Source organism: Aquimonas sp., from assembly GCF_044377145.1.
Classification (GTDB): Bacteria; Pseudomonadota; Gammaproteobacteria; order Xanthomonadales; family Xanthomonadaceae; genus Aquimonas.
On sequence record NZ_JBILJQ010000007.1, the window covers coordinates 1 to 57671 of the forward strand.

Consider the following 57671-nt stretch of genomic DNA (forward strand, 5'->3'; position numbering starts at 1 on the left):
GACTGCCGACCACGCGCAACCGCGACATCGACAGCTTGCTGCCGATCGAGGGCTGGGCGCCGATCTGCAACTGAGGCTCAGCACGGCGAGTGGGGAAGCGGTAGGTGGCTTGGGCGGACGCATACGCCAAACCACGCGGAGCCATCGGCCGACGCTTGCGCACCAATGAAAAGGGCGATGGACTTTCGTCCATCGCCCTTGATTCATAGCTTGCTTCAAGCCTTACGGGCGGCGCATCCAGAAGCTGTAGCTGCCCGAGCCGCTGTAGGAGTAGACCCTCCAGCGGTAGTAGCCGGCGGTACCGCTATAGGTCACGGTCTCGCTGGAGGTGCTGCCAGTGCCGGAGGCCACATTGGCCCAGCTGGAGCCGTTCCACTTCTGCAGGGCCAGGTCGAAGTCCGAGCCTGCGGCGGGGCCACGCAGCCAGCCGCTGTGGGCACCGCTGGCGGTCGAGTAGTAGTAGGTGCCGCCGGGCACGAACTGCTGTGCGCCGGTGCCGGTCAGGGTGCCGGTGTAGGCCTCGCAGTTGGTGCAGGGAGCGGTACCGCCGCCACCACCGGTGGTGACCGTCACCGACTGGGTGCGGCTGTTGGCCTGGTTGGCGGTGTCACGCACCGTCAGCACCACCGAGTACGTGCCTGCGGCCGCATAGGTGCGGCTGGTGGTAGCGCCGGTGCCGGTGCTGCCGTCGCCAAAGGCCCAGCTGTAGCTGCTGACGCCGTTGTCGTCGGTTGAGCCGGTGCCGTTGAAGCTGCAGGTCAGGGTGGTGCAGCTGAAAGTGAAGTTCGCCACCGGCGGATTGTCGATCGGCGTGGTGCCGCCACCGAAGATCGAGTACAGCAGGCGGTTGGGCGAACCCGCACCGGCGCCGGTGACCTTGTTTGGCGTGGAGTTGTTGAAGATCGCGGTGGCGACCTGAGCCGGGGTGGCGGTCGGGTTGTTGGCGAGATACAGCGCGGCCACGCCCGCCACATGCGGCGACGCCATCGAGGTGCCGCTGATGGTGTTGGTGGCGGTGGTGCTGGTGAACCAGGCCGAAGTGATGTTCGAGCCAGGTGCGTAGATGTCGAGGCAGGTGCCGAAGTTCGAGAACGACGAGCGTGCATCGGTATTGGTGGTCGAGCCGACCGTGATCGCCAGCGGAGCGCGCGCCGGCGAGTAGCTGCAGGCGTTGCCGTTGTCATTGCCCGCCGCGACCACCACCACCACACCGGCGTTGTGCATGGCGGTGACTGCGTTGTCGGTTGCGGTTGAAGCGCCGCCGCCGAGGCTCATATTGGCCACGGCCGGCTTGATGTGATTGGCAGCCACCCAGTCCATACCGGCGATCACGCCGGCATTCGTGCCCGAGCCATTGCAGCCCAGTACGCGCACCGGGAACACCCGGGCGCCTTTGGCGATACCGTGCGTGCTGCCGGCGACGGTGCCGGCCACATGGGTGCCGTGGCCGTTGCAGTCGCTGGTGCCGCGGCCGTCGTTGATTGCGGTGTAGCCGGTGCCCATGCGCCCGCTGAACTGGGCGTGGGTGTCCAGCACGCCGGTGTCAACGATGTAGGTATTCACGTTGCTGGCAGTGGTGTCATACACGTAGTTGCTGTTCAGCGGCAGGTCGCGCTGATCGGTGCGATCCAGGCCCCAAGTGGCGCCGGTCTGGGTGGCATTGATCGAGACGTAGCCGTCTTCTTCGATGAAGTCAACGCGGCCATCGGCCAGCAGGCGGTCGAGCTGTTTGGCATTGGCCTGCACCACAAAGCCCGGCAGGGCGTGGGTGTAGGCGAACTTGACCTCAAGACCGTACGTGGCGGCCATGTCGACGGCGATCGATGCGACGTCCGGACGCGCGTTGCGCTCGTTGCCGATCCGCACCAGATCCTGCTTCAGGACCACGATGTACTGGCCCGGCACTGCGCGTTCGGCGCGATTGAGCTCGGCAGCGAGGGACACGGTTGGCAGCGCCATGGCGATTGCCAGGGCGGAACAAAGACTCTTCATTACGAAACTCCCCGTTGAATGCAGCTTCTAGGAACCGGCTCGTCCGTGGATTCGGCGATGTCCGGTGCGCTCCGCCTGGGCCTTCGTGTCCTTGAGTTGGCGTCTGTGTCCCCCCGGACATCAGTGCCTGGCGACGGCCATTCGGATCGCGCAGCGGAACGTACGCGTGACTTCCGCCGGGTGTCAATCTGCGACCGCAAAACTGCCCGGTTCGACCCGAATCTGCCTGCTCAATTGTGATGAGCTAAGCGCTTAGGGGCCAAAAACGTGAAGAACAACGCGCTTGCGTGGCTCAGGGCTGCGCGAGCAAATCGCCAATCACATCACGCAATGCCGGGATGACGCTGCTCTCGAACCATGGATTGCTCGCCAGCCACAGCTGGTTGCGCGGACTGGGATGAGGCAGCGGAAAGTAGCGCGGCAGATAGCGCTCGAAGGCGCGCACGGTGTCGGTGAGGGTGCGGCCGCGGCCGGCGCCCAGAAACCCCGCCTGGGCGTAGTGGCCGATCAGCAGGGTCAACTGAACCTTGGGCAGCAGCGGCAGCAGGGGCGGGTGCCAGGTCGGCGCGCACTCCGGCCGCGGTGGCAGGTCACCCGCGCTTCCCTTGCCGGGGTAGCAGAAGCCCATCGGCACGATCGCGATCTCGCGCTCGTCGTAGAAGCGCTCGCGATCCAGGCCCAGCCAGTGGCGCAGGCGGATGCCACTCGAATCGTTCCATGGGATCGCGGAATGGTGCGCTTGGGTTCCCGGTGCCTGGCCGACGATCAGCAGGCGCGCACTGGCCGCCGCGCGCAGCACCGGCCGCGGCTCGAACGGCAGCTGCGATGCGCACAGCCGACAGGCGCGGATGCGGGTCAGCAGGGCGTCGAGTTCAGTCATGCGCGAATGTCAGCCGGCAGCGGGTCAGGCAGCAGCTTGCCCGGATTGAGGATGCCGTGGGGGTCGAACACCTGCTTGATCGCGGCCATCAGCGTGAGCGTGTGCGGGTCGATCGCCTGGCGCATGAAGGGCCGCTTGGCCAGCCCGATGCCGTGCTCGCCGGACAAGGTGCCGTCGAGCCCGATCACGATCTCGAACAGTTCGGCCAGACAGGCCTGCGCTGCCGAATCGCGGCCGGGCTCGGCCGGGTCGTACATCAGATTGACGTGGATATTGCCGTTGCCTGCGTGGCCGAAGTTGACGATGCGGATGCCGTGACGCGCGCCGAGCTTCGACACGCGCGCGATCAGCTCGGGCAGGCGCGAGACCGGCACCACCACGTCTTCATTGATCTTCTTCGGAGCCAGCGATCGCAGCGCGGGCGACAGCGCCTTGCGCGCCGCCCAAAGCGCGGCGCTGTCTTCCGGCCGCTGCGCGCGCAGGCAATCCAGCAGGCCCGCGCCCTGAGCAGCGCGCTCGATCGCATCGGCGGCGCGCGCCATCGAGTCCGGATCGGCATCGACTTCGACCATCAGCAATGCCTGCCCCGGCGGCAGATCGAGGCCATTGCGGCGCACCAAGGCCAAGGCTTCGGCGTCCATGAACTCCAGCGCACAGGGCGTGATCGGCTGCGCCATGATCCGCGCCACCGCTGATGCCGCGCTCTCGATGTCGGCATACAGCAGACGCAGGCCGCAGCGGGCCGGCTGCAGCGGCACCAGCTTCAGCGTGGCCTCGGTAATCAGGGCCAGGGTGCCCTCCGAGCCGACCAGCAGTCGGGCCAGATCGAAGCCCACCGCGCCCTTGCTGGTGGGCGCGCCGCAGCGGAAACCGCGCCCGCGGCCATCGACCGCGCGCAGCGCCAGCAGATTGTCGCGACAGGCGCCATACTTCACCGCGCGCGGGCCGCCGGCATTGCAGGCCAGGTTGCCGCCGATGGTCGAGAACGGTGCGGAGGTCGGGTCCGGCGGCCAGAAGAACCCGCGCTCGGCCAGCGCCTGCTGCAGTTCGCCGTTGAGCACGCCGGGTTCGACCACGGCATATCGGTCGGCGACATTGATCTGCAGGATCCGGCGCATGCGCTCGAACGACACCACTACACCGCCAGCGATCGGCACGCTGGCACCGGTGGTATTGGTGCCGCGGCCGCGGGCGGTGACCGCAAGCGCGTGTTCGGCGCAGATCGCCAGTACCGCCTCGACCTGGGCATGCGTGCCCGGCAGCACCACCGCCAGCGGCAGTGCCTGGCGCTTGGAGTTGTCGTAGCTGTAAGCGATGCGGCTGGCGTCGTCGTCGTAGAGGCCATCCGTGCCCAGCGACGCCAGCAGGGCGAGGCGAGCAGAAGCAGGCAGCGAGGATTCATCCGGGGCATTCATCGGCCAAGTGTAGACAGCCGGGCTGCACACCGGCGTGCGCGGGTTGGCGACGCGTGCTGGCTGAACGTGGCCCGCCGCGCAGCCCACACCGCCCGCCTGCAAACCGTTACCCTTGCCCCCTGCCGCACGCGGCGCGTGCGCCGCTAGACCTGCCTGACTTTCCGGATACCCGATGCGCATCCTGGTGATCGAAGACAACACCGATATCGCCGCCAACCTGGGCGACTATCTGGAAGACCGCGGGCACATCGTCGATTTCGCCGCCGACGGCGTCACTGGCCTGCATCTGGCCGTGGTGAATGAATTCGACGCGATTGTGCTGGACCTGAACTTGCCGGGCATGGACGGGCTGGAGGTCTGCCGCAAGCTGCGCACCGATGCACGCCGGCAGACACCGGTGCTGATGCTGACCGCGCGCGATGCGCTGGAACAGAAACTGGCTGGCTTCGAGAGCGGCGCCGACGATTACCTGGTGAAACCCTTCGCGCTGCAGGAAGTCGAAGCCCGCCTCACCGTGCTGGCGCGCCGCGGCAAGGGCCAGCAGCCGCGTGTGCTGGAGGTCTCCGACCTGCGCTTCAACCTCGATACGCTGGAAGTCAGCCGTCAGGGCCGCGCGGTGAACTTGAACCCGACCGCGCTGAAGATCCTGCAGTGCCTGATGGAGTCCAGCCCCTCGGTGGTGACCCGGCAGGAACTCGAAACCCGGGTCTGGGGCGAGGAGCTGCCCGACAGCGATTCGCTGCGCGTCCACATTCACGGCCTGCGCGCCGCGCTGGACAAGCCTTTCGACAAGCCGCTGATCCACACGCGGCACGGAATCGGATACCGACTTGCCGACACAGAAGCAGTTCAGACGCCGGCTTAGAAGCCGGATCATCATCTCCTTCCTGATCCTCGGCAGCGGCCTGACCGCGCTGTTTGCCGTGGCGACGGTCGGCCTGCGCGCGCGGCTTGAGAATCAGCTGGTCGACGACTGGCTGCAGAGCGAGGCGCAGAACTTCGTCGAGTTCAAGCGGCTCAATCCTGCGCCCGACGCGCAGTTCCAGTTCTATCGTCAGATTGAGCTGCTGGTGGTGCGCAGCAACCGCAACGAGAGTGTTCCTTTCACTTGGCGCGAACTGCCCGAGGGTGTACACGAAGTCCTTGAAGCCGACCCCGACGGCAAGCTGACCGAGTACAAGCTGGCGGTGCACCGGGCCTCCGACCTGGTCGGTTTCCTGCGCTATGACTACTCGAAAGAAGCGCTCGGTCAACGTCAGTTGATCATCGCCTTGATCGGCACCGTTGCCCTGTTCTCGGTGTTCGCCGGCCTGATCGGGCTGTGGTCCTCGCGGCGGGTGATGCAGCCGGTGGCCGATCTTGCCAAGCGCATCGAAGGATTCTCCAGCGGCTCCAAGCCCGAGAAGCTGGCGCCGTACTTCGCAGATGACGAGGTCGGCCAGCTGGCCAGCGCCCTGGATGACTACGCCGAGCAGCTGACCGAGCGGGTCACCCGCGATCGCGAGTTCAATGCCGATGTCAGCCATGAGCTGCGCACGCCGCTTGCGGTGATCCGCGGCGCGGTCGAATTGATGCAGACCCAGGCCGACATCAGCCCCAAGACCCAGCAGCGCCTGCAGCGCATCGAACGTGCGGTGCAGCAGTGCACCGACCTCACCACGGCCTTGTTGATGCTCTCGCGCGGCGAACGCGGCAGCGGCGCCACCGATGTGCGCAAGCTGGCCGAACAGCTGGCCGAGGCCAACCGCGTCAACATCGGCGCCAAGCCGATCCAGGTCATCGTCGAAGGCCAGCATGGCGTGCTGGTCGACGCCCCGGAAGCGATCGTCGCGGTCGCGCTAGGCAACTTGATCGTCAACGCCTTCAAGTACACCCGCGAAGGCGAGATCCGCATCAGCGTGCTCGGCGACCGGGTCGAAGTGCGCGACACCGGCCCCGGCATCGAGGCCGACGAGGCCGCGCGCCTGTTCGACCGCGGCTTCCGCGGCACCAGCTCGGAAGGCAGCAAGGGCGGCGGCATTGGCCTGGCGATCGTTCTGCGGCTGTGCGAACTCTACGACTGGCGCGTTCGCCTGGCCCCGCGCGAGGACACCCGCGGCGCGATCGCGACGCTGGAGTTTGCGGCGTATATGCGGCGGGGATGATCCGGGGAGGCCGGCATCTGCCGCCGGCACCTGCGCCGCTTCATCCGTGATGCTCAGGCATCCGACCCGAACGGCAACCGCGTCGTCGCCTTCCCCGTCAGCGACAGCAGCGCGTTCGCCACCGCCGGCGCGATCGGCGGCGTGCCGGGTTCGCCGGCGCCGCCGGGGTCGGCCTGGCTCTCGACCAGATGCACTTCGACCTCCGGCATCTCGCGCTGACGCAGCAGCGGGTAGTCGTGGAAGTTGCTCTGCTGCACGCGGCCGTCCTTGAAGCTGATCTGCTGGTGCAGGGCGGCGGCCAGCCCGAACACGATGCCGCCTTCGATCTGGCTTTTCGCATGCAGCGGATTGACCACGCGGCCCATGTCGACCGCGGCCACCACGCGGTGCACGCGCGGGCGGCCGTTCTCGATCGAGACCTCGGCGACTTCGGCGACCACGCTGCCGAAGCTGGCGTGGATGGCGATGCCGCGAGCGCGGCCCTCGGGCAGTTCACTGCCCCAGCCGCTGCGTTCGGCGGCCAGCTCCAGCACGCGTAGCCACTGTGCATTGCTACTGAGCAGACGGCGCCGGTACTCGACCGGATCGATGCCGGCTTGGCGGGCAGCGAGGTCGATCATGTGTTCGGCGGCCAGCGCGGTATGGGTGTGGCCGACCGAGCGCCACCACAGCACCGGCACCCCGACCGGCGCCAGATGGCATTCGACCTGGAAGTTGGGGATGGCGTAGGGCAGGTCGGCGGCGCCCTCGACCACGGTGTTGTCGACCCCATCGCGCACCGCCATCGCCTCGAACGGCGTTCCCTGCATGATTGACTGCGCGACCACGCGCTGATGCCAGGCCTGCGGTAGACCGTTCTCATCCAGACGCACCCGCAGGCGGTGATAGGCGCGCGGGCGATACCAGCCGCCGCGGGTATCGTCCTCGCGTGTCCACACGGTTTTGATCGGCAAACCTTCGCCCTTGGCCACGTGCGCGGCCAGCACCACGAAGTCGGAGCTGGGATTGGCGCGGCGGCCGAAGCCGCCGCCGAGCAGCAGGTTGTGCAGGCTGACTTTGTTCTCGTCCAGACCAAGAACCGCCCCGGCGCGGGCGCGGTCGGCGCCCTGCATCTGGGTTCCAGTCCAGACTTCGGCGCTGTCGTCGCGGTGGTGCACGGTGGCGTTCAAGGGTTCCATCGCGGCGTGGGCGAGGTAGGGCAGGTCGAGATCAAGGGCGATGATCTCGGCCTCTTCGTCCAGCGCCAGCGTGGGCAGGCCGCGGGTGGTGGCCACCGCGCCAGCGGTTTCAGCCAGCGCGGCGTACTCGCGGCCCTGCGCATCGCTGTCGAGGCTGGCCAGTGCGCCGAGGTCCCAGTCGAGCTTCAGTGCTTCACGGCCCTGGCGCGCGGCCCAGAAATGATCGGCGATCACGGCCACGCCTTCCGGCACACGTTTGACCTTGCGTACGCCGGCGATCATCAGGGCTGCGCTGTCGTCGACCGACTTGAGCGTGGCACCGAACACCGGTGGCCGCGCGACCACCGCGGTCAGCATCCCTTCCAACTGCACGTCGATGCCGAACTCCGCGCGGCCGGTGACCTTGTCGGGGCCTTCCTGGCGGCGCCGATCGCGGCCGATGTAGCGGAAGTTCTCCGGCGACTTCAGCACGATCACGGCCGGGTCAGGCGCGGGCAGGGCGGCTGCGGCGGCGACCAGTTCACCATAGCCGAGCCGTCGTCCGCTCTCGCCGTGGATGACCTCACCGTTCTCGGTGCGCAGCGATTCACGCGGCACTTCGAGCCGCAGCGCGGCTGCTTCAAGCAGCTGATGACGGGCCTCGGCGCCGGCGCGGCGCAGCGGCTCGAACAGGCCACGCACCGAACTCGACCCACCGGTGACCTGGCTGCCGAACCAGGGATGGTTGAAGGCCGGATCGGCGCCGACCCCCTTGACGATCACGCTGTCCAGATCGACATCGAGCTCCTCGGCCACCAGCATCGGCAGCGAGGTGCGCACGCCCTGGCCCATCTCGGCCTGGGCAACGAACAGGGTGACCTGGCCCTGGGCATCGATCTGCACGAAGGCATTCGGCTTGAACACGCTGGCGACCTCGGCAGCGGCCTCAGTGCCGACCCCTGCGGCCTGTGCCAGCGGCGCAAGCCCAGGGATGTGCAGGGCGATCACAAAGCCGCCGGCGCTGAGTCCGACCGCCTGCAGAAAACCACGACGTGAGAGGGCGTCCATCAGCCGCCCGCCTTCAGTTTGGTCGCCGCCAAACGCACCGCGTTGCGCACCTGCGAGTACGTGCCACAGCGGCACAGATGCGGGTCCATCGCCTCGACAATCTGGGCGTCGGTGGGCTCGGGCGTGCGCTGCAGAAACGCCAGCGCGCCCATGATCTGGCCCGACTGGCAGTAGCCGCACTGCGCCACGTCGGCTTCGATCCAGGCCTGCTGCAGCGGATGGCTGCCGTCGTCCGACAGGCCTTCAATGGTCAGCACCGCGCGCTCGCCAACTGCCGACAGCGGCGTCACGCAGGCGCGCACCGCGACACCATCGAGGTGCACCGTGCAGGCGCCACAGACCGCCATGCCGCAGCCGTACTTGCTGCCGGTGAGGCCCAGGCCATCGCGCAATGCCCACAGCAGCGGAGTGTCGGGCGGAAGGTCGATGCTGCGCTCGCTGCCGTTGACCGTGATCTTCATCGCGCCGCCCCTGCAAGTTCCGATGGTCGAAGGAGCCTACGCCTGCGTTCGCGGCTGGGCCAGCACCGTCCACAAGCGGGCAGGGCTGCTCATACGGGCTGTTCCTTTGCGACCGCGTCGCCAAACGGGGGCGTCACAGGCTGTCCAGAAATGGACTGAGTTCCAGATTCTGACCGGCGTCGAAAGCCGAGCACGCGGACGCTTGGTGCATCGATCACTGGCAGCCGGCTCCAGCCCAACCGACGCGCTGAAGCCGCACCCGAGCCCGCAGCCGTGTGATTGCCTCGGGTAGGCTGTCCTACCCCATCTCAACTCGGAAAGGACTCCGCATGCCTCCACAAAAGCTGTTCGCGAGCCTTGCACTCAGCCTGCGCGGCGCACTCTGGCAAAGCGCTCGCAGCCTGCGCGTGCAGCGTCGTGACTGGGCGCTGTGGGTCCTGTTGATCGGCATCGGTTGCGCGGTCGCCAGCCTCGGTGTGCAGCTGCTGCGAACGGTGCTGCTGGCGCCGCTGCCATACCCGCAGGCCGAGCAGCTGGTGCGGATTCGCGAATCCAGCCCACCCAGCTTTCAGGGCTTTCAGGTCAGCCTGGCGCGCTTCGCCTACTGGCAGCAGCAGGCAAAGAGCTTTTCGGCGATGGCGCAGTACCGGACGACCGGCGTTAGCCTGGGTTCTGGTGATGGCGCTGAACGGGTCGCCGCGGCGCGGGTGACGCCGGATCTGCTGCAGGTGCTGGGCAGTCAGCTGTCGTGGGGATCGGGCTTTGCGGACGAAGACACGCCGCAGGTGTTAATCAGCGATCGCGTGTGGCGCACCCAGCTGCAGAGTGACACTCGTCGGCTGTTGCAGCCGCTGTGGGTGGAAGGTGAGCGGCACCAGATCGCTGGCGTGCTGCCTGCAGGCTTCGACTTCCCCGAGGCCGGAGCCGAGCTGTTGCTGCGCTGGCAGCCCGATGCGCGCGAACTGGCCGGCGTCGGCGGCAATCGCGCTCATGTGATCGCGCGTCTCAAGCCCAGTACGGATGCCGCCGCCGCACTGGCAGAAATCACTGCCTTGGCCCAGCAGTTCGAACTTCAGTATCCAAAAATGCGGCCCTGGCAGCCGGAGATCGGCATGCACGCTGAAGATCTGGTGGCTCCGCAGCGGCCCGCTCTGTTGATGCTGACGGTGGTGATCGTGCTGTTGATCCTGAGCCTGCTCGGTGCACTGGCGGCTCTGGCTTTGCTGCGGGCGGCAGCGCAAGGATCCGATAGCGCATTGAAGTCGGCCCTGGGCGCCACCGCCGCGCAGCTGCGCCTGCAGGGTCTATTCGAAGTGCTGCTGCCCGGTCTGCTGGGCGGCGCGCTCGGACTTGTGCTGGCAACGCTGGGCGCGCCACTGCTGGCGACGCTGGCAGGGCCGTATCTACCGCGCGCGCAGGGGTTCAGCCTGCATGTCGAGAACGCCGTGCTGGGCCTCTTGATGGGGCCGGTCATGGCCGTGCTTGCGGCCCTGCCCTCAATCGGTTGGGCGGCGGCGAGTGCGCCCTCGGCGACAGCGCTGCGTGCGCATCGATCGGTGCCGATGGTGCGTCTGCGCACGGCCCTGATCGGCGCCAAGTTCAGCCTGGCCTTTGTGCTGTTGGCTTCGTCGCTCGCATTGATCGCTGCCAGTGCCCGCACTGCCGCAATCGATCCCGGGTTTGCCACCACCGATCGACAATTCGCCCGCTTCAGCCTGCCGACCCTGCGCTACGCGGATGACGACAGTGTCTACGCCCTGCAGCGGCGCGTGCTGGAAGAGGCCCGTGCGATTCCCGGCGTTGAGTCTGCAAGCTTGAGTCACAGCCTGCCGGTGCTGCGGCACTACCAGCTGTTGGTGGATGTCGAGGACGGTCTGCAGTCGAACTTGGAGGCCGCGCCCTCGGGCAACTATGCGCTGGTCTCCGAGCAACACCTGAAGACCTTGGGCCTGCGCCTGCTGCGCGGGCGCGCGATCGACGCATCGGACCATGCCAATGCGGCGCCGGTGGCCCTGGTCAGTGCCGGGTTCGAGCAGCGCTGGTTTGGCGACGGCGAGGCCTTGGGCAAACGCGTTCGAGTGGTGAACGATCCGGCCTGGCGCGAAGTGGTAGGCGTAGTCGCCGATATCGACCAGCACGGCGCGGGTCTGGACACGGTGCCGCAGCTTTACGGGCCGCTGGCGCAGCGGGCTGAGCGCGATGTGTTTCTGGTGCTGCAGTCCGGGCGCAGCGCGGCCGACCTGCAGAGCGCGCTGCGTGCGCGCCTGCAGACGCTGGACCCGGCCCTGGCGCTGGATCCGCTGCGGCCACTGGCCGAGGTCGAGCCCCTGTCGATCAAGCTCACCCGCATGCTCGCTGCAATGGTGGCTGGCTTTGCCTTGGCGGCGGTGTTGATCGCGCTGCTGGGCCTCTATGCGAGCTTGCGGGTCGCCGTGCTGCAGCGGCAGCGCGAGTTCGGTCTGCGTCGCGCACTGGGCGCCAGCGACCGCGTGCTGCTGGGCGTGATCCTGCGTCCGGCCCTGGGGCTCGCGGTCGGCGGTTGCCTGTTGGGCGTCTGCCTGCAGGTACTGCTGCAACACCTGGGCGCGGGTTGGCTGCAGGGTTTGCCGATGCCAGCACCGCTTCAGCTAGTCACAGTCGCGCTGACCTTGTTGAGTCTGAGCCTGCTCGCCGCCTTGGGGCCCGCGAGCACGGCCCTAAGGGCGCCCTCGATGCAGATGCTGCGGGCGCACTAGCCGCTGGCCTCGCGCTGCGGGTGATTGCTCCGAGCGCGATGGCTGCGCCTGCGGTTCTGTCAATGTCGCGCTGGGCTTTGCGGCCGAGCACGGATTCCCTCCGGCGCCCAATCGCATTGCGCGCCCAGGCCCGACACTGCGTCCGTCCGCAAGCGGAATCGTCCGAAACCGGGCACGAGCTGCTCGCGGCGGCTGTTCGAAAACGGACAGTCGCCCCGCGCAGAACCTGCAAGCCATTGATCCAAAAACGCTTATCGAGTTGGCACGCCGCGTGCTAAAGCCAGTCCATGGACATTCAACGCCTCGATCTCAAACAACAGGCCCGCCGTCGTCGGATCGCGCTAATCGTCGCTGCCGTCGTCGCGCTGGCTGCCCTGGTCGGCTTCGTCAGCCGGCTCGACCCCGCCGCGCCCTCGGTGGCCAAGAGCAGCCTGTGGCTGGATACGGTCAAGCAGGGCGACATGCTGCGCGAAGTGCGCGGGCCCGGCGTGCTGGTGCCGAAGGAGATCCGCTGGATCGCCGCCGAATCCAACGCGCGGGTCGAGCGCATCGTGGTGCGGCCGGGTGCGGTGGTCGAGGCCGATACGGTGATTCTGGAGCTGTCCAATCCCGAGGTGGTCGATCAGCAGCTGTCGGCGGTTTCGGCCTTGACCGCGGCCGAGGCTGACTACACCGCCAAGCAGATGGGCCTGGAAAGCCAGCTGCTGGATCAGCGCGCGGCGCTGGCTGGTATTCGAGCCGACTACGAGGGTGCGCGGCTGCAGGCCGAGGCCGAAACCGAGCTGGCCGGACGCGGCATCATTTCGCGCATCCAGGCGCGCCGCAGCGAGCTGACCTCGGAGCAGCTCAAGCTGCGCGAGGGCATCGAGGTCGAGCGGATCGAGAAGTTCGAGCAGACCCTGCGCGCCCAGCTCGCCGCCGAGCGCGCGCGCATCGAGCAGCTGAAGAACGTGGCCGAACTGCGGCGCCGCCAGGCCGAAGCGCTGAAGGTGCGCGCGGGCATCGCCGGCGTGCTGCAGCAGGTGCCGGTGCAGGAGGGCCAGCAGGTCGCCGCCGGCACCAATCTGGCCCGGGTCGCCAAGCCCGGCGAACTGATGGCCGAGCTGCGCATCAGCGAAACCCAGGTCAAGGACATCCTGCACGGCCAGCAGGTGCGGGTGGATACGCGCAATGGCGTGGTGGCCGGGCAGGTGGTCCGCATCGACCCCGCCGTTCAGAACGGCACCGTGCTGGTCGAAGTCGAGTTCACCGAAGCCTTGCCGGCCAGCGCCCGCCCCGACCTCAGCGTTGATGGCACCATCGAGATCGAACGTCTGCAGAACGTTCTGTACGTCGGCCGACCGGCCTATGGCCAGCCCGAAAGCGAAGTGCGGCTGTTCCGCGTTGACGCCGAAGGCCAGGCCCAGCGCGTGCCCGTGCGCATCGGCCGCGCCTCGGTCAACCTGATTGAAATCCAGCAAGGCCTGGCGCCCGGCGACCAGATCATCCTGTCGGACACCTCGCAGTGGGAGGGGTATGAGCGACTTCGGGTGGATTGAACGCTTAAGCCGGGAATCGGGAATGGGGAATCGGGAATGGTTCGAGCCGGCCTGTTGCAGGCCGCGGCAGTATCGAAGCCGAGGCCGAGTGAAGACCCGCGAGCTTCAAGGCGCCAAGCTTCCCCGATTCCCGACTCTCCATTCCCGACTCCCGGCTTCTGACCGATTCCCGATTCCCCACTCTCGATTCCCGAGTTGAGCAGGGCAGCCATTCAGGCCGCCAACATCACATCACCTAATGAGCCACACGGAAGCCACACCAATGACCACCAAGGCCCTGCTCAACCTCGAAGACATCGCCAAGGTCTTCTACACCGACGAAGTCGAAACCCATGCGTTGGCGGGGGTGCATTTCGCCATCGAGAAGGGTGAGTACGTGTCGATCTCCGGCCCCTCGGGCTGCGGCAAGTCGACCCTGCTGTCGATCCTCGGCCTGCTGGACACCCCGACCTCGGGCAGCTACGAGTTGAATGGCGTTCCGGTGCAGAACATCTCCGCCTCCGAGCGCGCGCGCATCCGCAACAAGGAGATCGGCTTCATCTTCCAGGCCTTCAACCTGATCGGTGATCTGTCGGTGTTCGAGAACGTCGAGCTGCCGCTCACCTACCGCGATGGCGTGTCCAAGGCCGAACGGCGCGATCGCGTGCAGAGCGCGCTGGAGCGGGTCGGCATGGCGCATCGGCTCAAGCACTATCCGGCCCAGCTTTCAGGCGGCCAGCAGCAGCGCGTGGCGGTGGCGCGCGCCCTGGTCGGACAGCCCTCGCTGCTGCTCGCGGATGAGCCGACCGGCAACCTCGACAGCAAGAACGGCGAGGCGGTGATGGCCCTGCTGGATGAGCTGCATCGCGCCGGCTCGACCATCTGCATGGTCACACACGACGCGCGCTACGCCGATTTCGCCCAGCGCAAGATCTGCATGTTCGACGGCCGCATTGTCGACGAGGACACCCTGCACCGGCTGCGTCGCGAGGAAGAAGAGCGGCTGGACGCGCAGATCGCACGCGCCCGTGCCGGTGCACCCGCAGGTGCCTGATCGCTGAGCTGCATCGAGCGCCGCGTTGCGGTTTCAGTGCAGGCGTCAGCGGGCTGTGCCAACAGCCCGCGCGTTTCAAGGAGGCGACATGCAAGGACGCATTCATTCACGGGCTACGCGGCCCGACACCGGAGCCCTCCAGCCATGACTGCAGTTCTGGTCGAACTCAAGCAAAGCCTGCGCAGCCTGCTGCGGCAGCCGGGGTTTCTGTTCACTGCCGTACTCACTCTCGCGCTCGGCATCGGCGCGGTGTCGGCGGTGTTCAGCGTGGTCAACGGCGTGCTGCTCAAGCCGCTGCCGTATCCGCAGGCTGAGCGCATTGTCGAGGTCCGGCGTGTCCAGGAACACTACGGTGGGCCGGTCTCACGACCGCTGTATTTCGATTGGCGCGACGGCACGCGCGAAAGCTTCGAGGCACTCGCCGCGTACATCGGTGGCGTCACCACCCTCACCAGTGCGGAGGGCGCCGAACGACGCACCAGCTACCAGGTGAGCCCGGAGTTCTGGGCGGTGATGGGCCTGCAGCCCGCGCTGGGACGATGGTTCGGCGAGGCGGAAGAGGCCAGCGGAGAACGTGTGGCGGTGTTGTCGTATGCGCTCTGGCAGCAGCGCTTCGGCGGACGCGCCGATGTTGTGGGGCAAACGCTGCAGCTCGATGGCGAGCCCTACAGCGTGGTCGGTGTGGCGCCGGACGCCCTGCGTCTGCCTGAGGGTGCCGAGATCTACCTGCCGACCCATCTGCCGCTGAGCGGCGCAGCGCGTGGCACCAGCTATCTGTTCCTGTTGGGCCGGCTCAGCGAAGGCGTAGCACCCGAACAGGCGGAAGCCCAGCTGGCCGCGGTCAATGCGCGCTTGGCCGAGGCCCATCCCGACGAGCACGTGAAGCTCGGCGCGCGCCTGCAGCCGCTGCGCGAGAGCCTGGGGGCGCGTCTCGAAGAGCCGCTGTGGAGCCTGTTCGCAGCCTCACTGCTGGTGCTGCTGATCGCCTGCGCCAACCTCGCCAACCTGCTGCTGGCCCGCGCCGGCCAACGCAGCGCCGAGCTGGCGGTGCGGGCGGCGCTCGGCGCTGACCGGGGTCGACTGCTGCGCGCGGCACTGGCCGAGGCCTTGATGATCGCCGCGATCGGCGGGGCGGGAGGCCTGTTGATGGCGGCCATCGGCGTGCCCCTGCTGCTGGCCACCGCGCCTGATCTGTTGCCGGCCCAGGCGGAGGCGCGGCTTGACCTCAGCGTGGTGGCGGTGTCGCTTGGATTGAGCGTAGCGACCGTGCTGCTGTTCGCACTGCTGCCGGCGCGTCGAGCAGCGGCCGTGGCACCGGCCGGGAGTTTGCTGGAGGCCGGCCGCGGGCCGGCGGCCAGCCGCAGCGGCAATCGCGCACGACGCGCCCTGGTGGTGGCCGAAGTGGCGCTGGCGGTGACCCTGCTCGCCGGTGCCGGACTGATGATCGAAAGCCTGCGCCGGCTTGGCGCGGTCGACGATGGTGTGCGCACCGAGGGCGTCCTCACTGCCAGCATCGTGCTCAACGTACCGGCAGGCCCGACCGGAGAAGGCTGGGAAGACACCTACCGCCGCCACACTCTGCATATCGCGCCGCGTCTGGACGCCGTGCTGGCCGCGGTTGCGGCGCTGCCGGGTGTGGAGTCGGTAGGCCTGAGCGATGCCCTCCCGCTGTCGGCACGGGACAACTTCAGCTCCTCGGTGCGGGTGATCGGCGTCGAGCCGGCGGGCCGCGAGCCGGGCGCCAACTGGCGCTTCGTCAACCCGGACTACTTCGCTGCGGTGGGGCTTGCGATCGAGCAGGGCCGCGGCATCGAGTCCAGTGATGCACGCGCAGGCGAGATGCCGCAGAACGTGTTGGTCAACCGCAGCTTCGCCCAGCGCTTCATGGGCGAGGGCGATCCGGTCGGCCGCCAGGTGGAGTTCCTGGGCGGGCAGAAGACGGTGGTCGGTGTGGTCGCCGATACCCGCCACTTCGGACCTGAGCGTGAGCCCCCACCGGAGGTCTACATGCACCACCACCAGGCGGTGCAGGAACAGTTTTTCCTCGCCTTGCGGGTGCGCGGCGAGCCACAGGCCTATGCCGAGCAAGTGCGCGCGGCCCTGCATGCGCTCGACCCGACGATGCCGGTGTCCGATCTGCGCCCGTTCGCTGCCCTGGCCGGCGATGGCCAGGCCCTGCGTCGCTTCAACCTGCAGCTGATGGCGGTGTTCAGCGCAGTGGCGCTGGGACTGGCGGCGATCGGCCTGTACGGCGTGATCGCTTTCGGCGTCGAGCAGCGTCGACAGGAGCTCGGCATCCGCATGTCGCTGGGCGCGGATTCGCGCGGCCTGCTGGCGCTGCTGATGCGGCAGAACCTCGGCATGGTCGGGCTCGGTATCGCGTTCGGTCTGGTCGGCGCCCTGCTGCTCGGCCGCGCCTTGGCCTCGCAACTGTTCGGTGTATCGGCCAGTGATCCGCTGGTGTTACTGAGCGTGGTCACCGTGCTGGCGGCGGTGGCGGCGGTGGCCTGTCTGATTCCCGCAATGCGTGCGGTGCGCGCCAGCCCGCTGCACGCCCTGCGCGGCGGTTGATTCCCGATCCTGATCCGCGTCAACCAAGGAACTCCGAATGCTCGCTCATCTGCTCCAGGACCTGCGCTACAGCGTGCGTGGTTTGCTCGCCAAGCCGATGTTTCTGGTGGTGGCCGTGCTCACTCTCGGGCTCGGCATCGGCGCCAACACCGCGATCTTCTCGGTGATGCACAGCCTGCTGCTGCGGCCCCTGCCGTATGCGGACGGTGAGCGTCTGGTCGAGGTGTTCAACCGCTATCCGAACATGAACCTCGAGTACGCCGGCACCTCGATCCCCGACTACCTCGATCGCCGTGCGCAGGCGCCCTCGGTCGAGGACATGGCCCTGTACGCGAGCGCACGTTTTGGACTCAGCGGCGCCTCCGGCACGCCCGAACAGCTGACCGCGCTGCGGGCGACGCCCAGCCTGTTCAGCACGCTCGGCGTGCAGGCGGCGTTGGGGCAGGTGTTCACCGAAGCGCATGCGGAGCCGGGTGCCGATCAGGTCGCGGTGCTGTCGTTCGATCTGTGGCGCAACCGGTTCAATGCGGACCCCGCCCTGATCGGCAGCGAGATCCGTCTGAACGGGCAGAACTTCACCGTGCTGGGGGTAATGCCGGAGCACTTCAGCTTTCCCTATCGGGACCTGCAGCTGTGGGTGCCGTTCGCCTTCACCGAGCAGCAGAAGAGTGATCAGGAACGCGGCAATGAATACTCGGCCAGCATCGCCCGGATCAAACCCGGAACCAGCATCGAAGGGCTGGTCGCCGAGTTCGACACGATCATCTCGCGCAATGCCGATCGCATCTCGAACGTCGGTGGCGAGGAGGGTGCCGGCTTTGCGGCCTTTCTGCGTGCCGGCAACTTCAAGGCCGGCGCGCGCAGCGTGCGCGAGCAGCAGGTCGGTGAGATGCGGCCGGTGCTGATCCTCCTGCAGGCCGCGGTCGGCATGGTGCTGCTGATCGCCTGCGCCAACCTCGCCAACCTGATGCTGATCCGCATGCACGGTCGCCGCAAAGAACTCACCCTGCGCAGTGCGCTGGGTGCCAGCCGTGGCCGGATCGCGCTGCAGGTGCTGGGCGAGGCTCTGCTGCTGGCCCTGCTCGGCGGCGCGGTCGGTGTGCTGGTGGCGGCACTGTGCGTGGAGCTGATGCCGGCGATCGGGCTGCAGCCGCAATCGGGTGGCTACGAGATTCGTCTGGATACCGAAGTGCTGCTGTTCGGCGCGGCGATCAGCGTGGTGGCGGGGCTGTTGGCGACCGCATTGCCGCTGCTGAGTCTGCTGCGCATGGACGTCGGCGAGAGCCTGAAAGAGGGCGGCCGTTCGGGCGCCGGCGGACGTCGCGCTGCGGTCTCCCGGCAGGCGCTGGTGGTGGTGCAGATGGCGCTGGCTACGACCCTGCTGATCGGCGCCGGGCTGCTGCTGCGCAGCTTCCACGCGCTGTCGGAGGAAAGCCCCGGGTTTGCGTCGACCGGCCTGCTGACCGCACGCGTCGATCTGGATGCGCCGCGGTATGCGGAGTCGGCGGCGCGCCAGCTGTTTGTCGAGCAGTCACTGGCGCGGCTGCGGGCGATGCCCGGCGTGCAGCATGTGGCCTTCACTTCGAACCTGCCCTTCAGCAACAGCAATTCCTCGGGTTCGTACAACATCGTCGGCCGCGACAGTGGCGACGGCGAGGCCAGCCCGCACGGCATGCAGCGCGAGATCGCCGGTGACTATTTCGAGGCCCTGCAGATTCCGCTGCTGGCCGGGCGCTATCTCAACGCGGGCGATAGTGCGGAGTCCGAACGCGTGGTGGTGATCGACGAGATCCTGGCCAACAAGTACTTCAACGGTCGCGAGGCGGTCGGCCAGCAGCTGCGCCGCGGCGGCAGCGGTACCGACGCGGCCACCGTGGTTGGCGTGGTCGGCACCATCAAGCACCAGCAGCTGGCCGTCACGGTGAGCAAGGAAACCCTGTACTGGCCGGTCTCCCAGGCAACTCCGCCGTTCGGCAGTTTCGTGCTGCGCGCGGACGTGCCCGCCGAGCAGTTGATTCCGCAGGTGCGCGACGCCCTGCGCGCAGTCGACCCGGAGCAGCCGGTGTACGACATCCGCGGGCTGGACGAGCGGATCGCGCTGTCGCTGAACCATCAGCGCGCGCCGATGCTGCTGCTGGGCGTGTTCGCCGGCGCCTCGATGCTGCTCGCGGCGATCGGCATCTACGGCGTGCTCGCCTACTCGGTCAGCCAGCGGATCGGCGAGCTCGGCGTGCGCATGGCGATCGGTGCCGGCACCCGCGACATCCTCGGCATGGTGCTGGGCCAGGGTGCACGCCTGACCGCGATCGGTCTTGTCGTTGGACTGGTCGGCGCCGCGGTGTTCGGCCAGATCGCCAGCAGCGAACTGTTCGGCGTCAGTGCGGCCGATCCGTTGACCTATGTGGTCGTCAGCCTGTTCCTCTGCGGCGTCGCACTGCTTGCCTGCTACCTGCCGGCGCGCCGCGCCGCCCGCACCGACCCGATGGTCGCGTTGCGCCACCAGTGAACGCCCCGCCATTCCTTATCGCCACTGGGACATCCTCATGACCGGTCCGACCCACGCAGCCTCGCTGCTGTTGTTTGAACTGCGCTACGCCTGGCGCAGCCTGGCGGCCCGGCCGGCGTTCAGCGCGCTGGTGGTGCTGGTGCTGACCGCTGGCCTCGCCTCGGCACTGTCGGTCGCCAGCATGCTGAACACCCTGGTACTGCAACCGCTGCCGTTTGCGGAGAGCGATTCGCTGTATCGCGCCGGCCTGATCGACAACGAGGAGAACCTCGACACCGACCACTTCGATGCGCCGACCGCGCGCGACATCCTCGCCTGGCAGGAAGGTCTGGCGGATCTGGCCGATGTCGGCGCGTACAACAGCCTGACCCTGACCCTGAACCTGAGCTCGGATACCCACAGCGAGCGCTACGCCGGCGGCCGCCTGAGCCCCGAGGTGCTGCCGATTCTGGGCGTGTCGCCCCAGCTCGGGCGCGGGTTCTCGGCCGACGACGCCAAGCGTGGCGCGGCCGGCGTGGTGCTGTTGTCGGATGCCGTCTGGCGGGAACGTTTCGGCGGCCGGGCGGACGTGCTGGGCCAGCAGCTGCGGATCAACTCGCTGCCGACCACCGTGATCGGCGTGATGCCGCCGAACTTCAGCTTTCCGATGCGCGAGCAGCTGTGGGTGCCCGCGCCGTTGGTGGGTGAGGAAAGCAACTACGAGGTGCTGCTGCGGCCGCGACCGGGGGTGACGCCGGCGCAGATGCGCGGTGTGCTGGAGAGCTGGATGGCCAGCGAGCTGGAGCGCGATCCGGTGGTGACGCGCGCACGCGCTCGGGCGATCGGCTTCGATCAGCTGAAGTACCGGTTTGTCGACCGCGGCACCATCAGCCTGTTCGGCGTGATGGCGATCAGCGTGGTGCTGGTGCTGCTGATCGCCTGCGCCAATGTGGCCAATCTGCTGCTGGGCCGACAGCTGGCGCGCGAGCGCGAGCTGGCCCTGCGCACCGCGCTCGGCGCCAGTCGTCTGCGTCTGCTGCTGGCGACCCTGCTGCAGTCCGGCCTGCTCAGTCTGTTTGCCGTTGTGCTGGCCTTGCCGCTGGCCCAGCTCGGCGTGGATGCGGTGATCGCCGATATGCGCAACAGCGCCGATGAGGGCCCGCCGCTGTGGATGCAGTTCGGCATCGACGCCAACCTGATCTGGATCGCGGTCGCGGTCGCCGCGCTGACCGCTGCGGTGAGCGCGCTGCTGCCGGCACTGCATGCCGCCACCCGCCGCGACCTGGCCCTGCGCAGCGGCAATCACGGCGGCGGCAACATGGCCCGCGTCAGCCAGTGGCTGATGGTCGGCCAGGTGGCGTTCTCGCTGGCCCTGCTGATCTCCACCGCCCTGCTGGTGCAGGTAGTGCGCCAGCTGGAGCGCTTCGATCTGGGGCTCGACACCGAGCAGGTCTTGACTGCGCGCGTGGGGCTGGTGCCGCAGCGCTTCGACCGTCCCGAGGAATTGGCCCGCTACGCCGACGATCTGCTGGCGACACTGCGCGCCGATCCGGCCGTGGTTGATGCGGCGGTCAGCAGCTCCTTGCCTGGACTGTTGGGCGGCAATGAGGATGTGCTGCCGTTCGGCGCCCCGATTCCTGAGTCCGGCACCTCCAGCCCCGGCTACAGCGCGGTTGATGCCGGCTTCGTCGAGGCCATGCGCGGGCAGCTGGTCGCCGGTCGGATGTTCACCAGTGGCGACACTGCCGGGTCCGATCCGGTGATGCTGGTCGACGAAACCTTTGTCGAGCAGTTCGGCCTCGGCGAGCGTGCGGTCGGCAGCCGCTTCACCCTGAGCCCGCAGGGCGAATCGCCGCGCACCGTCACCATCGTTGGGGTGCTCCGGCCGATCCAGCTCGACGATATCGACGACCAGCGCGAGGCGTCGATGTTCGTGCCTTTCGCACAGGAGCCGCAGCGCTTCTTCAGCCTGCTGGTGCGCACCCGCGGCGAGCCGATGGCCTATGCCAATCGACTGCGCGAGATCGCGCGCGAGCTGGAGCCCGACAGCCCGCTGTACTGGATGCGCGACTACAGCAACGTGTTGCGCGAGGCCACCATCGGCCAGCGCGTGCTGGCGCGCATGTTCGGCGCCTACGGCGTGATCGCCCTGCTGCTGGCCGCAACCGGCCTGTACGGCGTGGTGGCGCTCAATGTCGGCCGGCGCACGCGTGAGATCGGCATTCGTCGGGCGTTGGGCGCGGCACCGCGCAGCGTGCTCGGCGCGGTGCTGAAGCGGACCCTGCTGCAGGTGCTGCTGGGGCTGACGATTGGCCTGGCGATCGGGTTGCCTTTTGCGCGTCTGCTGCATGCCCAGCTGGGCGCCATCGGCATGGTCGGTGGCGGGCTCAGCGTTGGCGTCTGGCTGCCGGCGCTGCTGGCACTCGGGCTTGCCGCGGCGGTCGCCTGCTGGGTGCCGATGCGGCGTGCGCTGGGCATCGAGCCGACGGTCGCCCTGCGCGAGGACTGAGCCGATGCCTGCGCTGCGCTACCCGTGAGGTCGACCGACCTCCATCCCCCCATCGGAGAACTGCGCACATGCGCATGGATGCACTGAACAGCGCCGCCCGCCGCCTGCTGCGCCGGCCCGCACACAGCGCGCTGGTGGTCGGCGTACTTGGCCTCGGGCTCGGCGCCTTTCTGTTCCTGCTGGCGGTGGTCAACGGCCTGTTGATCCGGCCGCTGCCCTTTCCCGAAGCCGACCGCTTGGTGGCGATGGGCGAGCGCCGCGACAGCGGCGTCGGCGGCATCCACGCCAACGACTACCTGCTGCTGCGCGATGAGCTGCGCAGCTTCGCGCGCATGGGCGTGTACGAAGAGGCCACCGCCAACATCAGCCGCGGCGGCAGCAGCCTGCCGCTGCGCTACGACGGCGCCATGCTCAGCGTCGACGCGCAGCAGTTGATCGGGGTGCAGCCGATCCTGGGCCGCGGCTTCATCGCGGCCGACGATCAGATCGGCGCGCCGGCGGTGCTGCTGCTCGGCGAGCGCGTCTGGCGCGAGGACTTCGGCGCCGATCCTGCGGTGATCGGGCGCGTGCTGAAGCTCGACGGCGAGGCCGCCACCGTGGTCGGCGTGCTGCCGGAGGGTTTCCGTTTTCCGTTCATCGCCGAGGTGTGGATGCCGCGCCGCCTGCGCAGCGACGACCCCTACGGCGTGCAGGTGATCGCCAAGCTCGACGACGGCGTTTCGCTCAGCCAGGCGCGCGTCGAGTTCGAAACGGTGGTCGAGCGGCTGGGGCCTGCGCTGATGGCGCAGCGCGACCAGCGGCCCTTGAGCCTGAAGCCGCTGGTGCTGCGCTTCGTCAACGAACACACCCGCGGCCTGATCGGCCTGATCTTCGTGCCCGGCGCTCTGGTGCTGCTGCTGGCCTGCCTGAATGCCGCCAACCTGCGCCTGGGCCATGCCCTGGCGCGCCAGCAGGAACTGGCGGTGCGCGGCGCGCTGGGCGCCAGCCGCGGCCGTCTGCTGCGCGAGCTGCTGGCCGAGAGCCTGCTGCTGGCGCTCGCAGCCACCGCGATCGGCCTCGTCATCGCCGATGCCGCGGGCCGCTGGCTGCTCGCCGTGTTCGTCGCCAACGAGGACGCGCCGGCCTATTTCGTCAACTTTGGCATCGATGGGCGCATGTTGGCGTTCACCCTGCTCGCGGCCCTGGTGACCGCGTTGGCCTCGGGCCTGTGGCCGGCGCTGCGGGCCTCCAAGCTCGACCTGCAGCAGGGCCTGCGCGCGGGTGGCCGCAGCGGTGCCGATGCTGGCACGGGGCGGGCGGTGCGTGCGCTGGTGGTGGCCGAGATCGCGCTGACCGTGCTGCTGCTGGTCGGCGCCGGCACCTTCCTGCGCGGGCTGGAGCGGGTCTTCGCTTTCGATTTCGGCACCTCCACGCCGCCCACCGAAGTGCTGACGGGTCGCATCGGCCTGCGCGATGCGCGCTACGCCGAAGCGCCCGCGAAGCAGGCCTTCTACCAGTCCCTGATCGAGGATCTGCAAGCCCAGCCCGGCGTGCGTGCGGCCTCGCTGTCCTCGGCCCTGCCGGGCACCATGGCCGGTGCCAGCGAGAGCATCGGCGCCGCCGGTCAGGCCGAGCCCAACGGCGGCTGGCCGCAGGCGCTGGCGGCCCACGTCGATCCCGGCTTCGCCGAGGTCTACGGGCTTGAGCTGCTCGAAGGCCGGATGTTCGACGCCCGCGATACCGCCGACAGCGCGCGCGTGCTGGTGGTGGATGCGCGACTCGCGCAGACCCTGTGGCCCGAGGGCAACGCCGTGGGCCGGACACTGTGGGTAAACCCGCAGCGCGCTGAACCGGATGCCTACACCGTGGTCGGCGTGGTCGCGAGCCTGCATCTCGTCGATGCCGACGACCCGATGCAGCCGACCCTGCTGGCGCCGCTGGCCCAGCATCCGCGCGAGTTCGTCACCGTCGCGATCCGCACCGAGGGCGACGCGCTGGCGTTCGCGCCGCTGCTGGCCGAGCGCGTGCGTCAGCTCGATGCCGATCTGCCGGTGTACTGGCTGCGCACCCAGCAGCGCGCGATCGAGATGGGCCGCATCGGTCCGGTGATCCTGAGCCAGATGTTCAGCGCGATCGGCCTGCTGGGCCTGGTGCTGGCCGCGACGGGGCTGTACGGCGTGCTCGCCCAGGCGGTGCTGGCGCGCTCACGCGAGATCGGCATCCGGCGTGCGATCGGCGCCGATGCGCACAGCGTGCTGCGTCTGGTCGGTGGCGGAGTCGGCCTGCAGCTCGCCATCGGTCTGGCCATGGGCATGGCGCTGGCCCTGCCCTGGTCGGGCATGCTGGCCAGCGAGAATTTCCAGACCCGCGGCGCCGAGCCGGCGGTCTTTCTGGTGGCACTGCTGGTGGTGCTGCTGGCCGCGCTGGGGGCCTTCGCCGGGCCCTTGCTGCGCGCGCTGCGGATCGAGCCGACGGTCGCCCTGCGCGAAGATTGAGCCACTCCGCTGCAGATCGTCTCCCCATTTCGTTTCGAGGCCCGCCACATGTTGATCGCCACTGATTTCCGCTACGCGCTGCGACCTTGCCTGAATGCGCCGGGCGGCTTCGTCGCTGTGGCGCAGACGCCGGCAGCGGTCTGCGCGGGGACCACGCCATGAGTTCGTCGGAATCGATGCTCAGCGCGCGCTTGGCCGAGCTGCGCATCGGGCTGCGCCGCTTGCTGCGCGCGCCGGGGTTCAGCCTGTCGGCGATCGGCATGCTCGCGCTGGGGATCGGCCTCAGTGTGGCCATGTACAGCGCGCTGAATGGCGTGCTGCTGAACAGCCTGCCACTGCGCGACAGCCATGCGGTGGTGGTGCTGCAGGCGCAGAACCTGTCGCAGGGCATCGAGCAGGCGCAGTTCACCACCCACGAGGCCGAGTCGCTGGCGGCCGCCACGCCGGGCTTCGCCGCTCTGGCCTACTACTGGTGGTACAGCGTCGGCGTGTTCGATGGCGAGCGCGCTCGCGATGTCACCGCGCACATGGTTGGCCCCGGCTACTTCGCCGCGCTCGGCGTCGAGCCGGTGATTGGCCGTCTGCTCAGCGATGAAGACATCCATCAGGACCGCCCCTACGCGCTGCTGTCCTTTGGCGAATGGCAGCGCCAGTTTGGCGGCTCGGCCGCGGTGATCGGCCAGCGCCTGGAGCTGATCGACGAAGCGCCGGTGGAAGTGATCGGCGTGCTGCCGCCGGAGATTGAAGTGTTCTCCGGTGAAACAGAACTGTGGCGGCCGCTGCCGGCGCGGATGCTGCCCACCGATGCGCTGCAGCGCTCGATGCGTGGCCTGCCGCTGATCGGCCGGCTGCAGCCGGGCACATCGATTGCCCAGGCCAATGCGGCACTCGACGCTCGCTTCCGCGCCTTGGCCGAGCAGCAGACTGCCGCCGAGGCCGGCTGGAGTGCGCAGGCACTGACCCTGCTCGATGTGCTGGTCGGCGACACGCGCAGTGCACTGTGGGGCGCGTTTCTGCTCGCCCTGCTGGTGCTGCTGATCGCGGCGGCCAATCTCGCCCTGATGCTGGACGCGCGTCAGCTCGCGCGGCGCCGCGAACTGGCGGTGATGCAGGCGCTCGGCGCAAGCCCCGCGCGGCTGCGGCGCGAGCTGTTGATCGAGCTGGCCGCGGTATCCGCACTGGCCGTGCTGGCCGGCAGCGCGATTGCGTGGGCGGCGGTCGAGCTGCTGCGCGAGCTGGCGCGCGACAGCCTGGCCCGGGTCGATGGCATTCAGCTCGACGGCGCCTCGCTCGGCTTTGCCGTGCTGCTTGGTCTGGCGGTGCCGGTGCTTGCCGCCCTGGTTGGATCGCTGAAGCCTGGCGCCGGCAGCGCCGACGCGATCCGCGCCGGTGGCCGCGGCATGCTCGGCGCGGGCGGACGCCGTCGTTGGCTGCCCGCGCTGGCGCTGGCCCTGTCGACGGTGAGCCTGGTGGCAGCGTTCAATCTGGTCGGTGGCCTGTGGCGGTTGAATCAGGTCGAGCCCGGCTACGCCAGCGCGAACGTGCATGCGATGCAGTTCTTCCGCACCGGCAACGAAGCCTTCGTGCCGTTCACCGAACGCCTGATGGAGTCGCTCGCTGCGATACCCGGTGTCGACCAGGTAGCGCTGACCAGCGCGGCACCGCTGTCGAGCATTGGCAGCGCCAGCGTGGACATCCGTCTGACCGGCGCGACCGCACCCAATCCGCTGCAGGCCGGGCTGCGGCGGGTGTCGCCGGGCTATCGCGCCCTGCTCGACATTCCGCTGCTGGGCGGGCGCGACTTTAATGCGGGCGATCGCCACCGCACCCAGCCGGTGGCCCTGCTCAGCCAGTCGGCGGCGCGGCGACTGTTCGGCGACGCCGATCCGATCGGGCGCCAGCTCAGCCTGCCGATCCAGGGCGACAGCCCGATCGTGCACGAGGTGGTCGGGGTGATCGCCGACATCCGCAACGATGGCCTGCGCCTGCCGCCGGCGCCGGAAGTGCTGGTGCCGTTCGCGCAGTCGCCGAGGGTGGGCATGACCTTCCTCGCCCGCAGCCGCAGCGCGCTGCCGGAACTGGGCGCGCAGATGCAGGCACAGCTGCATGCGCTGGATCCGCGTCAGCCGGTGACCCGACAGTTCGTGCTGGATGCGGCGATCGCCGACGAGCTCAAGCCTGCGCGCTTCTTTGCGCTGACAGTCGGCGCCTTTGCGGCAGTGGCCCTGGTGTTGGCGGTGCTCGGCGTGTACGCCGTCGCCTCCCTGCAGCAGCGGCGGCGAGTGGCCGAGTTCGGTCTGCGGCTGGCAGTGGGAGCACGCCCTGGCCAACTCGCGGCCAGCGCATTGCGCGAAAGCGCGATCGGCAGCGTGGTCGGCGTCGCCGTCGGTGGCGCCCTGGTGTTCGCCCTGCTCAAACTGGCCGACCTGCGCGCGCTGGGAATTGAAGGCGAGGTCGCGCCGCAGGTGCTGATCGGCGGCATCGCGGCGATGGTGCTGGCGGCGCTGCTGGCCGCTGCGGTGCCTGCGCTGCGCGCCGCGCGGACGGCGCCGCTGCAGGCGCTGCGCAATGATCAATAGCCGATCCAAGGGTTCGACCGTGCCACAGCTCTGGTACGGACGTCACCTGGCGTCCGCGACTGCGCCGCGCCCGGATACTCGATCCTAACCGTGACCTGAAGAGTGAGTGATTGCCGTGATCGAGCTAGAACACATCGAGAAATCCTTTCCGCTGGCGGCGGCTCGCCACTACGTGCTGCGCAAGGTCAGCCTGAACATCGCCGAGGGTGATTTCCTTTCGATCATGGGCCCGTCGGGCTCGGGCAAGACCAGCCTGCTGTCGGTGCTGGGCCTGCTGGATGCCGACTGGAGCGGCAGCTACCGCTTCGATGGCGTCGACCTGTCGATGCTGAAGGAGCGCGCGCGCAAGGATTTCGCGCGCCGACATATCGGCTTCGTGTTCCAGCACTACCACCTGCTGGACGATCTCACCGTGGCCGAAAATCTCGATCTGCCGCTGTCGTATCGCAATGTGCGCGGGCCCGAGCGGCAGGCGCGGGTAGCCGAGTTGCTGGACCGCTTCGGCATCGTCGCCAAGAAGGATCTGTACCCGCGTCAGCTGTCGGGCGGGCAGCAGCAGATGGTGGCGGTGGCGCGCGCGCTGATAACGCGGCCGCGCCTGCTGCTGTGCGACGAGCCGACCGGCGCCCTGCATTCCAGCCAGGGCGAAGTAGTCATGGATCTGCTGTGCGAGTTGAATCGCGAAGGCACCACGATCGTGCAGGTCACCCATAACCCGGACTACGCCGCCCGCGGCAGCCGCCAGGTCGAGCTGTTCGACGGCTGGCTGAAGCAGCCGCTGCCGGTACAGTAGCGCCCATGTCGACCGCCCCCGCCCGAATCCTGATTGCCGATGACCAGGCCGATGTGCTCAGCGCATTGCGCCTGCTGCTGAAATCCGAAGGCCACGCCTGCGTGACGGTCGAAGGCCCGGCGGAAGCGCTCGACCGCGCGCGGCGCGAGAGTTTCGACGCGGCCCTGATCGACCTCAACTACACCCGCGACACCACCTCGGGCGAAGAGGGCCTGGCCCTGCTGGCCGAGTTGAAGCGGGCCTCGCCGGAGCTGCCCGTGGTGGTGATGACCGCTTGGGGCAATATCGATCTGGCGGTCCGGGCGATGCGCGACGGCGCTGCCGACTTCATCGAGAAACCCTGGGACAACCGCCGTCTGCTGAGTGTGCTGGGCAGCCAGATCGCGCTGGCCCATAGCCAGCGCCGCGCACGCCGGCTGGAGAGCGAGAACCGGCTGCTGCGCGAAGGCGAAGGGGTCGAGCCTTTTGTCGCCGAGGCCGCGTCGATGCGGCCGGTGCTGGACCTGCTCGGCCGCGTCGCGCCGTCGGATGCCAACGTGCTGATCCTCGGCGAGAACGGCACCGGCAAGGGCCTGCTTGCGCGCGAACTGCACCGGCGCTCACGTCGCGCCGCGCAGAGTCTGGTCAAGGTCAATATGGGCGGCATCGCCGAGACCGTGTTCGAGTCGGAAATGTTCGGCCACGTGCGCGGTGCGTTCACCGATGCCAAGGTCGATCGCATCGGCCGCTTCGAACTCGCCGACGGTGGGACCCTGTTTCTGGACGAGATCGCCAACATCCCGCCCAGCCAGCAGCCCAAGCTGCTGCGCGTGCTGGAGGACGGCGAGCTGGAGCGCGTTGGCTCCTCGCGCACGCTCAAGGTGGATGTGCGCCTGGTCTCGGCCACCAATGCCGACCTGCCGGCCGAGGTGGCGGCAGGGCGTTTTCGCAAGGACCTGTTGTATCGCCTGAACACGGTCGAGCTGCGGCTGCCTCCGCTGCGCGAGCGGCGCGAGGACATCGCCCCGATGGCGCGCGACTTCCTCGCCCGCGCCGGCGCCCGCTACCAGCGCACGGGCCTGCGTTTCGCGCCCTCGGCCCTGCGTGCTCTGGAGCAGCATCACTGGCCCGGCAATGTGCGCGAGCTTGCGCACGTGGTCGAGCGCGCGGTGCTGATGGCGCGCGGCGATCTGCTGGAGCAGCTCGATCTCGGTGTCGAAGCCGAGCCTGTCGTCGCCGCCGCCAGCGGGCTGCCGGCGCCGGGCAGCATGACCTTGGAGCAGGCCGAGCAAGCAATGATCCGCAACGCCTTGGACCAGTGCCGCGGCAATATCCAGCGCGCCGCCGAACTGCTCGGCTTGAGCCGCGGCGCGCTGTACCGGCGACTGGAGAAGTACGGGCTGGCGGTCGAGGAATGAGCGCGGTGGTTGTTGGCACGCTGCCGCCTCAGGTCACCGCGGTCGCGGCGTTTCTCCGCAAGCGCTCCGGACTCACGCTGGCCGCGCGCGCGCTGGCGAAATCGTGCTGAAGCTGAACTTCGAGCGGCGCCTGTTGCTCGACATCGGCCTGGTGCTGCTGCCCCTGCTCAGCGTGCTGTCGGCCGTGCTGCTGTGGCCCGAGTTGGCCGAGCGGCTGGTCGGCGGGCTGGTCAGCGTGGCCTTGATCGCCAGCCTGTTGCTGGCCTTGCGCCTGCGCCGACGCGTGATCTATCCGCTGTACACCCTGTCCAACCTGCTGGAGGCCTTGCGTGAGGGGGACTTCAGCCTGCGTGGCTCGCGTGCGCAGCGCGGGGATGCGATCGGCGATGTGATCTGGGAGGTCAACGCGCTGTCGGCGACCCTGCGCGATCAGCGCCTGCGGGTGGAGGAATCCAGTGCCCTGCTGGGCAAGGTCATCGAGGCGATCGACATCGCCCTGTTCAGCTTCGACGCCGATGCGCGCCTGCAACTGGTCAACCAGGCCGGCCTGCGCCTGCTGCAGCTGAATGCGAGCACGGCACGCGGCCGCAGCGCACAGGAACTCGGGCTGGACGACTGCCTGCAGGTGCAGGGTGCGGCCCTGCTCAAGCGTGGCTTCGCCGCGGTGTCCGGCAGCTTCGACGTGCGTCGGTTCCGCTTTCGCTCCGGCGGGCGCCCGCAGGATCTGCTGGTGATCACCGATCTATCGCGCGCCCTGCGCGAGGAGGAGCGGCAGGCCTGGCAGCGCCTGATCCGCGTATTGGGGCATGAGCTGAACAATTCGTTGGCGCCAATCAAATCGATGTCCGGCACCTTGGCCAGCGTGATTGGCCGCGAGCCGCTGCCCGAGGATTGGCGCGAGGACGTGCACGCCGGGCTACGGGTGATCGGTGACCGCGCCGAGGCGTTGAACCGTTTCATGATCGGCTACGCCTCGCTGGCGCGGCTGCCGCCTCCGCGGCGCCGCAGCGTGGCGCTGGCGCCCTTGATGCGCCAGGCCGCAGCGCTGGAGCAGCGGCTGGCCGTGCAGGTCGGCGAGGTGCCGGACTTGCAGTTGGCGGTCGACCCCGATCAGCTGGAACAGGCGCTGATCAACCTGATCAAGAATGCCGCCGATGCCGCCCTGGTCGAGCGCGGCGGGGTGCAGCTGCAGGCGTCCCAAACGGGCGACTGGCTGCAGATCGATGTGCTCGACGACGGCCTTGGGCTGTCGGGCAGCGACAACCTGTTCGTTCCCTTCTTCACGACCAAGCCCGGCGGCTCGGGCATCGGCCTGGTGCTGGCGCGGCAGATCATCGAAGGCCATGGCGGTCGGCTGAGCCTGAGCAATCGCGAAGATGTACGGGGCTGTCGAGCGCGGATCGAGCTGCCGCTTTGAGCTGGGAATCGGGAATCGGGAATCGTCAGCAGCGCTGCCGCGAGCGTGCGGGGCGTGGCAACGCTTGGTGAGTTTTGAGAGCCGTTGACGCGTGCCGCCGGCCTTTCTTGGCCGGCGGTCGCGGATAAGCAGGTGGGTCAGTTGCTCGGTGTGGCGGCGGGCGGCGCGACCGCATTCTGCGGAATCGCCCAGGAGAAATCGGTCTTGGTGAAGTCAGCGAAGCAGGTCTGGCTGCCGGGCGGTGTCGACTCCGTGCACGCGTTCGAGTTGAAGTCGATCGGTGCGGTGTAGGTGGCCGGATAGTTCATGGTCGGCAGTGCGGGCGGGCTGCCCGCGATCGGCGAACCGACCGTGGCGGTGCCGTGGCAGCTCACGCAGTTGCTCGACTGCCCGGCCGGGATGCCGCTGGAGGTCTCCAGGAAGGGATTGAAGCAGACCACCATGTCGGAGGACGCATTGCCTTGGGTCTGGTTCCAGGCCGTGCACATGGCGTAGTTGCGCCACGGACCCTGCACATTGGCGGTCATGCCCTGCTTGCTGCCGGGGAAGTTGTTGGGGGTGTCCTCACCGGGCTGCCACCAGAAGGTTTCCCAGGTCCAGTTGACGATCGTCTTGCTGTTGACGTGCATGCCGACCAGCACGCCGTAGTCGCCGGCGGCCGCCCGCAACTTCTGGCCGCCATCGCCGGAGCTGCCAACCAGCGTGTTCCAGTCCGCGGCTTCGGCGGCGTCCATCTCGAAGCTGTAGATGGTCGACAGCGGTGCGTACAGATACGTTTTGCAGGCCATGGTCGAGCCGGGGACGATCTGCGCGATCTGCTCGGGCGTCGCGGCCACTGGCACTGTGTCGGGCCCAGCGGTGTTGGCCGGATCGACCAGTACGCAGTTGAACCACGAATCGGGCACCGCGTTGGCGGGCGTGGTCGAGAAGTCGGGGCCCATCCAGAGCGGAATCGGCGTCAGGCCCTGCGCCTTGACCACGAAGATCACCGGCTTGGTTTCCATCGCCGCCGAACCCGGCACGCCGTTCGAGTCCGGTGTGTAGGGTGCATCCACCACTTTGCGATCGCCGACCGCAGTGCCGGCTGGCCAGGCCGCATTGAGATTGGCCAGGTCCTGCATCGAGGTGTATCGGTAGCTGCCGCCCGGGCCCGCCTGAGCGGTCGCCAGGTATGACGCCATCGCCGGGTTGAACTTGTTGAAGGCCACCACCTGCCCGTCGCTGGGCACGGGTGCGCCTGCCTTCAGTGCCGCATGGCCAATCTGGCTGGCCAGCTCGAAGCCACGCGGCGGCCGGGCGAGGCTGCCGCAGCCCGTGGAGGAGAACACTTCAGCATCGCCGCACCAGGTTTCCCAGATCGGCAGCGAGCTGCCGTTCCACTGCTGACCGGAGTCGCTGGTCATGCCGGCCCACAGATTCCACGCTGCGGTCTGGATGTTTCCGATCTGCCAATCATCGGCCCAGCTCTGGAACTCGGCGCGATCGCCGGGATAGCCGAAGCCGGGCGGGATGTCTTTGGCGACGATGCCGGCCGGTGGTGGTGGCGGAGCCGTGGGTGGTGCGGGCGCGGGCGTGGGTGCCGGTGCTGCCGGCGGCGGCGGCGTTTCTGCCGTGCAGGCAGCCAGCATCAGCGCGGCGGGCAGCAGCGCGAGCAATCGAGTCTTCATGGGATCTCCTGCTTGTAGCGTGGTGGGACGGGAAGCGCGAACGCCCGGTCCATGCGCGGCTCTCCCCGGAAGCCGCGCCCGCCTGTGTGGCGGTAGGCGCACCGAGGATAGGCAATTCGTCGACTGAATCACAATACGTTGACGCAGCTGTCCAGCGCGGCAGCAGAGGCGCCGCGCTCGTGTGCCCGTCAGATCTGACAGGTTCCGCGTCTGAGGGCTTGGCGGATACTCGGCCGAACCACAGCGGGGGCTGTGGCGGTGGCAGAACTCGGGAGAACCCAGTCCGCGCTGGCGCTGCGGGCGGATGCTGCCGGGTCGACCTGCCGAGGTTCGAGAGGGTTTTCTATCCGGCCGTGGGCAGGGCCGATCATGCGACGAGGGGATCGTATGGACACTCAGCAAGCGAAATTCAGGCTTACGGCAGCAGGGCTGCTCGCGACGATGCTGCTGGCCGTCGCGCCGGCACTGTTCGCGGCGCAGCTTGAAGTCCTCGGCGCGCAGACCGCGCGTGGAGTGGGCGATCGGGTCATCCGCGTCGATCTGGTCGCGCTGCAAGTCACGGTGCCGAACAATCGACTGGGTGCGCAGATGGAGGGCGCGCAGATCTACGCGCTGGCGCGCGACGTCGAGCCCATCAGCAGCAAGGCGGATGCGTCCGCGCAGCAGGGCCCGGCAGATGCCTCGGCCTTGCAGCCAGGTGCCGTGCAGGTGCGCAGCTACAAGCGCCCCCGGCCGCTGGTGCTGCGGGCGAACCTGGGCGACATCCTTGAGATCCACTTCCGCAACCTGCTGCCGACCGGCACGCCGGGCCCGAGCGGCAGCGATGCCGGCGTGCAGATTCTCGGCCTCGATTGGCTGGACGCTGACAACGGCACCCGCATCGCGCCGGGCGCTGAGCACGTGTATCGCTTCCTGGCGAACGAGGAAGGCGTATTCATGCTGTTCTCGCCGAACGGCAAGTCGATTCCCGCCAGCCAGGCCGACTACTACCTGTTCGGCGCAGTCAATGTGCAGCCGCGCGAGGCCGAGTGGTATCGCAGCCAGGTCACCCGCGAAGACCTCAGGCTGGCCACGTATCAGGTGTCGACGCGCTTCATGCGGCGCTATTGGGACGCGCGCGGTGAGGGCATCTGCCGGCAGTACCTCGGCAGCGAGGCCACCGGCCTGCCGGCGGGCATGCAGCTGCGCCGACAGTCGCTGCGCGAGGGCAATCGCTGGTACTGCCCTGAGCCCGGTGTCGAGACCGGCTGGGAGCTGATGTATCCCCTGCAGCCGGCGCAGAGCACCGAGAAGACTGTGGTGGTGCGTATCGGCAGCGATGGCCTGCTGCGCACGCAGACCCGGCAGCCGGTGGTCGACTATCAGGCGGTGTATCCACAGGGCCATCCGCGGCGGGGATCGCCGATCCTCAACATGCTGGCGCGCTCGCGCGTCGACGGTAGCTATGAGATCGCGCACAGCGATCTGACCGCGATGATCACCGGCCCGGGCACCGGCAGCTTTCCGTACTACTTGAACAGCCCGAGCTTCCGCTTGAATCCGGCGACGCCGAACCGGCGCCATCCGTACCGCGAGTTCACCGTTGCGTATCACATCTCGCCCAATACGGCCCAGGCCTTCGAGGCCTTCAACACGGGCCCGCTGGTCAACACGCTGGCCGCCGGTGCCGATGCCTTCGGGCTGAACTACGGCATCACCGGCATCGGGTCGGCGATCTATGCCAACCGCACCGGCCGCGGTCCGATGGGGATCAATGGCGATGGCGTCGACCTGTTGTTCGAGGAATTCTTCCTGAGCTCATGGGCGATCGGTGATCCGGCGGTGCTGGTCGACGTGCCGGCCAACGATCCGCAGGGGCGTCGCGCCACCCGCGCCTACTACCCGGATGATCCGTCCAACGTCTACCACAGCTACATGCGCGACCGGGTCAAGATGCGCGTGTTGAACGCAGGCTCGGTGGCGCCGCATGTGCATCACCAGCATGCGCACCAGTGGCTGCATTCGCCGGACAGCGCCGATAGCCATTATCTGGACAGCCAGATGATCAACCCGGGCTCCACCTACACCCTGGAGATGACCTACAACGGCAGCGGAAACCGCAACCTGACGGTCGGCGACTCGATCTTCCACTGTCACATCTACCCGCATTTCGCGCAGGGCATGTGGGGACTGTGGCGCGTGCACGATGTGTTCGAAGAAGGCACCGAGCTTGATGCCGAAGGCCGTCCGGTGCCCGGCGCCCGCGCCTTGCCCGACGGCGAGATCGTGGCTGGCACGCCGATCCCCGCACTGGTACCGATGCCCACCCTGGGCATGGCGCCGATGCCGGCGCCGGTGCGCCTGGTCGACAACGGCCGTCGCATTGAAGTGCTGCCCAGCCGAGTCGATGCTCGTGGCGAGCCGGAATACATCAACCCCGGTTTCCCGTTCTTCGTGCCGGGCGTGGCCGGCCATCGCGCGCCGCATCCGCCGATGGATTTCGCCTGGCGCGAGACCGCCGAGGGCGAGCCCCTGCTGTATGCCGAGGCCGCGGCGCCGCCGTTCCGCAAGCCCGGTGATCGCGTCTACCTCGATGGCGGGCTGCCGCGTCATCTGGTGCTCGGCGGCGAGACCGCTCGCGAGTACCACTCGCGCTGGGATTTCAGCAAGGACATCGCCCTGTACGACGACGCCGGCAAGCTGGTGGCCGGCAAGCTGCTGGCGATGGAGCTGCCGGAGCAGGGCACGCCAGTTGAACGCGCGGCGATGGCCGCGCATGCGACCCGCACCCACGCCACCCATCTGCCCGACGGCATGCCGGGCAACTTCACCTTGAACGGCCTGCCGCCGGTGCCCGGCGCGCCGTATGCGGCGCCGGATGTCGACGACGACGGCAACTCGACCTTCGAGGTGCGCCGCTACAAGGCGGCGGTGGTGCAGCGCGATGTGGTGTTCAACAAGCAGGGCTGGCACTACCCGCAGCAGCGCTTCATCACCCTGCTGGAAGACGTCAAACCCACCGTGGACGGCAGCCGGCCGCCTGAGCCGTTCTTCTTCCGCGCCAACACCGGCGAGACGGTGGAGTTCTGGCACACCAATCTCGTTCCGAAGTATTACGAGCTGGATGACTTCCAGGTGCGCACGCCGACCGACATCCTCGGCCAGCACATCCATCTGGTGAAGTTCGACGTCACTTCCTCGGATGGCGCCGGCAACGGTTTCAACTACGAGGACGGCACCTTCAGCCCCGACGAGGTGCGCGAGCGCATCGACACCATCAACGCCGCCGGTGGCCTCTATCACTTCGACCCCCGCGTGCAGGGAAAGGGCCAGCAGAGGACGCAGCTGGAGGTGACGCCCTACCAGGAATCCTATGGCACGGTGCTGGGCGACCCGCCCGCCGGACAGGACTGGAACGGCGCGCAAACCACGGTGCAACGTTACGCGACCGACGAACTGCTGAATCTGCAGGGCGAGGACCGCACCCTGCGCACCGTGTTCACCCACGATCACTTCGGCCCCTCGACCCATCAGCAGGTCGGCCTGTACGGCGCGATGCTGGTGGAGCCGCAGGGCTCGACCTGGAAGAACGCGGTCACCGGCTGCCCGATGCCGGACCCCGATGGCGTCTGCGCCAAGCGCGAGGACGGCGGGCCGACCAGCTGGCAGGCGGTGATCGAAACCCATGACAGCCTGCAGAGCTACCGCGAATTCGCGCTCGCCGTGGCCGACATGCAGTTGGCCTATACGCCGGACAGCCCCAGCGAACCGGGGCGACCGGCCGGCGCCTGGTTCACGACCGCCAGCGCGGACTTCCCAGCGCAGCTTGATCGCGGCGTGATGCCTGCGGGGCTGTCCGAGGTGTTCACCGCACAGGGCGCGGTTTTGCCGCCCGGGACACAGGTGACGGTCACCACGCCGGGCGAGTCCTGGGTGGTGCAGCCGAACGCGGTGGATCAGTTCCAGCTGAGTCTCGACGGTTCGCAGCTGGCCGTGCACAACGCGACCTTGCCACTGGGCTGGTCGGCGCCCGCGCAGGCGATCTGGCCGCCCACGGCGCCTTCGCCGGCGAACGGCGTGGCGCCGTACCCGACCATCATTGCCGACCCGGGCGGCGGGGGCGATATCGGCCTGTGGACCACCAACTACCGCAACGAGCCGCTGGATGCGCGTATCCAGGGCCCTTCCGCTGCGGGCAGCGCAAGCACCAGCGATGCGCAGCGTGCCACCGACACGGCCTTCGCCTATGCCTCGATCGAGCGTCTTGCTCCGCGTCTGAACACTCAGCCCCAGCCCGGCAGCCCGATCGATGGCGGCGATAGCGGCTTCCGCTATCCCTCGCAGCCGCTGCTGCCGGAAGGGCCGGACGGCGTACAGCCGACCGATCCCTACACGCCCCTGCTGCGTGCCTATGCCGGCGACCGGGTGGAAGTACGCACGGTGGTCGGCGCGGTCGATTCACTGCACTCGTTCCGGGTGCAGGGCGCGCGCTGGTGGGCCGAGCCCAGCTATGAGAATTCCGGCTTCCGCGAAGTCCAGGGCATGGGCATCTCCGAGCACTTCGAGATGATCTTCACCCTGCCACCTGCGGGTGCCTCACCGGGCAATCCGCGTTTCGTCGACCAGCTTTACGCCGGCAGTGCGGCCACCCAGGGGCAGGCCAAGGGCAGCTGGGGCCTGTTGCGCAGCTACCAGCAGCCGGTGGCCGATCTGGTTGCGCTGAAGAGCAATCCGCCGGGGCAGCGCCCGATGCCGGACTTCTACCAGCCGCCCGCCGGCACTCAGGTACGCGAATTCGAGATCGAAGCGGTGCTGGCGGCAGACGGCAAGTCCTTGCACTACCAGATCGCCGGCCAGCCGCAGACGCCGCTGATCCTGCGGGCTGTCGCCGGTGACTGGATCCGCATCACCCTGCACAACCGGCTGGACCCGGCGGCGGTGGCCAAGTTGGGCACCCAGTTCACCGGCAATGCTGCCGGCAATGCTTCGTCGGCAACGATCCAGCCGTACGCCGCTTCGGCCAATGTCGGCCTGAACCCGATGCTGCTGTCCTACGACAGCGCCTCGGCCGCCGGGCTGAATGTCGGCTTCAACAGTTCTGAGGCCGGCCAGACGGTGCCGCCCGGCGAGAGCCGCAGCGTGCTGTGGTTTGCCGGTGAGATCCGGCTTCGCTCTGACGGTCAGCGGTCACTGGTGCCGGTCGAGTTCGGTGGCGTCAACCTGCTGCCGGCCGATCCGCTGCTGCAGTCGTCGTATGGGCTGTACGGTGCGCTGATCGTCGAGCCGATGGGCGCGACCTGGCATGCCGAAGACGCACATGCGCTGAGCGCGGTGATCCGCGATCCGAGCGGGCAGCCGATGTTCACCGAAGTCGTGGTCAGCGGCGCCCACACCGCCGCTGAAACCCAGGTGGCGGCGGGCAGCGAGGTCCGGCTGCGCGTGCTCAATCCCGGTGCAGGCTCGCCGGGCACGATGAGCGATAGCACCAACCTGATCGCCATCGAGGGCCACGGTTGGCCGGAGGAACCCTACCTGCTCGGCTCGCGCGTGATTGCCCGCAATCCGCTGAGCCAATGGATGGGCACCCAGCAGGTGACGCCGCTGGAAAGCTACACCTTGCTGTTGCCCAGCGCCGGCGGCGAAGCGGCCCTGCCGGGCCAGTACGGCTACTACTACTGGCCGAAGGGGCCATCTGTACCGACCCGGCTTGGCGTTCTCAAGGTGCAGGCGAAGGCTGCAACCGTTCCGGGAGCGCCGTGATCAGACCGGGCAGGGCTGTGTTTGCATGCATCGCCTTCGCTGGCCTGATCGCGCTCGGGCCGGCGGCTCGGGCCTTGGACCAGGTCCAACAGGCCGAGCAGCAGGGCGTGCGGATCGAACTGCACACCGCGCAGACTGCTGAAGCGACCCTGCAGGTCGCACTTGAGCTGCGCGATGCCACTGCCGGCACTGGCTTGAGTGGGCTGCGACCGGCGGCGTGGCTGGTCAGTCGCGACCCGTCGGAAGCATCGGCTGAGCGTGATGCGGCGGGTTCGGAGCATTCGATATGCCGGCACAAGGCGCGCAGCCTGCTCGGTGGCAGCCTGTTTGCCCGGCCAGAACTCGACCTCAACGGCTATGAAGTATTGGTGCTCAACGAGGACGCCTCCTTGAGCGCGGTCGAGCCGAACTTCGGATTCGGCGGCGCGCGTGAGCTGGCCCATATCGATCTGCCGGCGCCCGCATTTGACTGGGTTCTGGACCGGCAACAGCGCCGTGTCTATCTGAGTCTGCCTGGCGCCGCACAGGTGGCCCGCCTCGACCTGCAGGACTGGTCGCTCGAAACGGTCGAGCTCGGCAAGCGACGTACCGGCGCTTTGCTGCTGGACGCCGATGAGCGGCATCTGTGGGTCGCCGTGGATGGCGGCGTGGTCGCGCTCCACGCGGCGACGTTGGAGGTTCGCGCGCAGATCGAGACCCATCCGGCCGAACTCGGGCCGCCGACCGAGCTGTTGAGTTCGACCGACGGACGACGCCTGGTCGTGGGCCATCGCGAGTCGCGCATGCTGGTGTTGATCGATGGCTTGAGCCGTCGCCTGCAGCGTCGGATCGAACTCGATACTCCTCCGCTGTCGGCGGCGTTTTCAGCGCTGGCCCAGCGTTTCTATCTGACCCTGGCGGCAGGCAGCGGTGTGGGCGACGGGATGCTGGTGTCCATCAGCGCGCGCCCCCCGCATCCGGTGATGCGCGTGCCCAGCCTGCCGGGTCCTGGCTTGATCCGCTTTGCGGGCGAAGGCCGTTACGGCCTGATCGTGCATCCGCAGCAGCAGCGGCTGTCGATCCTCGACAGCGCGCAGGATCAGATCGTGCAAAGCGCGCGTCTGGACGGCCAGCCCGACCAGATCGCGTTCTCCGATGAGCTGGCCTATCTGCGGCTGCGCGATCGCAGCCAGCTGCTGATGGTGCCGCTGGCCGCGATCGGTCAGGCCGGGCAGCCGATCCCGACCTTCGACACCGTCGGTGGCGATCGCGGATTTGTCGACGGCTTCCGCAGCGTGGCGGCGGCCGGCCTTGCGGCGGTGCCGAGCGGCGGAGCCATGCTGATCGCCAATCCGGGCGATCGCGCGGTGTACTTCTACAAGGAGGGGCTGGCCGCACCCATGGGCCAGTTCGGCACCAGCGACCGCTCCGCGCGCGCGGTGCTGGCGATCGATCGCAGCCTGCGCGAGCGGGAAGCCGCGGGCCGCTACGAAACCGTGGCGAAGCCCCCGGCCGCCGGTGAGTACGAACTGGTGCTGTTCGTCAATGCGCCGCGGATCGTCCAGTGCTTTCCCGTACGCATCGAGGGGGGATCGCCAGCCGCGGAGCGCGCAGCGCACCGCTCGCCGCGCTCCGCTCGAACATCCACTGCAGCAGCATCCATCGCGTCCGCCAGACCGCCCGCTCCGGAGAGTCCATGAAGTACCGCCCTTCTCTGTTGCTCGCCCTGCTGCTGGTCAGCCTGTCTGCGCCGCCTCTGCGCGCCGAAGAAGGCGCGACCGAAGCTCCGCCGCCCGCCCTGCAGCTGGATTTCCCCGATGTCGAGCTGGTCGATGCCTCGGGCCGCAGCCTGCGCTACTACCCCGAGTTGATTGCGGATCGGATCGTCGCCGTGCAGTTCATCTTCACCCGCTGCAAGTTCGTCTGCCCGCTGCTTGGCAGCCATTTCCGACGCGTACAGGAGCTGATCGGCGAACCCATCGGCGGGCCGGTGCGCCTGCTGTCGATCAGCGTCGATCCCTTGAACGACTCACCGGAACGCCTGCAGGCCTGGGCGCAGCAGCACCGTGCCGGACCGGGCTGGAGCCAACTCACCGGTGGCCGCAGCGAGATCGACACAGTATTGAAGGCACTCGGTGCTTACGCTGCTGATCGAGAGGATCACACCTCGTTCGTGCTGGTCGGCGATGCGCGCAGTGGCGACTGGCGGCGCATGGACGGCATGAGCGCTCCGCAGTCGATCGCCGATGAAATCTCGCGCCTGTTGGCGGCGCGCTAGTTGCGAGCCGTGGCTTGCACGCGCAAAGGGTGGTGGTCAGTCGTGTTGCTCAGCTGCTGGCTTGCGCCGTACGCCCACGCCGATGAGCCGGAACTGCGCACGCTGGGCGCCGCGGTGTTCGAGCGTGGCGAGATCGCCGCCGCCTCTTCGGTGACGCTCGGCGATGCGGAGATCGAGGTCGATGCGAAGCTGTTCGCCTGCGCGAACTGCCACGGCGCCGATGCCCGCGGGCGAATCGAGGGCGGTGTCGCCGCGCCACAGATCCTGTGGTCACATCTGCACAAGCCCTATCCGGTGCTCGGCGGCCGTTTTCGCTGGCGCCCGGGCTACAGCGAGGAGAGCTTCGCGCGCGCGCTGCAGCACGGCCTCGATCCCGCCGAACAGGTTCTGGCTTGGGCGATGCCGCGATATCGGCTGCAGGCCAATGAGGTGGCCGGCCTGCTTGCCTACCTGCGCGCGCTGGACGCGGGGGCGGCGACGATGGTGCAGATTGGAGTGCGTCTGCCGGTGGCCACGCATCCGGCGGCGCAGCAGCGCAACCAGGCGATGCGGGCGGTACTGGAGGCCTATGCCGCCGAGCTTGAGGTTCGCGGTGGCATCTATCACCGCAGAATCGAATGGCGGTTTCTCGAGCTCGATCAGCCCTTCGCCGAGCCCTTGCTGGCCGGCCTGGATCTGGCCCTGGACCCGGTCAACGCAGCACCCAAGCCCGCTGACCGGGTGCCGGTGATTGCGCTGTTCGCATCGGCCGGAGATTCGGAGTCTTCGCGGTATGCGCTCTACTCGGGAACAGACGCCCGGGCCGAGGCCTTGCGTCAGCATGCCCAGGCTCTGGGCGTCGAAGTCTGGCCGGCCGGCACCCAGCCTGCCTCGCTGCGATCACCCTCGGTCGCCCTGCTGCACGAGGGCAGTGCAACCCCGGCGCTGGCAGCGTGGCTTCAGACTCAGCCGGAGGATCGCGTTCTGCTTCTGACTCACTGGCTGGAGAGCGCGGCCCTGATCGAGCTTGCAGCGCGCTACCCGGGCTCCGTCCACGTGGCGGTGCCGCCCACCGTGGAGTTGGCGGGAAGCGCTGGCCGAGAGCTGTTCAGAAGGCTCGGCGCGCTTCGGCCACTGCCGCGTGAGCACGCGCTGGCCCAGCTGTGGACGCTGGCGGCCGCCCGCAGCCTGGGAGCCGTGCTGGAGGAGGCCGGCGGCGAGGTGCACAGCCAGCGCGTCAGCGCGATTCTGGAAACCTGGCATCGCCGCGATATCGGCCTCGGACCGGCGCTGAGTTTTTCGTCCGCACGCCGGATTGGCGCACCCGGTGCGGTCGTGCTGCAGCTGCGGCAGGGCAGGGTGCAGGGTTGGCACTGGGTCGATCTCGATCATCCACGTTCGCCCGGCTTGGCAATGCCACCGACGCACCAGACTCCACCTGGATCTGCACCTGAGGCGGGCGAATGACGCTCAGCACGAGCAGGAGAACCCGATCTGGCCGAACCCCGCTGCTGACGATTCCCGACGCCCGATGCCCCATTCCCCGCGCCAATCAAACCACCATCACCCGATTCTTGCCCGCATGCTTGGCCGCGTACATCGCCTTGTCTGCGCGCTCGATGACCTGCGCTGGGTCTTCATGGGCGTCGAAGTCGGTGACGCCCGCGCTGAAGGTCAGCAGCAGCTTGTGCGCATTGGCGAGGAAGAAGCGCTTGGTCAGCTCGCGCTGTAGCCGCACCACCACCGCTTGCGCTTCCTCCGCGCCGATGCCCGGCAGCAGCAGCACGAATTCCTCGCCGCCGTAGCGCACCACCGAATCATTGGCGCGCAAGGTGTCGCGCAGCACCGTGGTCAGGTGGCGCAGCACTTCATCGCCAACCAGGTGGCCGTGGGTGTCGTTGATCTCTTTGAAGTTGTCGACATCGAGCACGGCGACGCACAGGCGCGTGCCCATCCGCTGCATGCGCGAGATCTCACGCGCCAGTGCCTCGTCCAGGCCTTTGCGGTTGAGCGCACCGGTCAGCGGGTCGTGGCGTACCAGCTGGCTGGTCTCTTCCAGCTCGCGCCGCAGCACGACCATGCTTTGGTTGGCCGCCTCCACTCGCTCGCGCAGCACTACGAGTTCGCGCGCCGAGCGCGCTGCCGTATCGCGGGTCGCTTCGGTGTGGACGAGCAGCTCCTGCACCAGCCCGGCGAGCTGATCGAGGTGATCGGCTGCGGCGATCCGGCTCGCACAGTCGGCCAGCACATCGTGGTAGCCGGAGGTGCTGTCGGTGAGTTGGCCAAGTTGATCGATGAAGCCGCTCAGCATCAGCTTCAGGCGTTGCTGCGCATCGGCGATCTGGCGGGTCAGATCGCCCTGCTTCTCGATCACCTTGCGCAGGCGGCGGCCGACTTCCTCCAGCGCGCGTATGTCGAGCGCGCCGCCGAGTGCTTCGGACAGCAGGCTCATCTGGCCATGCAGCCAGTGATCTTCCACCACCAGCAGGCGGATGTTGTCGATGATCAGGCGCAGCAGCTCGATCAACGCTGCGCGCAGGCTGGCCTCCGACTCGCGCGCCAGCTCCAGACCTTCGCCCAGACGCTTGAGCTGCAGAATCAGTGTTGCCTCGTCAGCGGGCACGCTGCCCGCCATCAGGCGCTGGCTGAGCTCGCTGGCTTCTTCGGCCAAGGCTGGCTGCGCGGCCAGCATGGGCGCTACGCCGCTGCGCAGCAGGTTGCCCAACAGCGCGCTGAAGCCATCGCCCGGGTTCGGCGGTGGCGGAGCGCGGTAGCCACGTCGCCAGTCGCGCAGCAGAGCGTCCAGACGGCGGTGGATCTGGACCGACTCCAGCGGCAGTGCCAGCACCTGCAGCAAGGATTGCAGGCGTACCGAGCGCTCATTGATGGCGCGCTCGGAGTCGAGCTCGCGCAGCAGATCCAGCAGCAGGCTGGCCCAGGGCAGTTCGGTATCGAAGGCGTCCTGCAGCGCGCTGGACAAGCCATTGCGCAGGCTGGCCCAACTGCCGTGGGCGATGGCGCGCTCGAACTGGCGCGCGACCGCCAGCAGCGACGGATTGCCGCGCGGCAGCGCGTTGGCGACGCCGCGCAGGGCTTCGGCCGGGAAGACGTCGGGTGCTTCCTCGCCAACGATCTGCTGGTAGACGCGCTGGTAGTTCTCGGGCGTGGGCGGCAGGCGACGCGCAGCAAGCTGCTTGAGCGTCTCGCGCGCAATCTCCGACGGTGCCGCGCGGGGCGCGCCCGAGCTGCCAGAGCTGCCAGAGCCGGAATTGTTCGGGTCAGTAGGCATGCGGGCCGGGCCGGCGATGAACGCCAGAATCGTACACGCTTGCGCCCGCCATCGAGCGCCTGCTCGGAGCCGTGAGACCGCCCTTGCTGCGGACCTCAGCGGCAACGCTGACGCGCGCCGGGGTGGCGCCGGTTCCACTGGCGCGAATGGGCTTCAACACGCCACCCGGTTGCGGCCGGAGCTCTTGGCTGCGTACAGCGCAGCGTCCGCCTGCGACAGCATGCGGTCGTAGTCGACATGGCCCTCATGCGAGGCCAGACCAATGCTGATGGTGATGTGCAGGCCGGGCACCGCGGTGTCGAAGTCGAGTTTGTCGATGCCGGCGCGCATGCGCTCGCAGACACTGAGTGCGTCCGACAGTCGGGTGTTGGGCAGCAGCACGGCGAACTCCTCGCCGCCCCAGCGGGCGACGGTATCGATGTCGCGACACAGCTCGCGCATGCGCTCGGCCATCGTCTTGAGCACAGCATCGCCGACCGCATGCGAATGCTCGTCGTTGACCCGCTTGAAGTGATCGATGTCGACCAGCGCGACGCACAGCGGCTGGTCGGAGCGCTCCGCGCGCGCGAATTCGTAGGCCAGCAGCTCGTCGAGCGCGCGACGGTTGGCGAGGCCGGTCAGCGGGTCTTCGCGGGCCTGACGCGCGAAGGCTTCGGACTGTCGCTGCAGCTGTTCGAGCAGGCAGCTTTTCTCGCTGTCGGCGGCGATCAGGCGCTCGGTCTGGGTGCTGAGCGCACGGGTGCGCTCTTCGACCAGCTCGAGCAGCCGCGCTTCGCGCTGCCGCAGGCGTCGCAGCCGATGCTGCACCATGCTGAAGATCAGCAGCGAAAGCAGCAGGCCGAAGGCGGCGCGGGTGCTCCAGCGCTGCCACCAGAGCGGTGCGATCTGCAGGCTCAGCCGCGCAGCCTGCGGGTTCCATTGGCCGCTGGTGTGCGCGGCTTGAACATGCAGAACGTAGTTGCCTGGGCCCAGGTTGGTGAACGCGGCAGTGCCCTGCGCGCCGCGTTCGATCCAATCGCGGTCGAAGCCCTCCAGACGATAGCGGTAGCGCACCCGCTGCGGCATTACAAAGGCCAGGCCGGCAAACGCGATTTCAATCCGGCTGGTGCCAGCGGGAATCAGGATCGTTGGCGTCAGCGCCAGCTCGCTGCCATCGGCCTGCACCGATTCGATCACTACCGGTGGTGTGCGCTGGGCGAAGTCCTCAAGCCGGCTCGGATCGATGTGAGCCGCGCCGAGTGCGGTGGCGACCCAGATCGAGCCATCCGCACGCAGCAGTGCCGACGGCCAGGAGCCGCCGTTGCACTGCGCACTCAGCATGCCGTCGGCCTCGGCGAACTGTTCGTAGCTCAGCTGGCTGCTCTGCCCGCTGGCCACCCTGTGCGCCTGCTCGCGGTCGATCCGAAGCACGCCGGCATTGCCAGCCAGCCACAGGCCGCCGGCGCCGTCGTCCGTGCTGCTGAAGAACTTTTCGAATGGCAGTCCGTTGGCATGGCCGAGGATACCCATCTGACGATCGCTGAGGCGCAGACGCAGCAAACCACGGTCGGTCGCGAGCCACAGCACGCCCGCGTCCCGATCCTCGCGCATGGAGTAGACCGATTCGGCGCCTGCGGCAGCCGCCAGGCTGATGGTCTCCATGCGCCCGGCATGCAGCCGCACCAGGCCCTTGCCGGTGCCCACCCAAAGCGCACCCGTGGAGTCATGCAGCAGACTGACGATGAAGTTGTCGGGCAGTCCGTCGGTGACGTTGATTGCCGCCACGCGCCCCTCTCGAAGATGGGCCAGGCCCTGCGTGGTGCCCATCCACAGGCTTCCATCACGATCCTCCAGCAGTGCGCGAACCTCGTTGGAAGGCAGGCCCTGGTCGATGCCGATTTGCTCGACCACCCGCCCGTGTTCGACGCGCATTACGCCTTCTGCATAGGTGCCGACCCAGAATCCCCCGCGTGCGGCGGGTGCCAAGCTCAGTACCGAAAGCTGGTCCAGGCTGTCCGCGGAATCCCAGACCTGCGCACTGCCATCAGCGCTTACGATGTTCAGCCCCCGGCTGGTGCCCACCAGCAGCCGGCCGTCGGGCAGTTCAAGCAGGCTGCGCACGAAATCGTCCGACAGCCCGTTGCGAAGGCTGACGCTGGAGAAGGGGGCGTCCCCAAGCCGCAGCAGGCCGCCATTGGTGCCGATCCACAGGCTGCCCTCGCGGTCCTCGAACAGATCGAGCACGCGGCTGTTGGGCAGGCCGGCGCGGGTATCGAGTTGTTCGAGGCCGAGCGGGCTGCGGCGAAACAGTCCTTGATTGATCGTGCCCATCCACAGGTCGCCGCGGCGGTCGATCAGCAGGCTGGCGATCGCATCAGTGGCGAGCTCCGGTTCGCGCGCGACGAAGCTGAGATCAGGGTCGGCAGCGGCGGCCAGCGGCTGCACCGATACGTACAGACCGCGTTCGGTGCCGGCCAGCAGGTGGCCCCCGGCGTCGGTCAGCAGGGACAGCACGCGTGCGCTGCCCAGCCGACCGCTGCGATCGGGCGCGGGCACCAGTTGATCGTCGACGATCCGTTTCAGCCCGTGCGAGCTGCCGACCCAGATCCGGCCCAGGCGATCCTCCAGCAGGGCGTGCACCCGGCCGCCGCCGGAATCTGGGTCGACCGCGAAGTACTGGCGCCGGCCCTCGGGGTCGATCTGCATCAGGCCGCCGTTGGACATTCCGGCCCAGAGGCTGCCGTTGCGATCGCGCAGCAGCCGGTTGATCAGGGTGGGGGCTTGCGGCAGCGGGCTCCACACGCCGTCTCTGTAGCGCGACATTCCGCCGCGCGCACCGGCGATCAGCAGGCTGCCGTCGGCTTCGACGTACAGGCCATGGATGCCGGAATCCGGCAGCTCGGGTATTAAGCGCCGATCGAAGGTGCGGAAGCCGTGACCGCTGTAGCGTGAGACGCCTTCCCAGGTGCCGATCCACAGGTAGCCATCGGCGGTCTGGGTGATCGCATTGACGCTGTTGTGCGGCAGGCCTTCGCGGGTGGTCCAGGTTTCCTGGAAATACTGGTCCAGCGGTTTGCGCTCAGCCGCCGCCAGCGGACGCAGTACAGCGGCCAGTGCCAGCGCTACAAGCAGGAAGACGCGCAGGTGAGTCTGGCTGGGTGTGCCGACGTTGGGCGCTGCTGCGGTCAAGGAATGGGGCCGCGACGGGAAACCATTCAGCCGTATGCAAGACCTGCACCGTCAGCCCGGCGAGCGGCTGACGGTGTCGTTGTCAAACGTTCTCAGCCGATTGCTTCGAGCCAGCCGTAGCGGTCCGGGGTGCGGCCGTCGAACAGGCCGAAGAACAGCTCCTGCATGCGCTGGGTCAGCGGCCCCGGTTTGCCGGCGCCGACCGGCTTGCCGTCGACGCTGCGGATCGGAGTGATCTCGGCGGCCGTGCCGCACATGAACAGTTCGTCGCAGAGGTACAGATACTCGCGCGGCATGTCGCGCTCCACCACTTCGATGCCGTGGTCGCGGGCCAGGGTCATCAGGCTGTGGCGGGTGATGCCGTTGAGAATCGCGGCCGAGGCCGGGGTGGTGTGCAGGGCGCCGTTGAAGACCAGGAACAGGTTCTCCCCGGCGCCCTCGCTGAGCAGGCCGGTCGAGGCCAGGGCGATGCCTTCGCCGAAGCCGAGCCGGCGCGCCTCACGCGCGATCAACTGGCCCGAAAGATAGTTGCCGCCGGCCTTGGCGCCGGTCGGGATGGTGTTGGGCGCCATCCGCTGCCAGCTCGACACGCAGGCATCGATGCCCTGCTCCAGCACACCGGCACCGAGGTAGGCGCCCATGTTCCAGGCGGCGATGGCGACATCGGTGGGGCAGTCGGCCGACAGCCCGAACCCGCCCAGGCCGCGGTAGGCGATCGGGCGCAGGTAGCCCTTGCCGAGGCCGTTGCGCTTCAGCACTTCGCGGCTGGCCGCGCACAGGGTTGCCAGGTCGAACGGCATCGGGATGTCGTAGATCTTGGCCGAGTGGAACAGCCGGGTCAGATGGTCGGTGAGGCGGAAGATCGCCGGGCCGTTCGGGGTTTCGTAGCTGCGGATGCCCTCGAACACCGAGGAGCCGTAGTGCAGCGCGTGCGCCATCACATGGGTGGTGGCCTCCGCCCAGGGCTTGATCTGCCCGTTCTGCCAGATGAATTCGGGATAGGTGGGTGTGCTCATAGGGGCGGCCGCCGCGGTTTGGGAAGGACTGCCCGCGATGATGCGCGAGCGTCGGCGCAGGCGGCAAGGCGCATTGGTCAAGCGCGCTGGCGGGGGAGTATCAGCCGTCGAAGTAGAACGCGTTGCGCAGCCAGTCGATGCTGGCCTCGCCTTCGATCGCCAGCACATCGAACCGGCACGGCCGCTGCGCCAGCGCCGGATGGGCGGCCAGAAAGGCCTGCGCAGCCAGCAGCAGCTTGTGCTGCTTGGACGGGCTGATCGACGCCGCTGCGCCGCCGTGGCTGCCGCTGCGTCGATAGCGCACTTCGACGAACACCAGCACCTCGCCATGGTCCATCACCAGGTCGAGCTCGCCGTAGCGATAGCGCACATTGGCCGCGCGCAGCTTCAGCCCGGCCGTCTGCAGATGGCGCAGGGCCTGGGCTTCGCGGCGCTGGCCCTCAGCGGAAGGCGCTGCCGGCATCGAAGCCGCCGCTGGACTCACGACCCGGCACCGGCCGCACCCGTGCGCCCTCGAAGCGACCCCAGCCGGGGCTGCGCAGGATCTGGCCGAAGTCGTCCAGGCTGAGGCTGCCAGTGGCGCCATCGATCGCCGTACCGGGCATCCGTGACATCGCCGGCAGGGCGGCCAGCACCCGATAGGCATCGATGCCGAACGCGAACAGGCGCGCCGATGCGCCGCGCGCGGAACCCAGCGCGCGGCTGTCGTCGGGCACCGGCAGGCCGGTGATGCGGGTGCCGATCATCCACGGCAGATCGGTGAATTCGATGCCGTCGAAGTCGCGGTCCATGCGCACGCTGCCCTCGGCGGGACGGATCTGCGAGGTGGCCAGCAGGGGCCGATCGAAGATGCCGGCGATGCGCAGCTGCGGCACCAGCAGGCGCGCCTGCTCGAAGCGCATCGCCAGATAGAACGCATCGGCGTCGACGCTGAGCGCGCCGACGGTGGCGCCGGCGTCCGGCGCGCCTTCCGAATCGCCTTCCGGCGCGGCGCGCATGCCGGCACTGTTGATCGCCTGACGGATTGCACCGGAGTAGTCGGGGCTGCCCTGCGGCGGCGTGATCTCGGCAGCGACGATGCCGCCACCGCGGGCGAACGCCGGCAGCAGGGCCGACAGCACGCGGCGCGCATGCTCGTCGCCGCCGTTGGCGATGATGATGCGCCGGTAGCCCAGCGCCAGCAGGCGCTCGGCAGCGGCGTTGCCTTCGTCTTCAGGGCTCAGGGCGAAGCTCTGGCTGCCCGGCGGCGGTGTCACCGTGCCGCGGTTCAAGGCCAGCAGCGGCACCTGCAGAGTGCCCAGCTCGAACAGCGCGCCGACCGCCTCGCGCGACAGCGGCCCGACCACGCGATCCACGCCATCGGCAGCGGCATTGCGGTAGGCCTGCAGGCTTTGCTCGACGCTTTCGCCGGCGTCGTAGAACACCAGCTCCGGGCGTTCGCCGGTGTCGCTGAAATACGCGCTCATGAAGCCATCGCGAACCGCCTCACCGGCGGCGGCGAGGGGCCCACTGCGCGGCAACAGCAGGGCGACACGGCGCGCACGACTGCCGCTGTCGCCGCGGCTGCCGTCGCCGCTGGCATTGGGCATCGCCAGGCCAAGTGCGCGCAGCTGGCGCGCGGCGTGGTCGTACAGTGGCGCGCTGCGAGTCAGCCGGCTGCTGGCGCGCTGCAGGTCGGCCGGACGCAGCTGACCCAGCAGAGACACGATCGCTTCAGTGTTCTCGGTGCGCTCGGCCGGCGCCAGATAGGCCTCCAGCGCGGCACGCTCCTGGGCCGCCTCAAACGCCTGATCCAGCCCCGCATGCGCCTGGGCGCGCAGGAAGTGCACGCGATCGCGCTGGTTCTCGGGCCACTGCTCGGCGGGTGCAGCGAGCACGTCGAGGGCGCGCTGCGGCTGCCGGTCGAGCACGGCCAGCTCGGCGCGCAGCAGGTTCAAGCGCTGCAGTTCGTCGGGCTGCAGGCGACGTTCGCCGATGACCTCGACCAAGGCGCGCGCCTGTTCGATCTGACCGTCCTCGCGCCAGGCTTCGGCCGCGCGCAAGGTCAGCGCGTCGCGCTGCGAGCGGCTGCGCTGGCCGGCATCGAGAAACGCCTGCGCGGCGGCCGGGAAGTCTCCTTCGGCATACAGGCGCTCGGCCATCTGCACCTCCGGCGAGGGGCCGGAGCGAGTCGGCAGGCTGTCGCAGGCGCTTGTCATCAGGGCCAGCAGCAGCGCGCAGAGCAGGGGACGGAAGCAGGTCATAGGCAGGCCGAACCGTGTTTTGGACAGGCGCGCAGTGTAGTGCCTTGGGTTGGGGGCGGGGATTCGGGATTGGGGAATCGGGAATCGGGATCGCGCAGGTCCCCGCCAGTTTTGTTGCCGCGCCCAAACGATCCAGTCGGCTGCACGCGGCGGCAGCGGCCGTTCATTCCCCACTCCCAAATTCCCAATCCCGCGTCCACGCGCCCTAGACTTCGCTCCATGAGCACCTCACCCCCCGGCTGTCTCCACGTCGTCGCCACCCCGATCGGCAATCTTGATGATCTCTCGCCGCGCGCGCTGCGCTGCCTGGCCGAGGCCGACCTGATCTGCGCCGAAGACACCCGCCACAGCCAGCAGCTGCTGGCCGCCAAGGGCCTCAAGCGGCCATTGATGGCATTGCATGACCACAACGAGGAGTCGCAGATCGCGACCGTGCTGGAGCGCCTGCAGGCCGGTCAGCAGATCGCGCTGATCTCCGATGCCGGTACGCCGTTGATCAGTGATCCCGGCTTTCGGCTGGTGCGCGCAGCCCGCGCGGCCGGGTTGAAGGTCAGTCCGCTGCCGGGGCCGTCGGCGCTGATCGCGGCCTTGTCGGTGGCCGGGCTGCCGGCCGACCGCTTCGCCTTCGAGGGCTTCCTGCCGGCCAAGTCATCAGCGCGACGCGAGCGTCTGCAGGGGTTGCTGGCCGAGTCGCGCACGCTGGTGTTCTACGAATCCAGCCATCGCATTCTTGAATGCGTGCAGGACGCCGCCGCCGTGTTCGGTGCGCAGCGTCCGGCGGTGATCGCGCGCGAGCTGACCAAGCTGTTCGAAACCGTGCTCGACGGCGACCTGGGCCGTTTGATCAACGCGCTGCAGGCCGACCCCAACCAGCAGCGCGGCGAGTTCGTGCTGATCATCGAAGGCGCACCGGAGGACGCCGATGCCGCGCTGCGTGAGGGCCAGCGGATCTTCGCCGCGCTGCGCGAGCATCTGCCGGCGTCGAAGGCGGCGCGGATTGCCGCAGAGCTGTCCGGCGCGCCGCGCAAGGTGCTGTATTCGGCGGTCACCGACGAGAGCGCGTAGACTCCGCAGCGCGAAGTTGGCTGGACCGTCGCGAGGGTGCTTGCCACCTTCGAGGAAAGTCCGGGCTCCATAGGGCGGGATGCCAGGTAACGCCTGGGCGGCGCGAGCCGACGGAAAGTGCAACAGAGAACAGACCGCCGAACGGTGTCCTCGGACATGCGTGGTAAGGGTGAAACGGTGCGGTAAGAGCGCACCGCGGACCTGGCAACAGGGACGGCACGGCAAACCCCATCCGGAGCAAGACCAAATAGGAAGGCGTTGGCGCGGCCCGCGTTGCCTTCGGGTAGGTTGCTTGAGCCCTGCGGTGACGCAGGGCCTAGAGGAATGACGGTCCTCGACAGAACCCGGCTTACAGGCCGACTTCGCACCTCTTATCGAGTCCCGACGGCGCACGTTTCGTGCGCCGTCGGGGTGCATGTGTGCGTTGCCTGCGTCGGCCGCCTCAGCGCCGGATTTCGAAGCCCGGATCGCGGCCCAGCCGATACGCCACCCGCAGCACTTTGCCTCTGCGGATCAAGCCCGGGTTCGACAGGAATTTCGGACAGGTGAGACCCGACTCATAGTCACCCAGCACATCGATCGCGCTCGGCTCGATACAGGTCGTCAGCATCAGCTGCAGATCGGTCGGCAGCACATCGGGCATGCGCAAGGCTGGCAGGGGGATTCGGGTGGTGGCCGGCTCAAGCGCTGAGGGCAGCGCGGGCAGGCTGTCGCGTGAGAGCTCCAGCAAAGCGGTGGGTGCGATCCGCACGCGCGCTGCGAGCGGGTCGAACTCGAGCTCCGGGTGCGCCAGCGTCGCGAACGGGCCGCAGCCGGCGTACAACACATTCAAAGGTGATGCCCGGCGCATACGCTTGAGGATCACCGCGGCGAGCGCCCGCACGAAGGCGGCGGTGCGGGCGAAGTCGAGCGTGCAGCGCGCTGCTTCCTGTGCCGACAGCGCGACACCGGAGTCGAGCGCCGTGCGCTGTTCGCACCCGTTACGGCCAAGTCAGCCAGTTTCGCCCTGGTCCATTTCAGCGTCGCGTTCGCGGTCGGCTACGCCTTGACCGCTGATGCCGTGGTCGTTGGCGCGCTCGCCGTCGTCGAGCCGCTGTGCAACACGGTGGCCTATGACTTCCACGAGAAAGTCTGGGAGCGCATCGAAGCATGCCGCGTGCTCAGCCCGCCGTTGTTGCGCCCGCTGCCGCTGCGATGTCGGCGGATGAACGCGCGCCCACTGCGGCAGCCGGTGAATCCGGGCCGTTCAGGCCAACGTCAATCGCCGCTCGCAAGACTCCGCCCCGCTGCCCCGATAGGCGGCCACGACAATCACACGGAGGTTCCACGCATGAAGCGTTCCATCCTTGCACTCGGCCTGCTGGCCGCACTGCCCTTCGCTGCCACAGCCAGCGATCTTTCCTACAGCTACGTCGAAGGCGGCTACTCGCGCGTCAACGGCCTTGGCGCAAAAACCGACGGCTATGTTGTCAACGGCTCGATCGCGATTGGTGCGGGTTTTCACGCCTTCGGTGGCTACGAAGCCTTGGACATCGATCGCGCCCGGGTCGACGCCGACAGCTGGAACCTCGGTTTCGGCTACGCGCATTCGCTGAATCAGAGCACCGATCTGGTGGCACGCCTGGGTTACAGCAAGTTCGACCTGGCCGGCCCGTTGGGAATCAACCTGGATGGCGAGTCCTACTTCAGTGAAGTCGGCGTCCGCAGCCAGCTGGCTCCGCAGTTCGAGGGCTACATCTTCGCCGGCTACGAGCGTCCGGATGGCGGCGGTGGCGACAGCTATGGCCGCATCGGCGGCCAGTACAACATCAACAAGAGCTGGGGCCTGATCGCTGACGTCAAGTTCGGTGATGGTGTCGAGCAATACTTCTTCGGTCCGCGCTTGAGCTTCTGAAGCGACCGCAGTTCGTAGTCCCACAACGCCCGGCCCTGTGCCGGGCGTTGTCGTTTGTGTGTTTGAGCCCTGCACGTGGGTGGGTGGCCTGCCGGGGTTCTCGCCCCGGGCGTAACGGGCATGCCTACTGATCCGGCACGCCAACCGAGATCGAGTTGACGGGTGTTCGCGGGGTTTGAAAGCGCCCCACCTTGGTTTGCTTGGCTTCTGCGGCCTGAACGGCGACAATGCCGCGCTGTCACGCGCCGGTTTGTCCACGACGCGTCGCTCCTTCCGACGCCGAATCGCGCGCGTCGGGCCCTCCCCCGAAGCCAGGTGCAGCATGAACTTCCACGAGTATCAGGCCAAAGAGCTGTTTGCCGAATTCGGCATCGCCGTCCCCGCAGGTTTCATCGCCCGCACGCCCGAAGAGGCCGTTGACGCGGCCAAGAAGCTGGGCGGCAACCACTGGGTGGTGAAGGCGCAGATCCACGCCGGTGGCCGCGGCAAGGCCGGCGGCGTCAAGCTGGTCAAGACCTATGACGACGTCCGCGAAGCCGCCAAGCGCATGCTCGGCACGCGCATGGAAACCTACCAGTCCGGCGGCGTCGCACTGCCGGTCGACACTGTGCTGATCACCGAAGCCACCGACATCGCCAAGGAGCTTTACCTCTCCGTGCTGGTCGACCGCGGCGCCAAGGCGATCACCTTCATCGCGTCCTCCGAGGGCGGTGTCGAGATCGAAAAGGTCGCCGAGGAAACCCCGGAAGCGATCCAGACCTTGATCGTCAACTTCGTCGAAGGCGTGCAGCCCTACCACTGCCGCAAGCTCGGCTTTGCGCTGGGCCTGAACCCGAAGCAGGTCGGCCAGCTGACCAAGCTGATGATCGGCCTGTACAACCTGTTCCTGGCCCGCGACCTGTCGCTGGTCGAATTGAACCCGCTGGCGATCGACGACAAGGGTGACCTGGTCGCGCTCGACGGCAAGGTCAACTCGGACGACAACGCCAGCTTCCGCCAGCCCAAGCTGGTGGCGATGCGCGATATCCGCCAGGAAGACGAGACCGAAGTGCTGGCCAGCCAACACGACCTGAACTACGTGACCATGGACGGCAACATCGCTTGCATGGTCAACGGTGCGGGTCTGGCGATGGCGACGATGGACGTGATCAAGCTGGCGGGCGGCGAGCCGGCCAACTTCCTGGATGTCGGCGGCGGCGCCACCAAGGAGCGCGTTACCGAGGCCTTCAAGCTGATCCTGTCCTCGCCCAAGGTCGAGGCCATCCTGGTGAACATCTTCGGCGGCATCGTCCGCTGCGACATGATCGCCGAGGGCATCATCGCCGCGGTCAAGGAAGTGCAGGTCAAGGTGCCGGTGATCGTGCGTCTTGAGGGCACCAATGTGGAGAAGGGCAAGGAGCTGCTGCGCAACAGCGGGCTTGCCATCACCCCCGCGGATGACCTCAATGACGGTGCCAGCAAGGCCGTCGCCTCCATCCGCAAGTAATCGCCGCAGGCCTGCCGCGGCGCTGAGCGCGCGGCGGGCCGGAACCCACCCAAGGATCCAAGACCCATGAGCGTTCTGGTCAACTCCAATACCAAGGTGATCGTGCAGGGCTTCACCGGCCAGCAGGGCACTTTCCACGCGCAGCAGATGCTCGACTACGGCACCAAGGTCGTCGGCGGCGTCACCCCCGGCAAGGGCGGCAGCGAGCACATCGGCCTGCCGGTGTTCAACACCGTGCAGGAAGCCGTCGACGCCACCGGCGCCGATGCTTCGGTCATCTACGTGCCACCGCCGTTTGCGGCCGACGCCATTCTCGAAGCGGCCGACGCCGGCATCCGCGTCATCGTCTGCATCACCGAAGGCATCCCGGTGCTCGACATGCTGCGGGTCAAGAACGTGCTGAACGGTTACGACGATGTCGTGCTGATCGGCCCGAACTGCCCCGGCGTGATCACCCCCGGCGAATGCAAGATCGGCATCATGCCCGGCCACATCCATCTGCCCGGCAAGGTCGGCATCGTCAGCCGCTCCGGCACCCTGACCTATGAAGCCGTCAAGCAGACCACGGACGTCGGCCTGGGTCAGTCGACCTGTATCGGCATCGGCGGTGACCCGATCAACGGCACCAACTTCATCGATGCGCTGAAGCTCTTTCAGGACGATCCGCAGACCCAAGGCATCATCATGGTCGGCGAGATCGGCGGCAGCGCCGAAGAAGAAGCGGCCGAGTTCATCAAGAGCTACGTGACCAAACCCGTGGTCGGCTTCATCGCCGGCGCGTCGGCCCCGGCCGGCAAGCGCATGGGCCACGCCGGCGCGATCGCCTCCGGCGGCAAGGGCACCGCGGCCGGCAAGTTCGCTGCACTCGAAGCCGCCGGTGTGAAGACCGTGCGCAGCCCGGCCGACCTCGGCAAGGCGCTGTTCGAGCTGATGAACAAGTAAGCGCAGGCTGTAGCGTGCTTGCATGCAAAGGCCGCCTTCGGGCGGCCTTTGTGTGTACGGCCCCGACTCCGTTCAAGCGGCCGCGTATGCGGAGCTGATGATCCCAATCCCGCTGCGAGCCATAGGGTGGGTCTTTGAACCACCGCGGTACCCCTTCGGGGCGTCTTGACTCACCACAGAACTTGCAGTGGGTCTCGACCCGCCTATGCTGCGGCGAACCCGACCGACGCGGCTGACGCCGCAGACTCATTCCAGTGTCTACGCGTTCCATCGGCTGGGCATGGCAGTTTGCCGTCGGCACGGCCGAAGCGGGAGCGCGCTCCCGCAATCGTGTCCTCAGCCCCTGGCCGGTAGAACCCCGCCTTCTGGGTCGACATCAGGCTGGACACCGCCATCACGAAGCCGTTGTAGGCCTCGTTGTCCTCGTCATCCAACTCGCTCCCTCGCTTCCCGTGCCCAAGTTGGCACTTGGTCGCTGCTCAACCGGCGCGATTCAGCATCGCGTGCGAAGCCCGTCGCACTACACTGCTCCGCTTTCCCCATTCGCCTCCGCCCATGCGCCTCGCCCTCGCCCAGTTCGACTTCCCCGTCGGTGCCGTCAGCGCCAACGCCGCGCGCATTCTTGAGCTGATCCTGCGTGCCCGCGATGAGCTTGCGGCGGATCTGGTGGTGTTTCCCGAGCTCGCGATCTGCGGCTATCCGCCCGAAGATCTGCTGCTGCGTCCGAGCTTCCTTGAGGCCTGCGAGGCAGCGGTCGATGCGTTGATCCCGCAGGTGCAGGGCATCACCGCCGTGGTCGGCCATCCGCAGCGCATCGACGGCGACCTGTGCAATGTCGCCAGCGTGATCGGCGACGGCCGTTTGATCACCCGCTACGTCAAGCAGCGCCTGCCCAACTACGCGGTGTTCGACGAGAAGCGCTATTTCGTGCCGGCGCTGAACGATCGTGCCGGCAGCGGCGTGTTCGAGGTTGCCGGCGTGCGCGTCGGCCTGCTGATCTGCGAGGACATCTGGCACGAGGCGCCACTCGCTGAACGAGTGGGGCAGGGCGTGCAGCTGTGCGTGATCACCAATGCCTCTCCGTATGAGGCCGACAAGCTGGCCGAGCGCGCGGCCCTGCTGGCGCGGCAGGCGCAGGCCAGTGGCCTGGCGCTGGCCTATGCCAATGCGGTCGGCGGCCAGGACGCCGTGGTCTTCGACGGTGCCAGCCAGCTCGCCGATGGCGATGGCTCGCTGCATGCGGCGGCCGAGAGTTTCGCCGAGCATCTGCTGCTGGCGGGTTTCGACGCCGCCAAGCGTCAGCTGGTGCCGATGGTCTGGCCGGTGAATGCCGATACCTCGCGCGCTGCGCAGACCTGGGGCGCGCTGGTACGCGGGACCCGCGACTACGTGCGCAAATCAGGCTTTTCGAAGGTGCTGCTGGGCCTGTCCGGCGGCATCGACTCTGCCCTGGTGCTGGCGATTGCGGTCGATGCCCTGGGCGCTGAGAACGTCACCGCGGTTCGCCTGCCCTCGCGCTACACCTCCGAGCTCAGCCAGGATCTCGCTGCGCGGCAGGCACTGAACCAGGGCGTGCGCCTGCTGACCCTGCCGATCGAGCCGCCGTTCGCGGGCTTTCTGCACAGCCTCGGCGATGTGCTCAAGGGCCGCGACAGTGATCTGACCGAACAGAATCTGCAGTCGCGCTCGCGCGGCGCGCTGCTGATGGCGCTGTCGAATCTGGAGGGCGCGCTGCTGCTCACCACCGGCAACAAGAGCGAGTACGCGGTCGGCTACGCGACCATCTATGGCGACATGTGCGGCGCCTACGCGCCCCTGCTGGATGTCTACAAGACCGAGGTCTACGCGCTGGCCGAATGGCGCAACCGCGAGGTTGAGGTCATCCCGCGCGGCGTGATCGAACGAGCGCCCTCGGCTGAACTCAAGCCCGGTCAGGTCGATCAGGATTCGCTGCCGCCCTACGAAGTACTCGACGCGATCTTGTTCCGCTTCATCGATCTGGAGCAGTCGCAGGCCGAGATCATCGCCCAAGGCTTCGAGCCCGCCACGGTCGAGCGCGTCGCAAAGCTGGTCTTCCGCAGCGAGTACAAGCGCCGTCAGGCCGCGCCGGGCCCGAAGGTGTCGCGGCGGGCCTTCGGGCGCGAGCGGCGCTATCCGATTTGTTCGGGGTGGGTGTGAGTCAGCGGCTGGCTTCCTCGATCTCACGCAAGCGCCGCCAGAGCCCCTCAAGCTTTCGATGCGGCTCCGCCTGTTTCAGTAGCGAGCGCATCCGCTCCAG

36 protein-coding genes and 1 other RNA gene (1 of these 37 running past the window's edge) are annotated in these 57671 nt (G+C 68.2%); 23 read left to right on the forward strand and 14 right to left on the reverse strand.

The window, feature by feature from the left end:
- The 4 genes from ACIQ7H_RS03725 to ACIQ7H_RS03740 all read right to left on the reverse strand — a co-directional run.
- Window positions 1-193: hypothetical protein (locus tag ACIQ7H_RS03725; RefSeq protein WP_395788529.1), on the reverse strand; the 193-nt coding region annotated here is incomplete at its 3' end.
- A 29-nt stretch (window positions 194-222) separates the two neighbouring features.
- Entirely contained in the window at window positions 223-1992 is a 1770-nt protein-coding gene (locus ACIQ7H_RS03730) for a S8 family serine peptidase (protein WP_395788531.1), read from the reverse strand.
- 292 nt (window positions 1993-2284) lie between these two features.
- Entirely contained in the window at window positions 2285-2872 is a 588-nt protein-coding gene (locus tag ACIQ7H_RS03735) for a uracil-DNA glycosylase family protein (protein WP_395788533.1), read from the reverse strand.
- Window positions 2869-4287, reverse strand: coding sequence for an FAD-binding oxidoreductase (locus tag ACIQ7H_RS03740; protein ID WP_395788535.1), 1419 nt, complete (start codon window positions 4285-4287; stop codon window positions 2869-2871). The genes ACIQ7H_RS03735 and ACIQ7H_RS03740 overlap by 4 nt, the downstream gene beginning before the upstream one ends.
- Window positions 4288-4459: 172 nt before the next feature.
- Between ACIQ7H_RS03740 and ACIQ7H_RS03745 the strand changes: the two genes are divergently transcribed.
- Both ACIQ7H_RS03745 and ACIQ7H_RS03750 read left to right on the forward strand, forming a co-directional pair.
- Window positions 4460-5152: a response regulator transcription factor gene (locus ACIQ7H_RS03745; protein WP_395788537.1), complete on the forward strand. Its 693-nt coding sequence runs from the start codon at window positions 4460-4462 to the stop codon at window positions 5150-5152.
- The gene (locus ACIQ7H_RS03750; protein WP_395788539.1) at window positions 5118-6431 is read left to right on the forward strand and encodes a sensor histidine kinase; all 1314 of its coding nucleotides are present in this window, start codon (window positions 5118-5120) and stop codon (window positions 6429-6431) included. The genes ACIQ7H_RS03745 and ACIQ7H_RS03750 overlap by 35 nt, the downstream gene beginning before the upstream one ends.
- A gap of 53 nt (window positions 6432-6484) precedes the next feature.
- Here the strand turns inward: ACIQ7H_RS03750 and ACIQ7H_RS03755 are convergent, their stop codons facing one another.
- Together ACIQ7H_RS03755 and ACIQ7H_RS03760 are read right to left on the reverse strand one after the other, a co-directional pair.
- Window positions 6485-8656, reverse strand: a complete 2172-nt coding sequence (locus ACIQ7H_RS03755; RefSeq protein ID WP_395788541.1) for a molybdopterin cofactor-binding domain-containing protein — start codon at window positions 8654-8656, stop codon at window positions 6485-6487.
- A complete protein-coding gene (locus tag ACIQ7H_RS03760; RefSeq protein WP_395788542.1) occupies window positions 8656-9117 on the reverse strand; it encodes a (2Fe-2S)-binding protein in 462 nt (153 codons plus the stop codon). The genes ACIQ7H_RS03755 and ACIQ7H_RS03760 overlap by 1 nt, the downstream gene beginning before the upstream one ends.
- A gap of 329 nt (window positions 9118-9446) precedes the next feature.
- Here ACIQ7H_RS03760 and ACIQ7H_RS03765 point away from each other — a divergent pair, with 329 nt between their 5' ends.
- The 11 genes from ACIQ7H_RS03765 (at window position 9447) to ACIQ7H_RS03815 (ending at window position 30648) form a co-directional block, all read left to right on the forward strand.
- Complete coding sequence (locus tag ACIQ7H_RS03765; RefSeq protein ID WP_395788544.1) at window positions 9447-11852, forward strand: ABC transporter permease; 2406 nt, start codon at window positions 9447-9449, stop codon at window positions 11850-11852.
- A gap of 287 nt (window positions 11853-12139) precedes the next feature.
- Window positions 12140-13390: an efflux RND transporter periplasmic adaptor subunit gene (locus tag ACIQ7H_RS03770; protein WP_395788546.1), complete on the forward strand. Its 1251-nt coding sequence runs from the start codon at window positions 12140-12142 to the stop codon at window positions 13388-13390.
- 262 nt (window positions 13391-13652) lie between these two features.
- A complete protein-coding gene (locus ACIQ7H_RS03775) occupies window positions 13653-14423 on the forward strand; it encodes an ABC transporter ATP-binding protein (protein ID WP_395788547.1) in 771 nt (256 codons plus the stop codon).
- Between the two features lie 144 nt (window positions 14424-14567).
- Window positions 14568-16994, forward strand: coding sequence for an ABC transporter permease (locus tag ACIQ7H_RS03780; protein WP_395788549.1), 2427 nt, complete (start codon window positions 14568-14570; stop codon window positions 16992-16994).
- Window positions 16995-17031: 37 nt separating this feature from the next.
- On the forward strand, window positions 17032-19500 hold the full coding sequence (locus ACIQ7H_RS03785) for an ABC transporter permease (RefSeq protein ID WP_395788550.1): 2469 nt from the start codon (window positions 17032-17034) through the stop codon (window positions 19498-19500).
- 37 nt (window positions 19501-19537) lie between these two features.
- A complete protein-coding gene (locus ACIQ7H_RS03790; RefSeq protein WP_395788552.1) occupies window positions 19538-21988 on the forward strand; it encodes an ABC transporter permease in 2451 nt (816 codons plus the stop codon).
- 68 nt (window positions 21989-22056) lie between these two features.
- On the forward strand, window positions 22057-24462 hold the full coding sequence (locus tag ACIQ7H_RS03795; RefSeq protein WP_395788554.1) for an ADOP family duplicated permease: 2406 nt from the start codon (window positions 22057-22059) through the stop codon (window positions 24460-24462).
- Window positions 24463-24620: 158 nt separating this feature from the next.
- Complete coding sequence (locus ACIQ7H_RS03800; protein ID WP_395788556.1) at window positions 24621-27041, forward strand: ABC transporter permease; 2421 nt, start codon at window positions 24621-24623, stop codon at window positions 27039-27041.
- Window positions 27042-27156: 115 nt separating this feature from the next.
- Window positions 27157-27834, forward strand: a complete 678-nt coding sequence (locus ACIQ7H_RS03805) for an ABC transporter ATP-binding protein (protein ID WP_395788558.1) — start codon at window positions 27157-27159, stop codon at window positions 27832-27834.
- Between the two features lie 5 nt (window positions 27835-27839).
- Window positions 27840-29231 carry a sigma-54-dependent transcriptional regulator gene (locus ACIQ7H_RS03810; RefSeq protein WP_395788560.1) on the forward strand — a complete coding sequence of 464 codons (1392 nt, stop codon included), beginning with the start codon at window positions 27840-27842 and terminating at the stop codon, window positions 29229-29231.
- A gap of 103 nt (window positions 29232-29334) precedes the next feature.
- Window positions 29335-30648, forward strand: a complete 1314-nt coding sequence (locus tag ACIQ7H_RS03815) for a sensor histidine kinase (RefSeq protein WP_395788562.1) — start codon at window positions 29335-29337, stop codon at window positions 30646-30648.
- 137 nt (window positions 30649-30785) lie between these two features.
- Here ACIQ7H_RS03815 and ACIQ7H_RS03820 read toward each other — a convergent pair whose 3' ends face one another.
- A complete protein-coding gene (locus tag ACIQ7H_RS03820; protein WP_395788564.1) occupies window positions 30786-32315 on the reverse strand; it encodes a hypothetical protein in 1530 nt (509 codons plus the stop codon).
- A 387-nt stretch (window positions 32316-32702) separates the two neighbouring features.
- Here ACIQ7H_RS03820 and ACIQ7H_RS03825 point away from each other — a divergent pair, with 387 nt between their 5' ends.
- From ACIQ7H_RS03825 to ACIQ7H_RS03840, 4 genes are all read left to right on the forward strand, one after another.
- Entirely contained in the window at window positions 32703-38054 is a 5352-nt protein-coding gene (locus ACIQ7H_RS03825; protein ID WP_395788566.1) for a hypothetical protein, read from the forward strand.
- A gap of 74 nt (window positions 38055-38128) precedes the next feature.
- A complete protein-coding gene (locus tag ACIQ7H_RS03830; RefSeq protein WP_395788568.1) occupies window positions 38129-39733 on the forward strand; it encodes a YncE family protein in 1605 nt (534 codons plus the stop codon).
- The gene (locus ACIQ7H_RS03835) at window positions 39730-40311 is read left to right on the forward strand and encodes an SCO family protein (protein ID WP_395788570.1); all 582 of its coding nucleotides are present in this window, start codon (window positions 39730-39732) and stop codon (window positions 40309-40311) included. Before ACIQ7H_RS03830 ends, ACIQ7H_RS03835 begins: the two co-directional genes overlap by 4 nt.
- Window positions 40312-40353: 42 nt before the next feature.
- A complete protein-coding gene (locus tag ACIQ7H_RS03840; protein ID WP_395788572.1) occupies window positions 40354-41757 on the forward strand; it encodes a c-type cytochrome in 1404 nt (467 codons plus the stop codon).
- An 85-nt stretch (window positions 41758-41842) separates the two neighbouring features.
- Here ACIQ7H_RS03840 and ACIQ7H_RS03845 read toward each other — a convergent pair whose 3' ends face one another.
- The 5 genes from ACIQ7H_RS03845 to ACIQ7H_RS03865 all read right to left on the reverse strand — a co-directional run bounded on the left by ACIQ7H_RS03845 (window position 41843) and on the right by ACIQ7H_RS03865 (window position 50006).
- A complete protein-coding gene (locus ACIQ7H_RS03845; protein WP_395788574.1) occupies window positions 41843-43579 on the reverse strand; it encodes a diguanylate cyclase in 1737 nt (578 codons plus the stop codon).
- 153 nt (window positions 43580-43732) lie between these two features.
- Window positions 43733-46747, reverse strand: coding sequence for a two-component regulator propeller domain-containing protein (locus tag ACIQ7H_RS03850; RefSeq protein WP_395788576.1), 3015 nt, complete (start codon window positions 46745-46747; stop codon window positions 43733-43735).
- A gap of 92 nt (window positions 46748-46839) precedes the next feature.
- On the reverse strand, window positions 46840-47763 hold the full coding sequence (locus tag ACIQ7H_RS03855; RefSeq protein WP_395788578.1) for a branched-chain amino acid transaminase: 924 nt from the start codon (window positions 47761-47763) through the stop codon (window positions 46840-46842).
- A 100-nt stretch (window positions 47764-47863) separates the two neighbouring features.
- The gene (locus tag ACIQ7H_RS03860) at window positions 47864-48226 is read right to left on the reverse strand and encodes a YraN family protein (protein ID WP_395788580.1); all 363 of its coding nucleotides are present in this window, start codon (window positions 48224-48226) and stop codon (window positions 47864-47866) included.
- The gene (locus ACIQ7H_RS03865) at window positions 48204-50006 is read right to left on the reverse strand and encodes a penicillin-binding protein activator (RefSeq protein WP_395788582.1); all 1803 of its coding nucleotides are present in this window, start codon (window positions 50004-50006) and stop codon (window positions 48204-48206) included. Before ACIQ7H_RS03865 ends, ACIQ7H_RS03860 begins: the two co-directional genes overlap by 23 nt.
- Window positions 50007-50225: 219 nt before the next feature.
- Between ACIQ7H_RS03865 and rsmI the strand changes: the two genes are divergently transcribed.
- Together rsmI and rnpB are read left to right on the forward strand one after the other, a co-directional pair.
- Window positions 50226-51071 carry a 16S rRNA (cytidine(1402)-2'-O)-methyltransferase gene (gene rsmI, locus ACIQ7H_RS03870; protein WP_395788584.1) on the forward strand — a complete coding sequence of 282 codons (846 nt, stop codon included), beginning with the start codon at window positions 50226-50228 and terminating at the stop codon, window positions 51069-51071.
- Window positions 51072-51083: 12 nt separating this feature from the next.
- Window positions 51084-51439: RNase P RNA component class A (gene rnpB, locus ACIQ7H_RS03875), an RNA gene on the forward strand.
- Window positions 51440-51513: 74 nt separating this feature from the next.
- Here the strand turns inward: rnpB and ACIQ7H_RS03880 are convergent.
- Window positions 51514-51921 (reverse strand): hypothetical protein, encoded by a 408-nt coding sequence (locus ACIQ7H_RS03880; RefSeq protein ID WP_395788586.1) that lies wholly within the window; start codon window positions 51919-51921, stop codon window positions 51514-51516.
- Window positions 51922-52401: 480 nt separating this feature from the next.
- Between ACIQ7H_RS03880 and ACIQ7H_RS03885 the strand changes: the two genes are divergently transcribed.
- From ACIQ7H_RS03885 to ACIQ7H_RS03900, 4 genes are all read left to right on the forward strand, one after another.
- Window positions 52402-52965, forward strand: coding sequence for a diffusible signal factor-reguated Ax21 faimly protein (locus tag ACIQ7H_RS03885; RefSeq protein ID WP_395788683.1), 564 nt, complete (start codon window positions 52402-52404; stop codon window positions 52963-52965).
- A gap of 322 nt (window positions 52966-53287) precedes the next feature.
- On the forward strand, window positions 53288-54451 hold the full coding sequence (gene sucC, locus ACIQ7H_RS03890) for an ADP-forming succinate--CoA ligase subunit beta (RefSeq protein ID WP_395788588.1): 1164 nt from the start codon (window positions 53288-53290) through the stop codon (window positions 54449-54451).
- 66 nt (window positions 54452-54517) lie between these two features.
- The gene (gene sucD / locus ACIQ7H_RS03895) at window positions 54518-55393 is read left to right on the forward strand and encodes a succinate--CoA ligase subunit alpha (RefSeq protein ID WP_395788590.1); all 876 of its coding nucleotides are present in this window, start codon (window positions 54518-54520) and stop codon (window positions 55391-55393) included.
- Window positions 55394-55948: 555 nt separating this feature from the next.
- Window positions 55949-57571, forward strand: coding sequence for an NAD+ synthase (locus tag ACIQ7H_RS03900; protein WP_395788592.1), 1623 nt, complete (start codon window positions 55949-55951; stop codon window positions 57569-57571).
- 1 nt (window position 57572) lies between these two features.
- On the opposite strand, the gene ACIQ7H_RS03905 is transcribed toward ACIQ7H_RS03900, so the two are convergent.
- Window positions 57573-57671 carry the 3' end of a zinc-ribbon domain containing protein gene (locus ACIQ7H_RS03905; protein ID WP_395788594.1) on the reverse strand. The gene runs 477 nt beyond the window's last position, so 99 of the gene's 576 nt are visible here — the last part of the coding sequence; its start codon lies off the right edge, out of view; it ends in the stop codon at window positions 57573-57575.

Excerpts from the sequence above, each read along its gene's own strand:
- ACIQ7H_RS03730 (WP_395788531.1), bottom strand. The coding sequence starts at position 1,992 with ATGAAGAGTCTTTGTTCCGCCCTGGCAATCGCCATGGCGCTGCCAACC.
- ACIQ7H_RS03735 (WP_395788533.1), bottom strand. The coding sequence starts at position 2,872 with ATGACTGAACTCGACGCCCTGCTGACCCGCATCCGCGCCTGTCGGCTG.
- ACIQ7H_RS03740 (WP_395788535.1), bottom strand. The coding sequence starts at position 4,287 with ATGAATGCCCCGGATGAATCCTCGCTGCCTGCTTCTGCTCGCCTCGCC.
- ACIQ7H_RS03745 (WP_395788537.1), top strand. The coding sequence starts at position 4,460 with ATGCGCATCCTGGTGATCGAAGACAACACCGATATCGCCGCCAACCTG.
- ACIQ7H_RS03755 (WP_395788541.1), bottom strand. The coding sequence starts at position 8,656 with ATGGACGCCCTCTCACGTCGTGGTTTTCTGCAGGCGGTCGGACTCAGC.
- ACIQ7H_RS03760 (WP_395788542.1), bottom strand. The coding sequence starts at position 9,117 with ATGAAGATCACGGTCAACGGCAGCGAGCGCAGCATCGACCTTCCGCCC.
- ACIQ7H_RS03765 (WP_395788544.1), top strand. The coding sequence starts at position 9,447 with ATGCCTCCACAAAAGCTGTTCGCGAGCCTTGCACTCAGCCTGCGCGGC.
- ACIQ7H_RS03770 (WP_395788546.1), top strand. The coding sequence starts at position 12,140 with ATGGACATTCAACGCCTCGATCTCAAACAACAGGCCCGCCGTCGTCGG.
- ACIQ7H_RS03775 (WP_395788547.1), top strand. The coding sequence starts at position 13,653 with ATGACCACCAAGGCCCTGCTCAACCTCGAAGACATCGCCAAGGTCTTC.
- ACIQ7H_RS03780 (WP_395788549.1), top strand. The coding sequence starts at position 14,568 with ATGACTGCAGTTCTGGTCGAACTCAAGCAAAGCCTGCGCAGCCTGCTG.
- ACIQ7H_RS03785 (WP_395788550.1), top strand. The coding sequence starts at position 17,032 with ATGCTCGCTCATCTGCTCCAGGACCTGCGCTACAGCGTGCGTGGTTTG.
- ACIQ7H_RS03790 (WP_395788552.1), top strand. The coding sequence starts at position 19,538 with ATGACCGGTCCGACCCACGCAGCCTCGCTGCTGTTGTTTGAACTGCGC.
- ACIQ7H_RS03795 (WP_395788554.1), top strand. The coding sequence starts at position 22,057 with ATGCGCATGGATGCACTGAACAGCGCCGCCCGCCGCCTGCTGCGCCGG.
- ACIQ7H_RS03800 (WP_395788556.1), top strand. The coding sequence starts at position 24,621 with ATGAGTTCGTCGGAATCGATGCTCAGCGCGCGCTTGGCCGAGCTGCGC.
- ACIQ7H_RS03810 (WP_395788560.1), top strand. The coding sequence starts at position 27,840 with ATGTCGACCGCCCCCGCCCGAATCCTGATTGCCGATGACCAGGCCGAT.
- ACIQ7H_RS03820 (WP_395788564.1), bottom strand. The coding sequence starts at position 32,315 with ATGAAGACTCGATTGCTCGCGCTGCTGCCCGCCGCGCTGATGCTGGCT.
- ACIQ7H_RS03825 (WP_395788566.1), top strand. The coding sequence starts at position 32,703 with ATGGACACTCAGCAAGCGAAATTCAGGCTTACGGCAGCAGGGCTGCTC.
- ACIQ7H_RS03835 (WP_395788570.1), top strand. The coding sequence starts at position 39,730 with ATGAAGTACCGCCCTTCTCTGTTGCTCGCCCTGCTGCTGGTCAGCCTG.
- ACIQ7H_RS03845 (WP_395788574.1), bottom strand. The coding sequence starts at position 43,579 with ATGCCTACTGACCCGAACAATTCCGGCTCTGGCAGCTCTGGCAGCTCG.
- ACIQ7H_RS03855 (WP_395788578.1), bottom strand. The coding sequence starts at position 47,763 with ATGAGCACACCCACCTATCCCGAATTCATCTGGCAGAACGGGCAGATC.
- ACIQ7H_RS03860 (WP_395788580.1), bottom strand. The coding sequence starts at position 48,226 with ATGCCGGCAGCGCCTTCCGCTGAGGGCCAGCGCCGCGAAGCCCAGGCC.
- ACIQ7H_RS03865 (WP_395788582.1), bottom strand. The coding sequence starts at position 50,006 with ATGACCTGCTTCCGTCCCCTGCTCTGCGCGCTGCTGCTGGCCCTGATG.
- rsmI (WP_395788584.1), top strand. The coding sequence starts at position 50,226 with ATGAGCACCTCACCCCCCGGCTGTCTCCACGTCGTCGCCACCCCGATC.
- ACIQ7H_RS03880 (WP_395788586.1), bottom strand. The coding sequence starts at position 51,921 with ATGCGCCGGGCATCACCTTTGAATGTGTTGTACGCCGGCTGCGGCCCG.
- ACIQ7H_RS03885 (WP_395788683.1), top strand. The coding sequence starts at position 52,402 with ATGAAGCGTTCCATCCTTGCACTCGGCCTGCTGGCCGCACTGCCCTTC.
- sucC (WP_395788588.1), top strand. The coding sequence starts at position 53,288 with ATGAACTTCCACGAGTATCAGGCCAAAGAGCTGTTTGCCGAATTCGGC.
- sucD (WP_395788590.1), top strand. The coding sequence starts at position 54,518 with ATGAGCGTTCTGGTCAACTCCAATACCAAGGTGATCGTGCAGGGCTTC.
- ACIQ7H_RS03900 (WP_395788592.1), top strand. The coding sequence starts at position 55,949 with ATGCGCCTCGCCCTCGCCCAGTTCGACTTCCCCGTCGGTGCCGTCAGC.